This window comes from Desulfitibacter sp. BRH_c19, from assembly GCA_001515945.1.
In the GTDB taxonomy this organism is placed as follows: domain Bacteria; phylum Bacillota; class DSM-16504; order Desulfitibacterales; family Desulfitibacteraceae; genus Desulfitibacter.
Window position 1 is genome coordinate 1 of record LOER01000042.1, and the last position, 56,105, is coordinate 56,105.

Annotated in this window: 40 protein-coding genes and 1 pseudogene; 2 read left to right on the forward strand and 39 right to left on the reverse strand. The window is 37.2% G+C overall.

The genetic code is table 11. From position 1 onward, the window contains the following. From APF76_02790 to APF76_02850, 13 genes and pseudogenes are all read right to left on the reverse strand, one after another. A pseudogene (locus APF76_02790) lies at positions 1–502 on the reverse strand. A 100-nt stretch (positions 503–602) separates the two neighbouring features. Next, the gene (locus APF76_02795) at positions 603–1,541 is read right to left on the reverse strand and encodes a carbamate kinase (protein KUO49224.1); all 939 of its coding nucleotides are present in this window, start codon (positions 1,539–1,541) and stop codon (positions 603–605) included. 33 nt (positions 1,542–1,574) lie between these two features. Beyond that, positions 1,575–2,831: a threonine synthase gene (locus APF76_02800; protein ID KUO49225.1), complete on the reverse strand. Its 1,257-nt coding sequence runs from the start codon at positions 2,829–2,831 to the stop codon at positions 1,575–1,577. Between the two features lie 115 nt (positions 2,832–2,946). Beyond that, a complete protein-coding gene (locus APF76_02805; protein KUO49226.1) occupies positions 2,947–3,930 on the reverse strand; it encodes an ornithine carbamoyltransferase in 984 nt (327 codons plus the stop codon). 22 nt (positions 3,931–3,952) lie between these two features. After that, positions 3,953–5,197 carry a peptidase M20 gene (locus APF76_02810; GenBank protein KUO49261.1) on the reverse strand — a complete coding sequence of 415 codons (1,245 nt, stop codon included), beginning with the start codon at positions 5,195–5,197 and terminating at the stop codon, positions 3,953–3,955. A gap of 112 nt (positions 5,198–5,309) precedes the next feature. Further along, positions 5,310–6,650: a uracil permease gene (locus APF76_02815; protein ID KUO49227.1), complete on the reverse strand. Its 1,341-nt coding sequence runs from the start codon at positions 6,648–6,650 to the stop codon at positions 5,310–5,312. Between the two features lie 142 nt (positions 6,651–6,792). Beyond that, positions 6,793–7,518 carry a hypothetical protein gene (locus APF76_02820; GenBank protein ID KUO49228.1) on the reverse strand — a complete coding sequence of 242 codons (726 nt, stop codon included), beginning with the start codon at positions 7,516–7,518 and terminating at the stop codon, positions 6,793–6,795. A gap of 417 nt (positions 7,519–7,935) precedes the next feature. Beyond that, complete coding sequence (locus APF76_02825; GenBank protein KUO49262.1) at positions 7,936–9,258, reverse strand: uracil permease; 1,323 nt, start codon at positions 9,256–9,258, stop codon at positions 7,936–7,938. A 726-nt stretch (positions 9,259–9,984) separates the two neighbouring features. Then, positions 9,985–11,274 (reverse strand): N-ethylammeline chlorohydrolase, encoded by a 1,290-nt coding sequence (locus APF76_02830; protein ID KUO49263.1) that lies wholly within the window; start codon positions 11,272–11,274, stop codon positions 9,985–9,987. Between the two features lie 78 nt (positions 11,275–11,352). Beyond that, positions 11,353–12,288, reverse strand: coding sequence for an ABC transporter permease (locus APF76_02835; protein ID KUO49229.1), 936 nt, complete (start codon positions 12,286–12,288; stop codon positions 11,353–11,355). Then, complete coding sequence (locus APF76_02840) at positions 12,288–13,400, reverse strand: ABC transporter permease (protein KUO49230.1); 1,113 nt, start codon at positions 13,398–13,400, stop codon at positions 12,288–12,290. Before APF76_02840 ends, APF76_02835 begins: the two co-directional genes overlap by 1 nt. Further along, the gene (locus APF76_02845) at positions 13,393–14,928 is read right to left on the reverse strand and encodes a heme ABC transporter ATP-binding protein (protein ID KUO49231.1); all 1,536 of its coding nucleotides are present in this window, start codon (positions 14,926–14,928) and stop codon (positions 13,393–13,395) included. Before APF76_02845 ends, APF76_02840 begins: the two co-directional genes overlap by 8 nt. Positions 14,929–15,022: 94 nt before the next feature. Continuing rightward, entirely contained in the window at positions 15,023–16,141 is a 1,119-nt protein-coding gene (locus tag APF76_02850) for a hypothetical protein (protein ID KUO49232.1), read from the reverse strand. 618 nt (positions 16,142–16,759) lie between these two features. On the opposite strand from APF76_02850, the gene APF76_02855 reads away from it, so the two are divergent. After that, positions 16,760–18,193, forward strand: coding sequence for a sodium:solute symporter (locus APF76_02855; GenBank protein KUO49233.1), 1,434 nt, complete (start codon positions 16,760–16,762; stop codon positions 18,191–18,193). A 118-nt stretch (positions 18,194–18,311) separates the two neighbouring features. On the opposite strand, the gene APF76_02860 is transcribed toward APF76_02855, so the two are convergent. The 5 genes from APF76_02860 to APF76_02880 all read right to left on the reverse strand — a co-directional run bounded on the left by APF76_02860 (position 18,312) and on the right by APF76_02880 (position 23,258). After that, on the reverse strand, positions 18,312–19,520 hold the full coding sequence (locus tag APF76_02860) for an MFS transporter (GenBank protein ID KUO49234.1): 1,209 nt from the start codon (positions 19,518–19,520) through the stop codon (positions 18,312–18,314). A gap of 84 nt (positions 19,521–19,604) precedes the next feature. Then, entirely contained in the window at positions 19,605–20,954 is a 1,350-nt protein-coding gene (locus tag APF76_02865) for a hypothetical protein (GenBank protein KUO49235.1), read from the reverse strand. Position 20,955: 1 nt separating this feature from the next. Next, the gene (locus APF76_02870; protein ID KUO49236.1) at positions 20,956–21,597 is read right to left on the reverse strand and encodes a hypothetical protein; all 642 of its coding nucleotides are present in this window, start codon (positions 21,595–21,597) and stop codon (positions 20,956–20,958) included. 208 nt (positions 21,598–21,805) lie between these two features. After that, entirely contained in the window at positions 21,806–22,462 is a 657-nt protein-coding gene (locus APF76_02875; GenBank protein ID KUO49237.1) for a hypothetical protein, read from the reverse strand. Positions 22,463–22,484: 22 nt separating this feature from the next. Beyond that, positions 22,485–23,258 carry a hypothetical protein gene (locus APF76_02880; GenBank protein KUO49238.1) on the reverse strand — a complete coding sequence of 258 codons (774 nt, stop codon included), beginning with the start codon at positions 23,256–23,258 and terminating at the stop codon, positions 22,485–22,487. Positions 23,259–23,511: 253 nt separating this feature from the next. On the opposite strand from APF76_02880, the gene APF76_02885 reads away from it, so the two are divergent. Beyond that, positions 23,512–24,891, forward strand: coding sequence for a hypothetical protein (locus tag APF76_02885; protein ID KUO49239.1), 1,380 nt, complete (start codon positions 23,512–23,514; stop codon positions 24,889–24,891). Positions 24,892–24,968: 77 nt separating this feature from the next. Here APF76_02885 and APF76_02890 read toward each other — a convergent pair whose 3' ends face one another. The 21 genes from APF76_02890 to APF76_02990 all read right to left on the reverse strand — a co-directional run. Further along, complete coding sequence (locus APF76_02890; protein ID KUO49240.1) at positions 24,969–28,013, reverse strand: selenate reductase subunit YgfK; 3,045 nt, start codon at positions 28,011–28,013, stop codon at positions 24,969–24,971. A 263-nt stretch (positions 28,014–28,276) separates the two neighbouring features. Further along, positions 28,277–29,605, reverse strand: a complete 1,329-nt coding sequence (locus APF76_02895) for a chlorohydrolase (GenBank protein ID KUO49241.1) — start codon at positions 29,603–29,605, stop codon at positions 28,277–28,279. 26 nt (positions 29,606–29,631) lie between these two features. After that, entirely contained in the window at positions 29,632–32,418 is a 2,787-nt protein-coding gene (locus APF76_02900) for a xanthine dehydrogenase (GenBank protein KUO49242.1), read from the reverse strand. Between the two features lie 85 nt (positions 32,419–32,503). After that, entirely contained in the window at positions 32,504–33,220 is a 717-nt protein-coding gene (locus APF76_02905; GenBank protein KUO49243.1) for a hypothetical protein, read from the reverse strand. A 212-nt stretch (positions 33,221–33,432) separates the two neighbouring features. After that, entirely contained in the window at positions 33,433–34,935 is a 1,503-nt protein-coding gene (locus APF76_02910; GenBank protein ID KUO49244.1) for a hypothetical protein, read from the reverse strand. 40 nt (positions 34,936–34,975) lie between these two features. Then, positions 34,976–36,334 (reverse strand): hydroxydechloroatrazine ethylaminohydrolase, encoded by a 1,359-nt coding sequence (locus tag APF76_02915; protein ID KUO49245.1) that lies wholly within the window; start codon positions 36,332–36,334, stop codon positions 34,976–34,978. A 473-nt stretch (positions 36,335–36,807) separates the two neighbouring features. Continuing rightward, a complete protein-coding gene (locus tag APF76_02920) occupies positions 36,808–37,035 on the reverse strand; it encodes a hypothetical protein (protein ID KUO49246.1) in 228 nt (75 codons plus the stop codon). Positions 37,036–37,223: 188 nt separating this feature from the next. Next, positions 37,224–38,624: a hypothetical protein gene (locus APF76_02925; protein ID KUO49247.1), complete on the reverse strand. Its 1,401-nt coding sequence runs from the start codon at positions 38,622–38,624 to the stop codon at positions 37,224–37,226. A gap of 66 nt (positions 38,625–38,690) precedes the next feature. Next, positions 38,691–39,383 carry a hypothetical protein gene (locus tag APF76_02930; GenBank protein KUO49248.1) on the reverse strand — a complete coding sequence of 231 codons (693 nt, stop codon included), beginning with the start codon at positions 39,381–39,383 and terminating at the stop codon, positions 38,691–38,693. A 174-nt stretch (positions 39,384–39,557) separates the two neighbouring features. After that, a complete protein-coding gene (locus APF76_02935; protein ID KUO49249.1) occupies positions 39,558–40,019 on the reverse strand; it encodes a xanthine dehydrogenase in 462 nt (153 codons plus the stop codon). Beyond that, entirely contained in the window at positions 40,012–40,896 is an 885-nt protein-coding gene (locus APF76_02940; protein ID KUO49250.1) for a xanthine dehydrogenase, read from the reverse strand. The genes APF76_02935 and APF76_02940 overlap by 8 nt, the downstream gene beginning before the upstream one ends. A 21-nt stretch (positions 40,897–40,917) precedes the next feature. Next, the gene (locus APF76_02945) at positions 40,918–43,209 is read right to left on the reverse strand and encodes a xanthine dehydrogenase (protein ID KUO49251.1); all 2,292 of its coding nucleotides are present in this window, start codon (positions 43,207–43,209) and stop codon (positions 40,918–40,920) included. Positions 43,210–43,433: 224 nt separating this feature from the next. After that, positions 43,434–44,870, reverse strand: coding sequence for a hypothetical protein (locus APF76_02950; GenBank protein ID KUO49252.1), 1,437 nt, complete (start codon positions 44,868–44,870; stop codon positions 43,434–43,436). Between the two features lie 16 nt (positions 44,871–44,886). Continuing rightward, positions 44,887–47,157: a hypothetical protein gene (locus APF76_02955; GenBank protein KUO49253.1), complete on the reverse strand. Its 2,271-nt coding sequence runs from the start codon at positions 47,155–47,157 to the stop codon at positions 44,887–44,889. A 44-nt stretch (positions 47,158–47,201) separates the two neighbouring features. Continuing rightward, entirely contained in the window at positions 47,202–48,659 is a 1,458-nt protein-coding gene (locus tag APF76_02960) for a hypothetical protein (GenBank protein ID KUO49254.1), read from the reverse strand. Positions 48,660–48,874: 215 nt separating this feature from the next. Beyond that, entirely contained in the window at positions 48,875–50,329 is a 1,455-nt protein-coding gene (locus tag APF76_02965; GenBank protein ID KUO49255.1) for a hypothetical protein, read from the reverse strand. Between the two features lie 269 nt (positions 50,330–50,598). Continuing rightward, entirely contained in the window at positions 50,599–51,186 is a 588-nt protein-coding gene (locus APF76_02970) for a hypothetical protein (protein ID KUO49256.1), read from the reverse strand. Beyond that, positions 51,180–51,845, reverse strand: coding sequence for a hypothetical protein (locus tag APF76_02975; GenBank protein KUO49257.1), 666 nt, complete (start codon positions 51,843–51,845; stop codon positions 51,180–51,182). Before APF76_02975 ends, APF76_02970 begins: the two co-directional genes overlap by 7 nt. 487 nt (positions 51,846–52,332) lie before the next feature. Continuing rightward, on the reverse strand, positions 52,333–53,184 hold the full coding sequence (locus APF76_02980) for a methyltetrahydrofolate--corrinoid methyltransferase (GenBank protein ID KUO49258.1): 852 nt from the start codon (positions 53,182–53,184) through the stop codon (positions 52,333–52,335). 167 nt (positions 53,185–53,351) lie between these two features. Further along, the gene (locus APF76_02985; GenBank protein KUO49259.1) at positions 53,352–54,941 is read right to left on the reverse strand and encodes a hypothetical protein; all 1,590 of its coding nucleotides are present in this window, start codon (positions 54,939–54,941) and stop codon (positions 53,352–53,354) included. A gap of 211 nt (positions 54,942–55,152) precedes the next feature. After that, the coding region (locus APF76_02990; protein ID KUO49260.1) for a hypothetical protein at positions 55,153–56,105 on the reverse strand (953 nt) is incomplete at its 5' end.

A 56,105-nucleotide genomic window follows, 5' to 3' on the forward strand; every position in this document is an offset into this window, starting at 1 on the left:
TAAGAATAACATCGGACTCTGTCCCAGGTGTTAAATCAAGCTTAGCACCATATTTTTCGATTCTTTCGTATCTTTCCTTACTCATATTATCAGGCATGATTACAACTGCTTCATAACCCATCAGGTTACAAATATACGCAACACCAATCCCAAAGTTTCCTGTAGAAGGACCCAATATTGTGTGTTCACCAGGAATAATATCCCCATCTACACATCCTTCCATTAAAGTAGCATATGCTGGTCCTACTTTGTGAGAACCAGATGGAAAAGGAGTCCCAAGCATAACGACTATATTAGCGTCAACACCTGTTAATTCTTTTGGAAGTACAATTTTATTAACTTCATTTTTTTCGTTTTTCCAGCTAATATTAAAGAGATTAATTGGGTCCAGTTCATTTTCTGCTTTAGCTTTTAAAGCTTTTTCTCTGATTTCTGGGGATATTTTTTCTGGGTGAAGCATCTCTTCATAAGTTGGACCAAAAGGAATCTTTTGTTTAGACATCAAAATCTCTCCTATCAAATTTTATAATTTTTTTCTATATGCTTATTTACAATTAACTAATATCTAAAGGTAACTAGTAAATTAGTTAAAGTTGGTCATATTATTCTTTAACAAACCTTGTTCCAGCAGTACCTTGAACAGCTTCTCCAAGCTTTTCAAGTGAAGCTATTACTGAACTACCGCCTCTTTCAACAAAAGCTACAGCTGCTTCAACCTTAGGGCCCATACTGCCACTTCCAAATTGCCCTTCTTTTAGATATTGTCTTGCTTGATCTGTTGTGACAATATCAAGGTTCTTCTGATTTGGTTTCCCGAAGTTTATAGCTACCTGGGCTACATCAGTAAGTACCATGAACAGGTCAGCACCCATTTGTTGGGCTAAAAGACTTCCTGCACTATCCTTATCAATTACAGCTTCTACACCTTTTAATTCCCCATCTTCTTCAATAACAGGTATGCCGCCACCACCACCAGCAATAACAATATTTCCTTGGTCAACAAGCGCTTTGATGATTGCAAGCTCTACAATCTTCTTAGGTTTAGGAGAATAAACCACCTTTCTCCAACCCCTACCACTATCCTCTATCCATTTTTCTTCAGTCTGAGACATTATCTCTTCTGCCTCTTCTTTAGATACAAATGCTCCTACAGGTTTTGTTGGGTTTTCAAATGCAGGATCATTTTTATCAACCATTACCTGGGTAAGAATCGTACAAACCTGCTTGTTTATCCCCTCTTTACGGAGAATATTTGTCATGGTTTGCGTAATCATGTATCCTAAAAGACCCTGACTTTCTGCACCACACACAAAAAGAGGCATTGATGGTACTTTGTTCCTGGCCTCCATATGTTGTACTAGAATATTTCCCACCTGTGGTCCATTTCCATGGGTAATGATGACTTTATACCCTTCCTTAATCAATTTCACAATATGGAGACACGTTTTTTCTACATTTATCATTTGCTCTTCAAATGTTCCTTTTTGCGTTGGCTGTAATATGGCATTTCCACCTAATGCAACCACAATAGTTTTTCCCATACCAATTCCTCCTCAACGATGTTCGGTTATGCCTTACTTACCTGTACCTATATTAGTAACTGATGTTAACACTTTTTCAAGGTCCTCCAAGCTTGGTGAAATCTTAATTGGTTCACCTGCTGCTTTTATGCCATTTGCAACATCCTTCAATCCATTGCCTGTAATACAACACACTATAGTTTCCTTAGGGTCAACTAATCCTTTAGCTACAGCTTTCTTAACACCTGCAAAGGCTGTTACCCCAGCTGGTTCTCCAAATACTCCTGCAAAGTTGCCTATATTCCTCATAGCTTCAAGTATTTCATCATCTGAAACATTTACTGCTATACCTTTTGATCCTCTAATTGCACATACTGCCTTCTCAGGGTTTCTGGGCACGCCAACTGCAATACTATCCGCTATGGTATTTTCCTCCATTGGTTCAAACCCTTTATCTAGGGTAAAGGCCCTATTAATAGGATAGCAACCTTCAGCCTGCACCGAAATGATCTTGGGTATCTTGGAAATGAATCCTAGTTCCTGAAGATCCTTAAAACCTTTCCACACACCTGCTATTGTACATCCATCGCCAACTGATATTGCTATCCAGTCAGGCATTTCCCAGTTTAATTGTTCTGCAATTTCCAAAGAAACGGTCTTCTTCCCTTCCACTAGGAATGGGTTTATGGCTGCATTTCTATTATACCAACCATATTTTGCAATGGCATGGGCTGATAGCTCAAATGTTTCTTGATAGCTCCCTTGAACACTAATCACTATTGCTCCAAAGATCTTTAACTGGGCAACCTTACCTTGTGGAGCCCTGCCTGGTACAAATATTACACTTTTTAGTCCTGCTGCAGCTGCACTTCCAGCTAATGATGATGCTGCATTTCCCGTCGAAGAACAAGCAACTGTATCATAGCCTTCCTCTAAAGCCCTAGCTACAGCGATAGCTGACGCCCTGTCTTTCAAACTAGCCGTTGGATTCAGTCCATCATCCTTTAAATATAAGTTAGAAAATCCGAATTGCTCCCCAAGTCTTTGAACTCGATATAATGGACTCCACCCGACCCTCAAAGGTGGTCTCGGACCATCTGGTTCAACGGGAAGAAGCTCCACATATCTCCACATGCTATTTTCTTTATTCTCCGAAAGGATTCTTTTATTAAGGCGGCTTGCAATATAGTCATAATCATAAACAACATCTAGAATGCCTGTGGGACCACATTCTTTACAAGTATAAAGTCCTGGCTCCACAGTAAATGTTTTATTACACTTAACACAACGGAGATGCTTTACATTTTTCATATCCGCTAACCCACTTTCAATATTTAATAATGCTACATCTTCAAATGGTAAAAATAGGGGAGTTTTTATGCCCCCTATTTTTACTCTTTTATCTAAATTTTACCCTATAACTTTTTTAGCGACCATTCATTGTTAGTGCCATGACTGCTTTGGAAGTATGCAATCTATTCTCAGCTGCATCAAACACTACTGAGTGCGGACCATCGAGAACTGAATCAACAACTTCATTTCCTCTATCTGCAGGTAAAGCATGTAAATAAATAACATCATCATTAGCCATTGCCATTTTTTCCTCAGTACAAATCCAGCTCTTGTTAGCTTCTAATTGATCATCCACTACTGCATCACTTTGATTTGTAACCCAACTACCCCAGTTTTTAGGTATAACTATATCTGCATCCTTATAGGCTTCAGCTTCATTATTAGTTACTGTAAATGAACCACCATGTCTTCTTGCATTTTCTTTTGCTTGTTCAATGACCCAATCAGGAAGTGGATAGCCTTCAGGATGTGCTAAGCATACATCCATTCCGTACCTTGGGAAAAGAAGTGCCTGGGATAATGGAACAGAAATGGGCTTCTTATGACTCTTAGCATAAGCCCAAATAATTGAAACTTTAAGTTTCCTTAAATCCTTCTTTTTCTCCTGCATAGTCATTAAGTCTGCAATTCCTTGTAATGGGTGATATAAGTCACACTGCATATTAATAATTGGCACTCTAGAATGGGCAGCTAACTCTCTTAAGTATTTATTGCCCACCTCCCAGAAACAATTTCTGCAGGCAATAGCATCACCATAGCTTGATAGGATAGTAGCAGTATCCTTGCCAACTTCTCCATGAGAAATCTGCATTGTGCTAGTATCTAGATAATTAGCATGACCACCAAGCTGTGCAAAACCAGCTTCCATGGAATTTCTTGTTCTTGTTGACTGTTCAAAGAACATTAGAAACATGGTTTTGTACTGAAGGTAAGGAGTTGGTATCCCCATGGCATGATTTCTCTTCATTTCATAGGACACATCTAACAACGTATCAATCTCTTCTTTTGTCCACTCTTGTAAAGTTATCAAGTGTTTACCTCTAAATTGTGTTTTCATTTAAATCCTCCATTTTATTAAATTATTTATCGTTAATAAGATTTTGTGTATTATCGGGCATTTCGTCAGCATATTTGTCAGTATATATTGTTGGGATAACTGCATACATTGCTGCAGCTTTAACTAACTCACTCTTCCAGGTTTTTTCATTGGGAGCATGTGCTTCCTTTTCTGCACCAGGACCAAACCCTATAGATGGTATTCCAAATCTACCCATAATTGATACTGCGTTTGTTGAAAATGTCCATTTATCAACTAGTGGCTTGCTATTAAATAACCCTTCAAAACTCTCCACTAAAGTTTTAGTGGCAGGATGGTCTTCCTCTATTAACCAGGTTGGAAAATAAGATTTTGTTGGATATACCAAATCGGTATATGATTCTCTTTTATAATCATACATTTCCACTTGGGCATTTGCTGCTTTGGTAGCAGGTAGATTTCTAATTTGTTGAAGTGCATATTCATAAGTTTCACCGGCTGTTAATCTTCTATCTACAGAAATAGTACAACTATCGGCAACAGCACACCTAGATGGAGAACTGAAGAAAATTTCTGATATGGCTAGTGTTCCTTTTCCTAAAAAATCATGATCCAAAAGGTTTTCATTTAATGCTCTTAGCTCTGTTATAATTGGTGCCATCTTATAAATCGCATTGTCCCCTCTTTCTGGAGCTGAACCATGACAACTTATCCCTTTTGTGCTAACCTTTATCTCCATTCTACCTCTATGCCCTCTGTAGATATTAAGAGAGGTAGGCTCTGTGATCACCACAAATTCAGGTTTCAATTTATCCTCATTAATAATATATTGCCAGCATAAACCATCACAGTCTTCTTCCTGTACAGTTCCAGTAACGACTAATGTGTAGTCACCTTCCAAGTTTAGATCTTTAATAATTTTACCAGCATAAACCATGGAAGCCATACCACCTAATTGGTCAGAAGCACCCCGTCCGAGAATAATTTCATCATCCTCATAGCCTTCGTAAGGATCATATTCCCAATTAGCTATATCTCCAACACCCACAGTATCAATATGAGCATCCATTGCAATTACATGTTTCCCATGGCCTATATATCCCAAAACATTTCCCATGGGATCTACTTCAACCTTGTCGAAACCAACCTTTTCCATTTCTTCAACAATACGCTTAATTACTAGTTCCTCTTTACAGCTTTCACCTGGTATTGCGATTAAATCTCTTAGAAATCTCGACATTTCGGGCTTATATTCATCAGCCTTTTCCATAATTTTTTGAAAGTCTATGTTCATTTAATCAATCCCCCTGCTTTGTAATTTGTTAGTTGTATTATTATAATTGACTTAGGCAAAGCTATATAAGCTTTGCCTAAGAACAAATTCTTATGCTTATATAAGCTTATGCATTCCTGCCTTTATCTTCTGGAAGTATGATATTAAGGAATAACGCAACTAATGCAGCAACCACTATGCCAGACCCAGCAAATATCAACTTAATTGATTCTGGAAAAAACTGAAGTGCATCAGGTACAGATCCTAACCCTAATCCTAATCCCAAAGAAACTGCAACAATAAGAAGATTTCTACGGTTAAGTGCACTCTTAGTAATCAATACAATGCCTGAAGTAGCTATCATTGCAAACATAATTATAGCTGCTCCCCCAAGTACACTCTGAGGCATAACCGCTATTAAAGCACCTAGTTTTGGAAAAAGAGCGGCAGCTATCAAGAAAAACGCACCTATAGTAACAACATATCGACTCATAACACCTGTAAAGGATACAATCCCTACGTTTTGGCTATATGAAGTGTTTGGAAGTGCATTGAAGATTGCTGCAAAACTACTGGCTAAACCATCAGCTATAACACCACCTGATAATTCCTTGTCAGTTGCCTCTCTACCGGCACCACCTACAGTAATACCAGATATATCCCCTACTGTTTCAACTGTGGTTACTATAAACATAACTAGCATTGCTGCAATAGCAGGCCAATGGAAGGTCATTCCATACACAAAGGGCGTTGGAACTGAAAACCATGCTGCTTCACTTACTGCTGCAAAGTTAACCTTACCCATTGGAATAGCCACTAGATAACCAACAGTTATTCCTATCAATATGGCTGACATGCTAGCAAATCCCTTTAGATACTGATTACAAAATATAACTATTGCTAAAACAAGAAATCCTAAAAATAGATTGGAAAATGATCCAAAATCTGCGGCACCTACACCACCAGCAAAGTAATTAATACCTGTAGGCATTAAAGATAAACCAATTGTTAATAGAACAGTACCAGTAACAACAGGAACAAAATACTTTCTTAATGTCTTTAAAAAGAAACCTAATACTGCCTCAAATAAACCTCCTATAAATGCAGCACCAAGAATTCCAGATAATCCATAAGCACCACCAATAGCAATTGATGTGGGAACAAAACCGAAGCTTGTACCCATAACAATAGGTAAATTCGCTCCTACAGGTCCAATTCTATTTGCCTGTACAAGTGTTGTAAGACCTGCCACAAGCATTGCACATTGGATCAAAAATGCTCTTTCACCTATGGTAAGACCAAGTACACCAGCAATGATTATTGGTACTGTTACGTTTCCCGCAAACATTGCTAACACATGCTGTAAACCTAGTGGAATAGCTTCCTTTAGTGGTGGCTTGTCATCCACACCGTATACTTCTTTTACAGTAGTAGTTGGTTGACCAACCATTGTTTCATCATTTTCCATTTCTTTTGCCTCCTTAATATGTTTTAATATGGTTCATCATCATCTCTGACAATTCTTTTGCAATAAAATAACATCTTTAAAGGCTAGTTGTATCTTCCAATACCCATGATTATTTTACCCACTCTGATCCTTTTAATAGATTCTATTTACTTCTAACTAACTTAAATTGATATTTATCCCCTCTATAATACTGATAGCCATAATTTATGCGAATTCCTTGTTCATCATACATGAAACCTTCAAGGTAAATCATTGGTATATTTCCTCTTACTTCAAGTAGACGTGACACCTTTGATGGAGGTAAAACTGCATTAACAGTAGAAATATATTTATTGGTTTTATACTTGGTATATTTATCAAAGAATTCATCTAATGATTCACATTTATATCTCAGTTTCAAATAATCTTTGTCATTATCAATGACAAAGCCGGGAACTATATCAAAGCAATAGATAACTGGGATCCCATCTGAAAGACGCAGGCTCTCAATTTCATAACACACTGAACCTTCATCCAGATTCAACATTTTAGCTGTCTCTTCGTTCAGTACAGTTTCATGAACTGATAGAACCTTATCCTCAGCAATATGTCCTGACTGCCGTATTGATTTAGTTAAAGGAACTAATTTTTCTATTCCCGCTACTACTTTGGACGGATTCTGATTAACAAAAGCTCCTCTACCGTGTTTTCTAGAGATAATACCGCTGTTTTCAAGACTTGTAAGAGCCTCTCTTAAGGTACCCCTACTCACCCCAAGAATTTCCGCAAGTTCTGGTTCAGAGGTTAACTTTTCCCCTGGTTTAAATATCTCGTCATCTATTCTTTTTTTTATCTCATCAGCTACCTCAAGATATAACGGTCTACGCATTAACAAACCCCCAAAGGAAAGTAATTCTGTTTTAAAGCAAGAAACCCAGTTTTATTGCCATATCGACTTATTGTTTTATTGATTGATTGATGGATTGTCTAACAACTTTCTATAGTTACTATATTCTATATAGAATGAATGATTCCTTCTTAAAAATTAAAAAAAATCTATTTTTATTATTAACTTTGCCATTATTTATTATCAATTAAGGTGCGCCAAGTCCTTAGACGGAGGCTGAGGACTTAGTCTTTGAGAATACTATCTACCTTGTTTGAACTTATGCTTTCTGATAGTACAAAAAAGAAACTGCGATTGGCCAGAATGAAGAAGGCACAATCACAGTTTCTTTTTTCTAATATTCAAGTTACCTTTATCCATAATACTTTATTGGGATGACGAGTTCACTTTTTGTGGACTTTAAGCATTTCTACCAGTATCTTCTGGAAGTATGATATTAAGGAATAACGCAACTAATGCAGCAACTACTATTCCTGAACCGGCAAATATTAGTTTAACTGACTCTGGAAAGAACTGAAGTGCATCAGGTACAGATCCTAATCCTAATCCTAATCCCAAAGAAACTGCAACGATAAGAAGATTTCTACGGTTAAGTGCACTCTTAGTAATCAATACAATACCTGAAGTTGCTATCATTGCAAACATAATTACAGCTGCTCCTCCAAGTACGCTTTGAGGCATTACCGCTATTAAAGCTCCCAATTTCGGGAAAAGGGCTGCAGCTATCAAGAAAAACGCACCTATTGTAACAACCCAGCGACTCATAACACCTGTAAAGGATACAATCCCTACGTTTTGGCTATATGAAGTGTTTGGAAGTGCATTAAAGATTGCGGCAAAACTACTTGATAAACCATCTGCTATAATACCGCCTGATAATTCTTTGTCAGTAGCTTCTCTACCTGCACCACCTACAGTAATACCAGATATATCTCCTACTGTTTCAACTGTGGTTACTATAAACATAATTAACATTGCTGCAATTGCTGACCAATGGAAGGTCATTCCATACACAAAGGGCGTTGGAATTGAAAACCATGCTGCTTCACCTACTGCTGCGAAGCTAACCTTACCCATTGGTATAGCCACTAAGTAACCAACAACTATTCCTATCAATATGGCCGACATGCTAGCAAATCCCTTTAGAAACTGATTACAAAATATAACTATTGCTAAAACAAGAAATCCTAAAAATAGATTAGAAAAAGAGCCAAAATCTGCGGCACCTACACCGCCTGCAAAGTAATTAATACCTGTGGGCATTAGTGATAAACCAATTGTTAATAATACAGTACCAGTTACAACAGGAACAAAATACTTTCTTAATGTCTTCAAAAAGAAGCCTAATACCGCCTGGAATAAACCTCCTATAAATGCAGCTCCAAGGATTCCAGATAATCCATAAGCACCACCAATAGCAATTGATGTAGGAACAAAACCGAAACTAGTACCCATTACAATTGGTAGATTGGCACCTACAGGTCCAATTTTATTTGCCTGCACAAGAGTTGTAAGGCCAGCCACAAGCATTGCACATTGAATTAAAAATGCTCTTTCACCTATGGTAAGACCAAGCACACCAGCAATGATTATTGGTACTGTTACGTTTCCCGCAAACATTGCTAAGACATGCTGCAAACCGAGTGGAACGGCTTCCTTTAGCGGTGGCTTATCGTCAACATCATATACTGCTTTTACAGTAGTAGTCGGTTGACCAACCATGGTTTCTTCTTTTTCCATTGTCTTTCCCCCTTAAAGTGTTTTTCTTTCTTATCATATTTCTGATAATTCTATTAATTCAGGTAATTTTTGTTTATCAATAAGAACTCCATGGACTATATCATAGCAATAGATTACTGGTATCCCATACGAAAGACGCAAGCTCTCAAGACTCTCTAATTTTTCTATTCCTGCTGCTACTGCTACTTTGGACGGATTTCTCTTAACAAAAGCCCTCTTCCATGTTTTCTAGAGATAATCACCGCTGTTTTTAAAGACTTGTAAGAGCCTCTCTTAAAGTACCTCTACTAACTCCATGAATTTCTACAAGCTCGGGCTCAGAAGTTAACTTTTCCCCGGGGTTTAATATTCCATCATTTGTTCTTCTTTTTAACTACCTCAAGGTCTACGCATTAATAATCCCCAAAAAGAAAGTAATTCAATTTTTAACGCCACAAGATTGATAGATTGATAGATTGATAGATTGATAGATTGATAGATTGTCTAACATTTTTCTTTCTTATACTATTCTATGTAAAACAAAAAATTCCTTCTATTTTACAGAACTTTTTTTGAATATTGATAAAATTCTATATTCCATAGCCAATGTTGCCCATAGAAAAAAGAAAACTGCGCTTATCCATTGGAATTCGCAGTTAATCCTACATTGATTTATTTTTTCATATCATTATGTCATATCATATAGTGGATATCTTAATATCTTTGCTTTTATGATATCCCTGCTCTTTTCTTTATCTTCTTAAGAATTTCATTGCTCTGTTTAACTACCTTATCTTTATCTATAGTCTTTAGCTCTCTATTTTCCATTAATATTTTACCATCTACCATTGATAGATTTACATCAGATACCCTGGCTGAATATACAAGAAGTGAATATGGATTAACTCCGGCTACAGGGTTGAGGTGAGGCTCATCCAAAGAAATCATTACTAAATCAGCCTTCTTCCCTACCTCAATGGAACCAATCTCCTGTTCTAAGCCCATAGCTCTAGCACCACCTAATGTAGCCATTTTGAATACTTCCTTGGCAGGCATTATTGTTGGCCCATGGAGAGGTTTTTGGATTAATGCAGCCATTTTCATTTCTTGAAAGACATCTAGGTTGTTATTAGCAGGAGAGCCATCTGCACCCAATGAGACTGTAATGCCCCTTTTTAACATTTCTGGTATAGGAGCTATTCCTGAGGATAATTTTATGTTGCAAGTTGGGCAATGGGCAACCTTTACATCCCTTTTCTCAAGAACATCCATTTCTTCATCATTAAGCCAAATGCAGTGAGTTAATATCAGGTTAGGAGCAGCCATACCTATATGGTCTAGATATAAGACATTCCTCATACCCCTTTCCCTCTCAACAATTTCTATTTCCCCTTTATTTTCAGAAGCATGGGTATGCACCCTAACTCTATATTTTTCACTTAAGGCGACTACTTCTTTCAGAAGTTCTTCAGTACAAGATACTACAAATCTTGGAGTAAAGGCATATTGTATTCTGCCGTTTTCCCTGCCGTGCCATTTTTCAAGTAAGTCTACACTTTCCTGAATAGCATCATTAGTTGACTGTATTAATGTACCAGGAACATCATCACCATGGTCCATCATAACCTTTCCTGTGGTTGCCCTGATACCACTTTCAGCAATTGCATGAACAGCAGCATCAGTATGATGAACAGTCTGCATATCAACAAGAGAAGTAGTACCTCCTAGTAGTAACTCTGATATTCCTAGAAGAGCAGATTGATATAAGCTTTCTGCATCATGAGCACCCTCAAGTGGCCAGATTCGCTTTTTTAACCAGTCTAATAGTTCAAGATCATCTGCCTGACTCCGAAATAGGGTTTGAGAAAGATGAACATGAGTCTGTATAAGTCCTGGTATCAACAACTTTCCTTCTCCATAAATTACTCTATCAGCATGTGGCTCTTCATTTCCTATATATGCAATACGATTGTTGTCAACTAATACATTGCCTTGAAAAACGGCCTCTTGTGGATTCATCGTTACTATAGTAGGTCCTTTGAAAAGTATCTTCACTATATATAATGTCTCCTTTCTACAGAAAACAGTACCTTCTATCTATCTATCTTCCCTATCATAAGCCTGCATTAATGCTCCTGGAGCACCAATCCTATTCTTTTGGGTTTGTCTAGTAGCAAAAATAAGAACTGCAATTGTAAATAAATATGGGAGCATACTAAGGAAGTAAGCCGGAAAAGCTACACCAATGGCTTGTAGCCTAAAGGCTAATGCTGATACTCCACCGAAGAGATATGCCCCTATTACTGCTCTAGAAGGGTTCCATGTGGCAAATATCACCAATGCAACTGCTATCCAACCTCTACCTGCTGTCATATTTTCTAACCATGTAGGTGCAAATGCCAAGGCAAGGTACGCACCTGCAATACCTGAAAATACTCCACCTATGATTACATACGTATATCTGATAGCAAACACATTAATTCCCAAAGAATCAGCTGCTCCTGGATTTTCGCCTACTGATCTCATCTTTAGACCTGCATTAGTTCTATATATAAAGAACCATAATAGTGGCACTAGTAAATAGCTTATATACACTAAAGCATCTTGTCTAAATAATATTGTTCCTAAAAATGGGATATCACTTAAATATGGAATTGCAATCTTTGTAAATGTTTGAGGCGCAGGAATTCCAATAAGGGACTTACCAATAAAGCCACTAAATCCTGTGCCAAATATTGTTAGGGCAAGACCGCTTACTACCTGATTGGCCTTGAGTGATACACAAAGGAATGCGTGTATGGCTGCTACAGCACCACCTGCTACCATACCGGCTAATAAACCTATCCAAGGGTTTCCGGTATTTATAGCTACCATAAAGCTCATAACTGCACCTACTAACATCATTCCTTCAATTCCCAAGTTTAATACGCCTGTTCTTTCTGCCAAAATTTCTCCTAATGCAGCATATAGAATGGGAGTTCCAGTAGCAATAGCAGCAGTCAAAACTGTAATGAGTAATACTGAGTAATCCATTATGACTGCCCCCCTTTTTCATTGGTTTTAGTGCTTCTTTTAACCCTTATTTTATAACGGTAGAATACTTCCCCGCCTAGTACAAAGAATAATATTAAGCCCTGAATCATATTCGAAGTTGTTATTGGTAAACCAATGGACTGAACGGACTGTCCTCCCACAACCAAGCCTCCAAATAAGAAGGAAACAACCACAATAGCAAATGGATTAAGTTTAGATAGCCAAGCGATAATAATGGCTGTATATCCATAGCCTGGTGACATTATCGGCTGCAGCCTATGAGTCAGACCTGCAGCTTCTACCATCCCAGCAATTCCTGCCAATCCACCACTAAGTGCAAGAACCAGCAGAATATTTCGTTTGATATCCATACCTGCATAACGTGCAGCATTCTGGCTCTCTCCAATTACCCTTATCTCATATCCCCATTTGGTTCTTTTTAATAAGAAATAAATAACCACCGCAAGTATTAGTGCAATAAATATACCCGTATGAACCCTTGTACCTGCAATCTTTGAAAGAGTAGCAGCATCTGAAAAGGGTGCAGTTAACGGAAAGTTAAATCCTGCTGGATCTTTCCATGAGCCATATACAAAGAAGGAAACCCATAATATAGCTACATAGTTTAGTAAAAGACTCGTGATTGTTTCATTCACATCAAGAAGTGCTCTAGGAATAGCAGGTAATAGTCCCCAAAAAGCACCCCCTACAAAACCAAAAAGCAACATTGTTGGAAGTACCAAGAACCCAGGAAGTCCAGGCATAAAAAGTGCTACATAACTAGCAGCCCAGGCACCTATATAGAGCTGTCCTTCTGCGCCAATATTCCACAGCTGCATTCTAAAGGCAATTGATACAGCTAGACCAGTTAATGTCAATGGAATTGCCTTAATCATTGTCTCTGAAATGCCATACTTCGAGCCAAAGGCACCCTTTAACATAACTTGATAGACTTCTATAGGCTTGTAACCAGTAAGATATATAAAAATTGCGCCAGCAAGAAAGGCTAAGATTATAGATATAATCGGAACAACAATAGTTACAATTTTAGATGGGATTAGTCTTTTTTCAAATTTCAAAGAAACTGTACCAATCTTGTTAGATTTACTCATTGCTATTTACCTCCTGGTCCAGTTTGCTTCCTGCCATTAACATTCCTACTTCTTCTACATTGGTTTCTTCGACAGCCTTTATATCCATAATAGCTCCCGCATGCATTACTGCAATCTTATCGGACATTTTAAAAATCTCATCCAAATCTTCAGATATGAACAAAATAGCAGTTCCTGACTCTCTTTGGGCTAAAAGTATCTCATGAACAGCCTCTATTGCACTTACATCCAACCCTCTCACAGGATACACCGCAACTATAAGCTTCGGTTCACTTGACATCTCTCTTGCAAATAAAAGCTTTTGTAAGTTTCCACCAGACATTAGTTTGACAGGCTTGTCTATACCAGCAGATTTTACATTAAAGTCTTTTACGAGTTTACCAGCTTGCTCCTTGGCATGTTTGTTATCAATAAAGAGAGTATTACATACAGGCTTATGCCTATAGTTTTTTAAAATTACATTCTCTGTGCAGCATAGGTTTGGTACTAAACCCATACCTACTCTATCCTCTGGAATATATGCCACCTTTGCTTCAATAATTTCCCTTGGAGTAGCATTTGTATAATCCTTATTTTCAATTTTAATTGAACCACCTGTAACTTCACGAAGTCCTGTTATGACCTCTGCTAATTCTTTTTGTCCGTTCCCCGCCACACCTGCTATACCGATAATTTCCCCGCCTCTAATTTGAAGCTGTATGTCCTTCAATGCAGGGTAACCTTTATCGCTTAGACAAGTAACATTATTTAATTCTAGCACTACCTCACCTGTTGTTGCTGGTTTCTTATCTGTCTGAGGCATTAGTTCTCTTCCTACCATCATTTTAGTGAGTTCTTTTTTATCAGTATCTACCTTATTAACAGTTGAGATGGATTTTCCACCTCGTAAGACGGTAATCCGATCTGCCACTTCCATAACCTCATTTAGTTTATGAGTTATTATAATAACAGCTTTGCCTTCCTGCGCCATTTGTCTAAGGGTTCTAAAAAGTTCTTTGACCTCTTGTGGCGTTAAAACTGCTGTCGGTTCATCCAAAATCAGTATTTCAGCACCACGATAAAGCATCTTTACTATTTCTACTCTTTGCTGTTCACCAACAGATAACTGCCAAACCTTAGCCTTTGGTTCTACCTTAAGAGCAAACTTTTTGGATATATCCTCTATTTCTTGCTCCACTTTTTCTTTATCAATAAATAATCCAACACTTTTCTTGCCAAGAATAATATTCTCAGCTACTGTAAATGGATGAACAAGGCGGAAATGCTGGTGTACCATTCCTATTCCTAGCTCAATCGCTTCCTTTGGTGAAGCTATTTTTACAGAATGGCCCTTGATAGAAATTTCTCCATCATCTTGAGAGTATAGCCCCGTTAAAATACTCATCAATGTACTTTTGCCGGCACCATTTTCTCCTAAAAGGGCATGTATCTCCCCAGCCCTTGCCTGAAAGTTTACATTATCATTTGCAATTACTCCTGGAAACTTTTTTGTTATAGAATTCATTTCTACAAGTAGATTCTGAGGCATATCTTACCTCCTTTTTTTGAAATAAAAGAATTTTGCATTTTCTTTTTGGATAAAAATGGTTGCTGGCGTTACACCAGCAACCATAATTTAGTTTTTAAATGTCACCCTCAACACCTTGCACAAACCAATCAAATCCAAGTCTTTCGCCATCTGTCATAGCGGTTCCATCTGAAACCTTTACTGCACCTGATTGATCATTGATGGGACCAGCAAAAACATCTAAGTCTCCACTAATAATTTCTGCCTTAGCAGCTTCAACTGCTTCAATTATTTCAGGAGTCATAACATCTTCATTATAAGGTGCAAGACCTACTGCACCTTCAGCCATTGTTCCCCAATATTCATGAGTAGACCATGTTCCATCCATTACAGACTCAACTGTGCTTACATAATATGGTCCCCAATTCCATACTGGACCTGTCAGAATAGCATTAGGAGCGAAATGTGTCATGTCAGAGTTATAGCTAATTCCCCAAGCGCCTCGTTCTTCTGCAGCCTGCATCGGCCCAGGAGTATCTTGGTGCTGAGCAATAACATCTGCACCCATATCTAATAAACTTAGTGCTGCATCTTTCTCAGTTCCTGGATCATACCAAGTGTTTGTCCATACAACATTTACTGTTGCATCTGGATTTACTGACTGAACTCCTAATGTAAAGGCATTTATTCCCCTAACAACCTCAGGAATTGGGAAAGCTCCCACATAGCCTATTTTATTAGATTCGGTTTTCATACCTGCAGCTATACCTGATAAATATCTTGCTTCATAAATTCTACCAAAGTAAGTGGCCATATTATCTGCTGTTTTATAACCTGAGCAGTGCTCAAATACTACATCTGGATATTGTTCTGCAACATTAGCCATGTAATCCATGTAACCAAAGCTTGTAGCAAAAATAACCTTGGCTCCATTTTCTGCAAGCTCAGTCATTACTCTTTCAGCATCTGGACCCTCTTCAACAGCTTCATAAATTACAGTTTTTATTCCTGGTACATTTTCCTCCAAATACTTTCTTCCAAGATCATGGGCGTAAGTATAACCACCATCACCTGCAGGGCTAACATAAACAAATCCTACTATAAACTCTTCTTCCTCAGCCTGAGGTTCTTCCACTCCTGGTTCCTCAGCATTTTGACCACCACAACCTGAAATAACCAATCCTAATGCCAAAATTAATACTAGAAGCATACTCATTTTTTTAAACTTAATCATTACTTGTAACCCCCTCTTTTTTAGATCGATGTTTTTATTTACCTCTTGCTCCATGTAAAGACCTAGTACACTTAATGAGATTCTGGTTTTACAACCACCTCCGTATACACTCCGTATAAAACTATTCTTTACATTTCTCTTATATATTTTAATTCCTACTTAGGGATAAGTCTATCATAAATTTACCTTAAAAAGGCTTAGAAAAATTAAGTTAGGCTTAATTTTAAAAACAAAAACCCCACCACGAAGGAAATAATCCTCCGTAGTCGGGTTATTTATGGTTCCCGGTAGAAACTCCCAAACCATATTATTGGGATTATACGAAAATCAAAAACATATTTATATCTTATTATTTTATCTACTGCCTTTTGTAATTAATTCTTCATAAGTTCTAAGAATCCTTCTTTTGAGAAAATAGAAATTATAAATAAATAGAATATTGTAAATCTATTTTAAAATTTACATAAGTTATGTTATTATGTTGTTTATCATTTCATTGTTGCAGTGTTTGGTTAGGCATCTAGACATTGTAAATTGCTATGAACAATACTAATGTTTGGAGGTGAATTATTAAATACTCTAAGGAAATACACATCATAAAAATCGCGAGGTGACATTATGAATACCATTGTTATGTCAATTGTTATTGTTTATTTAGCTGCAATGTTATTTATCGGATGGTATGCATCAAGGAAAATTAGTACAAATGAAGACTTTATGGTTGCCGGAAGAAGACTAGGGCCGCTTATGGTGGCTGGTGCACTAGCTGCTACAGAGATAGGCGGTGGCAGTTCTCTAGGTGTTGTGGAGATGGCTTATGGAGACTGGGGAATGGGTGCTGCCTGGTATGTTTTAACAATGGCCATTACTTTTACCATTCTAGCTTTTATAGGTCCAAAACTTAGAGATGCGCTTGTTAAAACAGTACCTGAATATTTCAGAAGGCGTTATGGAGAAGCACCTGGTACTGTTACTGCAATTATTATGATTTTGCCTTTAATTGGTTTAACCGCAATTCAAATTATGGCTTCATCAGTTGTGTTATCAGTTATGACTGGGCTAACCTATACCCAAGCAGTTCTTATAGTTTCAGTTATTGTAACCATATATTCTGTTATGGGTGGGTTATGGGGTGTTACCATTACCGACTTTATTCAAATGTTCCTGATAATTGGTGGGATGGCTTTAGCAATTCCTTTCACACTAAATGCAGTTGGCGGCTGGGGAAATGTAGTTGCAGCACTTCCCGCTGAACAGTTAAGCTTTACTGGGAAAATAGGTTGGGGGACTATAATAGGTCTTGTGGTTATGTATACTGCATCCTTTGCAGTTGGTCAGGAAGCAGTAGCTAGGTACTATGCTGCAAGAGATGGCAAGGCAGCCTTTTGGGGATCTTTGCTTGCGGCATTTGCTAATCTAATATATGCTTTTATTCCTACAGTCCTTGGTCTAATGGCTTTAGCCATGGTTCAAAATGGAATGATTGATGCTACTGCTATATTGGAACATGGTGCAAGATATGCGCTTCCAACTCTTGCTATTCAAATAATGCCTCCAGTCCTTGTAGGTTTGCTGTTTGCAGGTATAATTTCTGCGACAATGTCAAGTGCTGACTCAAACCTATTAGGTGCCGGTTCAATCTTTGCTAATGACATTTATAAAATATATATGAAAAAATCAGCTACTGATAAACAAGTATTAAATGTAACACGGTTAACTATGGTTGTTATAGCAACTCTATCAACAATAGTTGCACTCACAAGTACCCAAGCTATAATTACAGTGCTGATGTTTTCCTTTACTTTAAGAGCAGGTGGTTCCTTTATTCCATATGTTGTAGGACACTACTGGAAAAAAGCGAGCTGGGCTGGTGCAATGGCATCAATTGTAGTTGGAAGTATAGGTGTAATTCTAGTAGAGAAAAACTATGTTTCTTTCTTCGGGTTAAACCCAATATTTCTTGGTTTGCTTTCAAGTGCTCTAGTCTTTGTTTTATTTAGCTATTTATATCCAAATAAAAATAATTCTACTGCTTTGGCTGATGAAAGCTAATTCTCTAAAACACAATTAATTAATAACAATATAAAATAAATAGCGGAGGATAGTGTGAACAGCACCCTCCGCTATTTATTTTCTTCTACTAACGAACAAGGAAGTAAAAGAACTGTCCCTACGCTTCCTTGCTAGCTTTGGTGCCAAGTTCAGGAAGAAATAATGCGACAATGCCTAATAACAGTAGGAACAAACTACTCAGCCCAAATAGTATAGTATAATTGTCACCTCCGAGAGGTGCAATAATAATAGATGGAATAAAGAAAGCACCAATTAATTGTAACGTAGCTAAAAGCCCTCCAGCACTTCCTGCATATATAGGTCCTATTTCAGGTAGTAGCATTGGAAATGCCATTAACAACGGAGTACTAATTCCCAAGCAAATCCCCAGAAGGAGAAGAATTGCCCACATGCTTATTCCTTGAGTCATCCAAGAAGCAAACATAAGAATTGCACCCAAAAAAGCCACAGGCGAAAGAAAAGGTTTCATTCTACCAATCCTATCAGCCATATACGGACCTATAATATTTCCAAGAATTGTGCCTAAAGTTACCATGGCTGCCATAATACCAGCTTGCCCCGGTTCTATGCCACGTGCTTGAGTTAATGCATTTGGCAAGAAACCTAAAAACGCCATATTTGCACCCATAAAACACATCAGCGCTAAACCTGCTAGCCAAATACTCTTACTTTTTGCAGCAATCCTTATATATTTAAGAACTGGCTGAGAAGGCAATTCTGGTGCTCCATCTGGCTTGTTTTTTATAAAAATCATCCACAAAATAAACACAACAATCATGATTAACCCCGCAGTAGTATAAGCACTTTTAACTGTTGAAAAAAATGATGCTGTAATTAGCGTTGCACCCATACCAAATCCTAACGCTGAAAAATAAATACCCATGGCAGTACCAATTTGTTTTCTAGGAAACCATGCCCCAACAAGTTTGGAAACATTTGCGTTCAAAAGTGCAACACTAAACCCAGATAAGAACATTAAAAGGAAAAAACTCCAAAAATCAGTAGCCAGATATCGGTAATATGTTCCAATTATTGAAAAAACAAAGCTTACTGCTACTACTCTTTTAACACCAAATCTGTCTGCTAATGCACCTGCAACAATACTAAAAAATACTGCGGGCAGCATAGGTGATAAAAGAACCATAGCAAAATTTCCAGATGTTAGGTTTAAATCAGGAATAATCTTATATGCCAAAGCAGACACTTGAAATTGTGCATAAACTGAAATAAACGTTGTAGACCACATTATAGCTAGGATTATCCAACGATAATATGGTGACTCTTGTTTAGAATCATCATTAGTCATAATCTATGTTCACTCCTAAAAGCTCATACAATAAACGGCATCTGTAGATGCCGTTTATTGTATATAATTTTTATATTCCCTAGCTTACTTATACTCTCCATATTTTTTTCCGGCGTTAATCATTGCATGGAGATTATCTGCTTCAGCATCATCAAGTACCGATCCATTGCTTAAAATAAAGCCTCCATCTTGGGCAACATTTTCCATTAGAAACTTTACATACTCTTCTACTTGCTGAGGTGTACCAACTTTTAGCATAGAGCCTGGTACGTTACCACCAAAGCAGGCCTTGCCTCCCAGAGCTTTCTTTACACTAACCATGTCAGTTGTATCAAAGAGCCACATTGTTTTTCCTTCTGGAATATCTGAATCCATTATATCATTGAGCCTCTGGTTGTATCCGCCTTCAGCAAATAGATATGGGACCAGCCCCTCGTTTATTAACCCTAATATGACAGCCTTAAGAGTTGGCCAATAAAACTTGTTAAAATCATTACTTGAAAGAAAACCATCTGCACCTTTATGCAGCGGAATAAAGATTATTGGTACACCACTAGAATTAGCAGCCCGCACACCCATGTCTACGTTTAGTGCCACAAGTCTATCAAGAGCTTCTAACAGCTTCTTGGGCCGACGGAACATGTCCAGCATGATTGGGCGAGTTCCTCTCATGGTATCCCCTAGGGTATCAAAGGGTGCCTTTGCAAAACCACCCATAAATCCTGGAAGTCCTTGGGTAGCTTGAATCTCACCTTCCATAGCTCCTATGGCACCTATCCACTCAAGAGCAGCATCCCCAGCCTGCATCAGCTTTTTAAGTGATTCTTGAATCGCAGGTATACCAAAGGGAATCATGGATGGCCCTGCAAATGGAAGCTCTATGATATCTGTAAATGAAGTCATCGCTGCCCACGGAGCCATAACGCCAAATGTACGAGGTAGATAGTAACGCATCCAGTAAGCTGATGGGTCATTTATAAGCAAGTCATATTCTTCATCCAACATATATTCTTTTTCAACATATTGATAGGGAGTTTCTGGAGATAATCCTCCTCCACCAGGCCATTGATACAACTTATAATCTAAAATTTCAAAGACCTTGCCTGGACCCGCGGTTAAACCGCTAGTAAGTGTATCAATTTCAAATTCTTTATTAAACTTTTTATAAGCTATTCCAAGCTTTTCATAATCGTACATCATATCTTCTGGGGTAAAGCCTGCATGAAATGCTGGAAAAGCACCAACTGCTAAAGCAATGGGAACCCTTGAAGGTTTTTTAAGTTCTATTACATCTTTAAGCATCTGAACTCTATCCTTGTATGCTTTTTCCACTTCTGGGCTTGCAAATTTAATAGCAGGATTTGCAAATCTTTTAAACCTTTCTTCATACTTCTCTTGTGCTGATAGCTTTTCCCAGTTATCAGTCAATTTCATATTAGTTCCCCCCTATCCACTTTTTAGCTATGGAAACTGCTTCTACAGCATCTTGTCCCCAGCCATCGGCACCAGTATATTCCTTAATCTGGTCATTAATAGGAGCCCCACCTATAAGAATTTTTACATTATCCCTTAGACCTGCATCATCAATGGCTTTAACTGTGTCTTTCATTTTATCAAAGGCTAAGGTAAGTAGTGCACTCATACCTACTATTTGAGGATTATGCTCCTTTATAGCTTCCACAAACTTGGAAGCTGGCACGTCCACTCCAAGATCATGAACCTTAAAACCGTTAATATCGAACATAAAGGCTACTATGTTTTTGCCAATGTCATGAATATCACCCTGTACTGTACCAACTACCACTTTTCCAATATACTTGCTATCGTCTTCTTCAACTTCGTCTACCATCTTAGATTTTGTCAATTCCGATATCTTGGTCAGCATTTCCCCTGTTAAAATCAATTCTGGCATAAAAAATTCGCCTTTTTCATACTTTTCACCGATAATCTCAACTGCTTTACGAGCATTATCCAGAATTGCTATGGGATCCACATTTTGGTCTAATAACTCTTGAACTATATTTATGGCTTCTTCCTCACGCATCTCAACAATAGCACTAACTAATTTATCTAACATAGCATCCTCCCTAAATATGATAATTTTACCTTTTTGTATAATATTCAGTTAATTTACACTACCCTCCCTTCTAGCTTATTCTAAAAGACTAAAGTTATTCCGTTTACAGAAAAGTAGAAACATTCTTGATATAAATTATATAGTTATATATATAAGTTGTCAATTACCAATACATTGTAATTTTTAGAATATTTGTTTTTATTTATATTTATTTGTCGACATCAATCAAACGTTGACAAATTCGCACTCCTTCAATTGCATCATTGCACCAAAATCTGGTCCCAACCAAACTTGCAACTTGTTGATTTATCTGTCCACCGCCAATAACAATAGGTATTTTGGCCCCGTGGGCTTGCGTTTCCTTATTTAGAAGGTTTATTGTTTCTTTCATTTTTTTATAAGAAACTGTCAATAATCCAGAAAGACCAACAATATTGGGCTGAAGCTCTCCAATCTTTTCTATAAATGTTATGGGGGCTACATCCACACCTAAATCATGTACCTTGAATCCATGGCAAGTAAGAAGTATGCTTAAGATATTTTTTCCTAAGTCATGGATATCCCCTTGCACAGTTCCAAGTAGTATACATCCATTGGACCCATTGGAAGAATTGCTTCTAAGAAAAGGTTGTATAGTCTCTGTTACTTGACGAAATATCTCACCAGCCATAATCAGCCCTGCTATATAATATTGCCCCTGCTCATAACGTTCTCCAACTAAACGCATCCCTCGTTGACAATCATCAATGATATGTAATGGGTCATCTCCAGATTCTATTCTCTTTAATACTAATTCACGCACAGCTTCTTCCTTTAAGTCTCCGATATTATTTATCAATTGTTCCCTTGCTGTCACGTTTTTCATCGGCTAATTCCCTCCATAAATCTCAAAATATATCCTGAATTCCTACTGTTGTAGTAAAGCGTAATTTATCTCCCCTACAAATGAACCATCCCCAGCTAGTTGGTTTTTCATCAAAATCATAAAAAATGTGTTCAATACGAAAAGCCGGAAAACCTTCTTCTGTTTCTAACACCTGGGTCTCTTCATTAGTGATTACTGTTGCCTCTATACTTAATTCGCCTTTCTTAAATTCTGGAGAGCCCGAACCACTAAAAAGTCCTCGTAACGATGTTACTTCTAATTCAGATTCAACTATAGGTCGAGTTGGATCATATATTAAATATTCCTTATGATAGAAAAATGGTTCATTGCCTTTAAGTAGTAATCTTCTAATATAAATTACTGCTTCTTTTGGTTGAACATCTAGCTTTTGCATTATACGTTTGTTTGCCAACACAATACGGGCTTCAAGAATTTTAACTGTAGTTTTTTTATCCATAAAAAAGTCTTGCAAGCCCTTTAGATAAAAAGCAGCTGAGCCAAGCTTGATAGACCGTACAAAAGTTCCTCTTCCTTGAGTAGTAGTTGCAATTTTTTCATCAATGAGTATATTAATAGCTCTTCTTACTGTCATGGGGCTAACCTGATATCGACTACAAAGTTGAGATTCTGATGGCAATTGATCCCCAGGCCGAAATATACCTGAAGCAATTTGTTGTTTGATTATATTAACCAATTGCATATACGCAGGTTCATAGGAATTACGATCTATATCAATAAAAGACATGAAATTAGAATTTTTTTTTCCCCGCTCCATTTTCATCCAAACTCCTCACTATTGCACTAAATTAGATTTTATGTACTAACACGAGCTTCAATAATATCTATTATATCACTAAAGGTTCTAAACAACCAAACCGTTGCCCAAGCATATTTACCACGTAGCAACCGATCTATGTTATGGAAGAAGGATTCCTAAGGTATTTCCTTGAATATTGTATCAATAGTTCTAAGAAACTATTGGTATACATATGGAATTTAGGCTCTATTCACATTGGAGGTAGATAAACATGCAGCTAGTGATTAAAAACGGTATCCTTGTAACACCCTTTAATACCTTTAAAGCAGACCTAGGAGTTAAGAATAATAAAATAGCGGCAATTGGAGATTTAAGTGGTCTTATGGCAGAAAGGATTATAGATGCCCAGGGCATGTATGTTTTTCCCGGTATTATAGATGTACACACCCACTTTGAAATTGTTGGAGGGGGTGGTGTAAAAACAGCGGATGACTTCTATACTGGCACCAAAGCAGCTGCTTTAGGAGGAGTCACCACCATCATTGACTTTACAAAACAGGAAAAGGATGAATTTATAAGTGATGCAAATAATAAAAGGTTATTAGAGGCAAAGGACAAGGTTTGCATTGATTTTGGACTCCACAGCCATTTTACTGACTTAAACAAGGATTCCTTTGATGCCATACCTGATGTGATAAATGCTGGGTACTCTACCTTTAAGCTTTTTATGACCTATAAAAAGGCTGGTTTTTTAATTGAGGATGGAGAACTACTTGAAACAATTAGGAAAACACACGAAAGCAACGGGATGGTCATGGTTCATGCAGAAAATGATTCAATATGTGAGTATTATACAGAAAAATATATTAATGAAGGTAAATTATTGCCAAAGTATCATGCCTGCAGCAGGCCTAACATTGCTGAAGCAGAGGCTGTCTCTAAAGCAGCACTCTTTGCAAGTGAAACTAATAGTCTGTTATACATAGTTCACCTCTCTACAGCACAGGGTTCACAGATAGTTGAAGAGGCACGAAAAAATGGTGTAAAGATAATGGCAGAAACTTGCCCACAATATCTCATCCTAACAGATGATAAATATTTAGAAACTAACGGTCATTATCATATTGCAGCACCACCCCTCAGAAAGAAGGCCGATCAGGATAAGCTCTGGGAAGGTATCACTAAAGGATATATACCTGTAGTCAGCACTGACCATTGTTCATTTACTACTAAACAAAAAGATGCAGGTAGAGAGTCCTTTAAGGATGTGCCACCTGGTATTCCAGGTACTGAAACTCTACTACCACTAATGCATCATTTCGGAGTAAACCAAGGTAGAATATCATTTAACAAACTAATAGAGGTATTATGCCATAATCCCGCTAAAATCTTTGGACTGTATCCCAACAAAGGAACTTTAACTGTAGGTACTGATGCAGACATCATCATTTTCGATCCCAATAAAAAAGTACGTTTGGGCGCAGATACTCTTCATATGGGTAGTGACTATTCTCCCTATGAAGGCATAGAAGTACAGGGCTATCCAGCAACTACTATTTTAAGAGGTAATATAATAGTAGAAAATGGTCAATTTCTAGGCAAAGAGGGTGCTGGGCAGTTTATTAAAAGACAAAAGCCCAAGTATTTATAGGGGTATAAAAAACTAACTCTTGCCTCGTATTGGCAAGAGTTAGTTTTTAATTATTCAAAATTGAAAATGTCAATTTGTCAAGCCTGACCCCATTTAAAATATACTTCCCAAACTAAGGCCAGAATGGATGGATCTAAGTCTGATGAGGTTCTTCCTTTTTCATCATATTTTACTGTGGATACATTACCTTCTACTCTAACCTTAAAGGTAGTTTCTTTTCCTTCCTCCACCACAAAGAAACCGTCATTCTCACTATCATTGAAGTCCTCTTCGCTCCAGAAAAGGGTAAACTTTTCCTTATATGGAGCTCCGTCATATGGACAGAAGATGGCACAGTTGCCGCATTCATTACACATACCGTCTATATGAACAACCTGATTCAGTGATTTCAGTCTGCCATCATCAAGCTTAACCGTAACATTTGCTCTGTTTGGACAGACCTCTGTACATACATTGCAGATATAGTTACATTCCAGACATCTATCTGCTTCTCTTTGTACGTCTTCAGGTCGGCCTTTAAGGTTACCTCTTCTTTCTACTATTTCTGGATGCCTCTTTTTGTGGTCAAAGACTATATCTGCAACCATATCCTTACCTTCTTCAAGCTGTTCCTGGGTAATAATTTCCTTAGCTACTTTTTTACCTTGGGCCATTGCCTCTACAACTGTTGATGGTCCTGTTAAAGCATCTCCACCTATAAATACTTTATCAATATTTGTTTCATTGGTGGCTGGGTTAACCTTGATATTGCCCTTATCATCAACTTCTAATCCTTGTTTCCTCAGTATATCAAGATCTACACTCTCACCTACAGCCGAAAGAACGGTATCAATTTCTACTTCTGCAGTCTTTTTGGTTGAAACAGGTCTTCTCCTACCAGATGCATCCAGTTCACTAAGCTCCATTATCTCACACTTTAACTTACCGTTAGATAATGAGATAGGTGCTAACAGCTCTTTAAATATTACACCATCATCAATAGCAGCTAGTAGCTCTTCCTTATCAGCGGGCATATATTCTTTTGTTCTTCTATAAACAATATACACCTTATCTACTCCACTAACCCTGGTAGCTGCCCTTGCAGCGTCCATGGCAGTATTACCTCCACCAATTACTGCAACGTTTTTACCTAGTTTTAAATCTTCCTTATAATTGTATTGCTCTAGGAAGCTGATTGCACTAATTACCTTGTCACCAGCACCTTGAATTTGAACTGGATTTGACTTAGCAGCTCCAATAGCAAGGTAAATATATTCAAAACCCTGGGACTTCAAGTCTTCTATTGAGAAATTCTCACTTATTCCAAGCTTGAATTTTACTCCCATTTTCTTTACCAATTCAATGTCACTATTGATATCTTCTCTGGCAATCCTAAACTCAGGGATTATATGTTGTACAGTACCCCCTGGCATTTCCCTTTTATCAAAGGCAGTAACATCCATTCCGGATTTTGCTAGGAAGTAAGCCGCGGCTAAACCTGAAGGGCCAGCACCAATAATTGCCACTTTCCCATAGACCTTTTCTTGACTTTCTTTTACTTTACCCATAAATGCTTTATATCCCTTTTGGGCCGCCTCTTTTTTCAAGTCGCGAATATGAACTGACCTATCATAATCCAAACGAGTACACTTGGTCATGCAATTATGATTACAAATTGTTCCTGTAATAAAGGGTAAAGGATTCTTGTCAACTATTAATTCAAAAGCCTCATCATGTCTACCCTCACCAACTAGCCTAGTGTATTCTGGGATATCCTGTTCAATAGGGCAGCCTACTGTACAAGGAGCCACAAAACAATCCGTGAGAGGAAGCTTTTTGGAGATTTTCCGGCTCTCTCCTATTTTCCTTTCCTTAGCATAATTTGCATCCTCCATAGCTTCTGCTGCCAAGCCCTTAAGTTTCTCTAAATCAATTTTATTGAAGCTCTTAGTTAAATGTCCTTCTAGTTCATCAGCCATTTGCTTTAATCTGTAATAGCCTCCGGGCTTTAAGATGGTAGTTGCCACAGTAATTGGCTGAATGCCCGTATCAAAGATGCGAACAATATTAAAGTAGTCTGCACCACCCGAATAGGAAATGTTAATATTGCCTTGAAACTCAGTCGCAAGCTTATAGGCAAGATTAATAGTTAGGGCAAAAAGCGACTTTCCTGACATATACATTTCTTCTCCAGGAAGCTCACCTTTAGCTATTTTCACAGGCAGGGTATTTGACAATTTTACTCCAAATTCTCTCTTATTTTCTGCTGCATACTTTTTGAGTCTCTTGACCATGGCTATTCCATCATCATACTGCAGGTCATGGGTAAAGGATTCTTCCTTTAATTCAATATAATGATAGCCCATCTTATGAAGAGTATTTTTCACATATTCATATCCTAGTAAAGTGGGATTCATTTTCACAAATGTATGCACTTTTTTCTCCGAAATTAGATACCTACAGATTTTCTCAATCTCTGTTGGAGGGCATCCGTGCATCGTAGATAGAGTAATAGAGTCACATATATTTGAAGAGATATTATCTATATATTCTTCGTTAACATTTTTAAAGTATTTTATCTCTTCTTTAAGGACTTTCTTGAATTCCTTAAATACATCTCGATCTGAAGCATCCTTCATTCCTTCAATAAAGCTATTAACCTTCTCTGACTTGATCCCCTCTAGGTCATAACCAACACTCATATTAAACATGAAGGAACGCTTCTCAATCCCAAATATTTCTTTTTGAATAATGTTAAGCAAAAACCATCCTTTGACATATTCTTCAAATGCACTTTCTATGGTGAGCTCTGTAGACCATTCAGTATTATAGCACTCGTCTTCAGCATGGATACAAGGCTTTGGGAATTCTAATGCATCTAATATCTGAACTGTTTTTAGCTCTATAAACCTGCCCCCACATAGATAAGAGGTTACGATATTTTGGGCAAGCTGAGTATTGGGACCTGCTGCTGGACCAATGGGTGTATCTAACTCATCTTCAAACAGATTTATTTTATTGTTAGTTTCCTTCTCAAAAAACTTTTCCTTGGGAATTCCAAAAATTGAGTTTTCATTTTTATATTCTTCAAATACCCACTTAACTAACTTCCTAAAGGGTATTTCTCTCATTTTATCACCCATGTTATTACCTCCTCTTTAAATTCTGATTTCTGTAGTCTGTCGTCTAATTCCAAAATGTTATATGAAGCGTACCATAATTAAGTTTTTTGCAATTATTAGTTTATGAAGGTAAATAAGACGTAATGATTTGCATGTCTGAGCGAAGCGAGTTTTGCAAAGCATAGGCTTTTTGTGCTGTAATAAACCTTAGAATTGCCAAAATTTAATTCCAGGTAAGCGGCACTATAGCATTTTCTATATTCTGGTTCCTGAATTCTGTCTTTCTAGAATCTTTCCCACATTTTCTTTGCCAATTCTCTTGATTTTGCATTAATTTTTGCCTCATCAATGCCCACTAATTCCTTATTCTTCATTAGCACTTTACCAGCAATAATAGTAGTATCAACCATTCTTCCTGTCATTGCAAATACCATATGTCCATAGAAGTTATCTAATGTTAAAGGGGTTGGAGGGTCATAATCAATGACTATCACATCAGCTGCGCACCCTTCCTTTAATTCACCCATTGGTTGTGAAAAATAGTTTGCCATTATTTTGGCATTGTTAGAGAACTGCATGGCAGGCACTTCCATCCAGCCCACTCTTGGATCATTTTTATTAAACTTATGAAGAATATGGGCCACCTTCATTCCTTCTATCATATCAGATGTCATTCCATCTGTTCCCATTCCCACAACAACACCCTTATCCACCATTTTAATAACATCCGCGCAACCTACTGCGTTATTCATATTTGATTGAGGATTATGGGCAACATTTGTTTTTGTCTCAGCAAGCAATTCCATTTCTTTTTCATTAACATGAACACAGTGTGCAGCCATAGTTTTTGGACCAAGTAGTCCATGTTTATTTAATCTGTCAATTACCCTTAATCCATATTCTTTTACATTATAATCAACGTCTGATTTGCCTTCAGCAGCATGTATGTGTACACCAATACCTAAGTCCTTTGCTACTTGAGCAGATTTCTCCATAGTTTTCTCACCAACTGTGAAGCAAGCATGCATTCCAAAGGTTGCTCCTAACATTTCTGAATTATCTTGCTGACATTTTTTTATAAATTCTTCATTTTCTTTGATTCCTGCTAGAGCCCTATCCTCTCCATCCCTATCACTCACCTCATAACAGGTATTCACGCGAACACCCACCTCAGAAGCAGCATTAGCAATCTGCTCAAGACTACCTTCTATCGTAAAAGGACTGGCATGGTGATCTAATATTGCAGTAGTTCCGTTTTTCACAGAATCAATAAATGGTACCAAGGCACTATAGTATACATCTTCTAGGGCCAGGGACTTATCAAGCCTCCACCACAACCGCTCCAGAATTTGCACAAAGTTTTCAGGTGGCTCATCCTTTAAAGACATTCCCCTGGCAAAGGTACTATAGGTATGCATATGGACATTTAAAAAGCCCGGCATAATTAGTTTGCCCTTACAATCCAGAAATTCCACTTCGGGATGCTGCTGTTTTAATTCCTCTGTTGTTCCAATCTTTGATATAGTGTTTCCATCAAGTAATACTGCACCTTTTTCAACAACCTTACAATCACTACCTAATGTTATCAGGGTACCGTTACCTAAAAGTAGCATCTAATCACCTCATATTTTTATATTCCTTATATGTTTTTGTTTTTTACCTCTTTTAACTGTGCTAGTATCTTTTCCTTAGTTGCAGGCAATTCATTTATCCGAATTCCTACAGCATCGTAAATTGCATTCATAATAGCAGGAGCAGTTGGATTTATGGGAACCTCTCCCATTCCTTTGGCACCATATGGCCCCTCTGGTTGATCTACTTCAACTATAATTGTCTTAATTTCAGGCGTTTTTGAAATATCAGGGACACCTAATTTTTTCAAATTATCTGTTATAACTTTAGTTTCCCCTAGTTTATACTCCTCAGATAAGGCATAACCTATACCCATCATAACAGATCCTTCTATTTGTCCTTCAACATTTTGAGGATGAATAGCTTTTCCACTATCTTGGGCAGCTATCATCTTTAAAACTTTAACATCACCAGTTTCAGTATCAACCTCTACTACTGCCGCTTGGGTACCGAAGCAGTAGGCATAGTGAATATCATATTCTTCTAAACTGACTCCGGGTTGATGATCTGCACAATCCCTCAACGGATAAGTCTTTGGAGGAAGATAATGATATTCAGATTTTAATACTGTATTCCTCATTTTAGCCCTTTGGTAAATCTGAGTTAAAGTAAATTCTGAACCATCATCTTCTAATACAATTTTTCCATCAGCCTTAAAAGTAAAGTTTGCTGTGTCAGTCTTAATTTCTAGTGCCATATATTCCAGTATCAGTTGCCTTAACATTTGTGCAGCAGCTTTAACGGCATTTCCTGTGACATATGTTTGTCTAGATGCCGTTGTCATCTCGCCATCTGGGCAAAGTGCAGTATCACTAGATATTACATCTATAAGATCATATTTTACTCCAATTGTAGCAGCTGTTATTTGTGCCATGATAGAATCTGAACCTTGCCCCATATCAATAGCACCGACTTTAACAGTTATTCTACCCTTTTCATTAAGTTCAATGTGTGCCCCTGCACCATCTGGTTTTCCTGTTCCAAGACCAACGTTTTTATAGGAGCTGGCAAGACCAATTCCGATCTTTTTGTTAGGGCTAGAACTAGTCCTAGTAATATCCTTTAGTTCCTTTTCTACAGTTTCAAGAGACTGTAAATAACCAATGCCAGACTTCAACACCTGTCCAGTAATGGTCGCCTTACCTTCTGACAAGCCGTTTATCCTACGTAACTCTACTGGGTCCAAATCTAATTTTTTTGCCAGTTTATCCATCTGTAATTCAGAAGCAAAGGCAACTTGTGTACTGCCAAAACCCCTAAAAGCACCTGCTGGATTATTATTTGTATAGACTCCATATGAGTCAGCTTTTACATTGGGAATTTCATAGGGTCCAGAGGAAACTACTGCTGAACGAAACACTACAGGCTTTCCAAGAGAAATATAAGCTCCAGTATCGCAAATGGCTCTTGATTCAAATGCAATCAACTTACCGTCTTTTGATGCTCCATGTTTCATATAAATATGTTCAGCATGTCTTTTTGTGGAAAACCGAATGGATTCCTCTCTAGTTAGAACCATTTTTACAGGTCGCCCTGTTCTTAGTGCAGCTATTGCACTTTGAATTTGAACAGTTGGTTCCTCTTTACCCCCAAAAGCTCCACCACACGGAGTATAGATTACCCTAACCTTTTCTTCTTCCAAGCCCAAGCTCCTTGCAATCATACGCCTAAATGGATGAGATCCTTGGCTACCGGTCCAGATTGTTACACAACCATCCCCTTCAGGTTTTACCAAACAGGCTTCAGGTTCTAAATAGGCGTGTTCAATTGCAGGAGTATAGTATTCGCTCTCTACGATAACATCTGCCTCTGCAAAACCCTTTTCTAAATCTCCCTTTCTTACCTTTACATGATGCATTATGTTTCCTTCATCATGAATTAAGAGGGCACCCTCTTTAATGCTTTCCTTAGCAGAAAAGATTACTGGTAGTGGCTTATATTCTACTTTAATCTTCTTGATTGCTTCTTGAGCTATTTCTATAGTTTCAGCAAATACTGCCGCTATTACATCACCTAGATAGCGCACCTTTTTATCGGCAAGTACAGGCTGTTGAGGAACAATTAGTCCAAAACTATTTTCCCCGGGTATATCCTTTGCAGTTAAAACAAGCACAACTCCATCCAAGGCTTCGGCCTCACTAATGTCAACAGATAGTATTTCGGCATGAGAATACTCACTAAATAAAAACTTTCCATGTAGCATACCTTCTGAGGTATAATCATCAGCGTATATGGGTTTTCCAGTTGCCTTATCCAATGCATCTACTTTTATAGGAGAAGATCCAATTACTTTACCTTCTACCTGTTCTCTATTATTTTCCCCAGGTTCACTAAGCATCTTAGCTGCCAATTTTACAGAGTCAAGAATCTTTTTATAACCCGTACATCTACAGATATTGTGCTTTAAAGCCCCTTTAATATCGTCTTCTGTAGGATTAAGGTTCTTATCAAGGAGTGCCTTGGTTGACATTATCATTCCCGGAGTACAGAAGCCGCACTGAACAGCACCGGCATCAATAAAAGCCTTTTGAATAGGATGTAACGCATCCCCCTGAGATATACCCTCAATGGTTTCTACTGTAGCTCCATCTAATTTATTAATTTTTACTAAACAGGCACGTTTTGCCTCCCCATTAACTATTACTGTACATGCTCCGCAATGCCCTTTAGCACAACCATTTTTTGTACCCATTAGTCCCATTGAATTCCTTAAAAATTCCAAAAGAGTTATCTTAGGACTTGTCTCAACTGTTGCCTTCTCTCCGTTAACTGTTAAAGATATATTTTCGCTCATTTTACAATCCCCCTAATGTGCTTTATCTACTATTTAACTCAATGTTTCTACCAAGGAAACATTGTTTCCTTATAAATATTAAGCATTAAACTCTGTAGCCAAGATCCTTGGATATTTTCCGAGTGGCTTCCTGAACCTGATATGCTATTTCTGGAATTTTTTGTTCATCTAATCTCACCTTTGGAATAGGAACATTTACTGCACCAACTATTTTAGATTCATAATTATATATAGGGCATCCGATTACAGTTACACCTGAGTCAACCTCTTCGTCACTAATTGTATAACCTATTTCTATAAATTTAGATATTTCAGTTTTTACTTTAGCAATTTTTTCTTTGCCAATTAAATCTAATTGTTCTTTTTCACTTAGGAAAACTAATATTGGCTTAGTAAAACCCTCAAAAGCTAGTTGTATTTTTGACCCAATCTGTGAATGTATTCTAACGACATGGGTAGAGTCAATTTTATTAACATAAACTGCATAATTTCCATGTCTAGCTATTAGCGTTATAGTCTCATTGATTTTCCTAGTTAGCTCAATAGCATATTTTCTGGCTACCTGTACCAAGTCATAATTATTCAAACAACTCTGTCCAATTCTGACAGTCTCAAATCCCAACTTATACTTTTTTGTTTTAGGATCTTGAATAACATATCCATGATTTTGCAAAGTTATAAGAGTTCTGTATGCAGTAGCTTCATTCACTTCAAAAGCTCTGCTTAATTCCCTTACCCCAACTTCATTATGGTCTGCCAAAAAACTAAGCATTTTTAAAGCACGAGAGACTGAATCAATCAATCTAGACACTTCCTTATTGTTTTAGTATTATATACTTAACGCCACAACTGTTTCTGTGACGGAAACATCGTTTCGTTGGGAATTAACTATATATTCTCGATTTATGTTTTAGTTCCTGCATATTTTGAATAATAATTGCAAAATTTAATAAATAGTTCAATTTGTTATTGCAATTTAGGAATAGTTTTATTGTAAATTGCAATGGCAATATATTAGTGATTTTCTTCCATTAAATCTTGGAAATTTTCAAAGGATAACCCTACTTGATATATTCTCCCCTTATCATCAAGTATTGATGAAAATTTATAAAATTCTCCTCGTTGATTCTTTGTGAATGGTGAATGTGCTATATTAATCTTATTTTTTATGAGTGCCTCAACACATAGAGGGTTGCCACCACTTTCTCTGTTTATTTCAAAGTCCATAATATTTACCCCTAAATCTTCTTCTTTAGTACTATATATAACTGTAGCCTTTGAATCGCTAATGGATAAATAATCCACATTTTGGACCGTTGCCAAATCTAATAGCGCTTTGTTATTTATCTCGTTCTTGCTAAGCATGTCTTCATTAATACTGTTTTTAAATTCAGCAACTTGATTTTCTAGATTCCTATTCATTACATAACCAGCAATGTTTTGTTTTGTTTGTTCTGCCATTTCAGCTAAACGCGAGCATGTTGCATATATTTCCTCCATAAAAGCATGATGTTCTTGGGTAGCTGCAGATGCATCTTGGATTAATTCGACAGTATCATTACATGAGAGTTTTACTTGATCCATATCGTGGTTAACCTCAGTACTAATGTCAAAACTACTAGAAATCACCTTTTTAATGTCTCCCATATTTTCTACTGAATTCTCAAAGGTTTCCTTAATACTTATTAATCTACCATCAAGATTTTTGACCATTATTACTGCATTTTCAACATCCTTAGAAATATTTTGAAAAACAGTAATTGATGCATTAATCTCCAACTGTATGTCCTTTATAGTTTCAGAAATCTCTGCAGCAGCTTCACTTGACTGATTAGCTAATTCTCTAACCTCCTGGGCCACAACTTCAAAACCTTTCCCATGAACGCCTGCCCTTGCTGCTTCAATTGCAGCATTTAAGGCCAAAAGGTTTGTTTGACTGGTAATATTAGAAATAGTATCTGCGATATCCCCAACTTTTTTGGAAAAGTTGTGTAAAGAATGTATTTTTTCTTGGGAAATTGCCACCAAATTCTTGGTGCTCTCCATTTTCTCCAGTACCTTCTGTCCTTCTTCCTTGCCTTCTAAGGCAGTTGCTAAGCTATTTTCACTAGCTATGAGAGCGGCTTCAGAATTTGTATTAGCTTCGGACATGTAGTCATTTAATTTATTTAATAATACAATACTTCTCTCAACCTTTTTAAATTGTTCTGTATTTTTTTCTGCTACCACTTGAACTTTTTTAGCAATTTCTTCAGTAGCTATATTCGCTTCATCTATGGCTAGATTAATACTGCTACTATTTTCTGCAATTTCAATAGAATCTCTTAAATTGCTACTAAGAATTCCCTTTAAATTTATTCTAAGATCCATTAACGCTTCAGTAAATTCAATGAAAAGCCCATGGCCTTTTTTAACTGATACAGTTAAATTACCCCAAGCCAACTCTCTTAGTGAAATTGTTAGCTCTTTTATTGTTTTAGGTTGAAACATTGATAAAAAATTATACTTCTTATCCATCTGAATCACTTCCACTTTTTATAATTAACTCATCGTCACCTTATTTGTATATTTCCTCTACAATCTCTGACGCTTTTACTTTATGTTCATCCTCATCTATTCCTAGAAGTACTCCTTCTTTCGCCACAACTTTTCCATTAACTATTGTTAAGTCAACGGGGCGATTAAATCCAATTACAGCGAGAAAAGAAGCGGGATCTAGAGTGGCACCAACAAATTCTAATCTATTCACATTGATTAAAAAGAGATCGGCAGCCTTACCTACCTCAATTGACCCAATATCATTTCTGCCTAAAAGTTTAGCACCACCTTTAGTAGCTATCTTTAACATTTCATAGCCTGTTGGAGCTTCTGCACTAGAATTAAGTCTATGCAGTAAATATGCAGCTCTTAATTCAGCCAATAGGTTTGAACCATCATTACTACCACATCCATCAACCCCTAATCCAACGGGTATATTTTTGTTCAGCATTTCGGGAATTCTGGCAATTCCAGATGAAAGTTTTTGATTAGAAACGGGACAATGGGCCACACCTGTTTGAGTTTGACTTAATAAGTCTAGTTCTTCTGTATTAAAATGAATTCCATGAGCATACCAAACATCTGAGCCGGTCCACCCCAAACCATGAGCCCAAGCAAGAGGTCTCTTACCATACTTTTCTAGGGTATAGGCTTCTTCATCTAAGGTTTCTGTAAGGTGAGTATGCAATCTAACACCTTTATCTCTAGCCAATTTTGCACTTTCTATCATAATGTGGTCATCAACCGAAAATGGAGAGCACGGAGCTACAACTACTTGTCGCATAGAGAACTCATTGGGATCATGATACTTATTTATAAGCCTTTCACAATCTGTCAGAATCTCGTCAGCTGTCTCTGTCAAGTCATTAGGTGGAAGTCCACCGTCTTTTCTTCCCCTAGTAAAACTACTTCTACCAGCATGGAATCTAATTCCCAACATTTCAGCAGCCTCCATCTGTCTATCTATCAAGTCTCTACCTTTTCCCCTTGGAAAAGCAAAATGTTGGTCAAAACAAGTTGTACATCCATATTTAAGCAATTCGCCCATGCCAATTAGTGAGCTATAAAATACAAATTCCGAATCCACTTTTCTCCAAACTTCATATAGGTACATGAGCCAATCAAATAATTCCATGGACTGAATCTCTGGAATATTTCTTGTAAATACCTGCAACAAATGATGATGTGTATTAATTAAACCTGGATAAACAAACATATTAGACGCATCAATTATCTCGGCATCTCCGACAGCAATATCTTCTCCAATTTCTACTACACGAGGCCCATCAATCAGAATACTAACGTTTGACAAAATTCGGTCGTTCTCATCACAGGTGATAATCTTTTTTGCATTTTTAATTAAAATTTTGCTCATCATATAACCCCCTTGACTTATACTTGGGTTTTTCCTAGAATACAAAAGAAGCTTATTTTAGTAATATCCACCTCCATTTAGCTCTAACTCAGGTGGAATACAAGCTCCATCTGATTCCCCGATGTTCAGCTTTGGCTGAACTATTTCACTTAATTTATACCCTTTTGAAGAATAATCAATTAAATCAAGCTAATCTTAATTGATAATTTTGTTATATATATAATTTTCCGAAAACTTAAAAAAATGCCTTTGATTATACATACAAAAAGCGCCCTAAATCACATTCTTATTTATAAGTTTATTTGTTAAAATAAGCAATTTACATCAAATGTACTTCTCATAGTATTGAGTGTATTTTATTGCAATCCCTTTCCTAATCTTCAAAAAGTCCTTTTCTATGAATTTTCAAAAACTGTTTACAGTATTTATCCAATCCTAGTAAAGCCTGAGAAGAATAAATAAGACGCATACTCTCTTTATCTAATGGATTTAAAATATAGGAATCTACTTTGCATATCTTCATCATCTAAAATACTATAGGCTGTAGTTATGACTAATTCTCCACCCCTTAAATATTGATGTGCGTCAGGGGAATCTAAAACAGTAACAGAGGTGACTTTCTTAGAAAGCCCCTTTTCTCCCGCAAGGACAGTTGCATTTTTTAAAAAATTAGATAAAAGTAAATCTGCTAATGTGACCTCCACCTAATATACCTACATCAATAGTGTTTAGTACATATATTTCTATTACTTATCAGCTTTTCCCTTTAGTTTAAGAAAAAAACTTAGTGCATTTAATAACAACCTAGGTGTTGAATATGTAAAAAAATGGGCTCCATATCTTTAGGAGCCCACACTTTGAAGAGCTATATCAAGCAAATATATTCTACAAATTATTTAGTATAATAAACATTATCAAGGGGCATTCCTAATTCAATTAACTCATTTCTAACTCGGTTATAGAGTGCTTCGTATTCAGGCGTAGGTCTCATGTTATCTAAATCAAAACATTCTTTTACACTATAACCTTTATCAGGAGTTGGTAATTTTTCTTCATACTTTGGCAATATTTTCTTAGCTATTTCATTTGCCTGCTTCCTTGTCATACCAGCACAGGACTTAAATACTTCACCACACCACCAAGCTTCCATTGGAGTTAAATAATCTGTATACCTACCTCCAGCTGATCTTGGTTGTGTTGTTTTAGAAGAACCAGACACACAATGATTCATCAATCCTACAGCAGCTTCATACATGAACATTTCAGTACATGGACCAGCTGTCTCATTAACAATTTTATTACGCATAATATTAGTATTTCTACTAACTGCTTGAGTTGAAACACTATTAGCCCATACTGCTTTACGTCCACAATTACCGAATAACTGTAAGTCATATACATAGGAGCTGACATAGGTAGCTTGTAATATAACTGGTAGCAATAAATCTGTAGCAATATTTGCAAGAACAGCTCCTTCAGCTGGACCAGCATAACCACCTATATAGGAGAAACCGCCTGCTCTTATATTATGCCCACAATTTATTCCCATAACAATCCTATGGAAGTTACTCATAGATGCTTTTAATTCCACCGGGCACAATGACATTGTATTATTTCCTTCACCAGGGAAAAATGCTGCTCCACCAAGATGACCATAATGTGTCACTGCACCAGCAATTCCTGTATGGCCAATTCCAGGCCTTTCGGCTCTATATGTGGCTTGTCTTCTAAGTTCTGCTTCATATCTGCCCATTAATGTTTCATAAGGTGTTCCAGATCTAATTTTTTTGCCGTATACTGTTGCTAATGTAGGTCCATGTAAAACGTCTACTAACTTAGGATATTTAATCAGGCCTTCTGTAATTGGTACATATAATTCTTCAGAAACCACAATTCCTAGGGATGCACATACAATTGGCTCCACAGTAGATTCGGGTCTCCTAGGTCTCATAACAACTTGGTCTTTCCCACGTCCAAACTTTATCTCTTTAGGGTATGCTTTTAATGTCTGACGGATTTCTTCTTCTGTCACTTTGATGATACGTTCTGTATCAGTACAAAGCAAACCCATTTCAAGTGCTAATTCGTAACCTGCTTTAAAAAATCGGTCTGCAAGATTGTCATCAGAACTTATTGGATTATCCATATCAAGGGTATTTTCTAATCCATGTTCCTTTAATTTAGCTTTAATTGTCCTAGGTATAACTTTAGTATCCCATTCCTTAACTGAACATACAGGACCAGTATACGCTTTATCCAAACTATTCATTATTGCTTGTATTCTAGCTGACATTTGCTCTTTCCCCCTCTTATTCAATTTTATTATGTTTCAACGAATATATGGCTAATAAGTTACTGTTTATGCTTTACCCATGTCAACTACTTCTATTTGTTGTCCAGGTGCTTTACTAGATTTCATGATAGTCTTACAAAGTTCTACTGCATCTGTGGCATTTCTACCATATCCGTCTGCTCCAATTTTTTCTGCCCAATCTGACGTTATGGGTCCACCACCGACAATACAATAATATTTATCACGTAGACCTGCATCCTTTAAATATGCAATAATATCCTCCTGATATGGCATTGATGTTGTTAATAATGTAGAAGACGCAATAATTGAAGCTCCTACTTCCTGAGCCTTATCAACAAATGCTTTAGGATCAACATCTACTCCTAAGTCATATACTTCAAATCCATTTACTGAAAGCAAGGCAGATACCACATTTTTGCCAATATCATGTAAATCACCTTTAACCTGTCCGATGACTATCTTGCCCATCCTTTCTGCACCGGCTTCGTCCCCAAGTGCAGCTAATACTAGTTTTAGAATTTCTGTCATAGAATCTCCTGCTAGTATTAGTTCTGGCAGGTAGGCAGTTCCTTCGCTAAATCGGTCACTAACAAGCTTTAACCCTTTTGTTCCACCTTTTTCCATAATCTCTAGTGGGGGTATCCCACCTTCTATTCCCTCTTTTACTATAGCTACAGCCTCCTCCACTTCTCCCTCAGCTATAGCATTACTCAGCCTTTCAAATAACTGATCTTTCATTATACTTATGCCTCCTTGTTTGTTATTTATTTTTATTTACCTTAGCTTATATTAATAATTCAGATTATACATAAAATTTTACCTTTGGTTACTCCTACAAAAAAATTAACTTTTCAGAGAACATTTTAGGGGAGTTTTGTAACAATATACAATTAATTAAAATGTATCCAAATACTATCCTTCTACTGCCTTTTCCACAGCTTTAATTATGTTCTGATATCCCGTACATCTACACAAATGTCCTGATAATTCCCTTTTAATATCCTCCCTGCAGCACTTTTTGCCACTTTCAACTAAAGATGTTGCTGTAAGCACCAGCCCTGGCGTGCAAAAACCACACTGAATAGCTCCCTCATCTACAAAGGCCTGTTGAACCTTAGATAGCTGGCCATCTTGGGCTACACCTTCAATAGTTACAATTTCCTTACCGTCTGCCCAAACAGCCAAGTATATACACGAATTTATTGGTACACCATCTATTAATACCGTACAGGCCCCACATTCACCGACACCGCATCCTTTTTTTGCACCAGTATAGTATAGCCGTTCTCTTAACATGGTCAAAAGTGTTTCCCCAACTTGAACTTCCAAACTTTCTCTTTTACCATTCACAACACAATTAATCCTTTTATTCAAGTCTCACACCTCCTGCATCAGCAACAGATTTCTTTAATGCCCTTTGTACCAATTCTTCAATCAACTGTTCCCTGTACTCCTTGGAGGCCCTCCAGGATGTTCTCGGATGAGTAGACTTCAACGCTAGCTTACCTATTTCAGCGATGGTTTTAGTGGAAATAGACCTGCCTTTTGCATAGGATTCTGCCTCAAGACATCTCAAGGGTGTTGGCCCTGCAACTCCCAAACCAATCCTTATCTCATCAAATACATTCTCTTCCTTTAAACTCATAGTTACAGCAACACCTACTGTAGCAATATCCATTGCCTTACGCATGGAAAACTTAATGTAGTGTCCATAAAACCCCTTGTAATTATCAGAAGATACAACTATCTCCTCTAAGATCTCCCCTTGCTTTAAGTCCACCCTGCCAGGCCCAAGATAAAAGTCTGTAATTGGAATGATCCTGCTACCAGTCTTTGATCTTAACTTTAGCGTTGCATTTAAAGCAAATAGTATGGGAGCACTATCTGCTGACACAGCACCATTGCAAAGGTTTCCTCCTATGGTAGCAGCATTGCGTATTTGGGGGCCACCTACTGAGGATGCTGCTTGCATCAGAATCGGTAGGTGTTCATCTATAAGGAGGTTGTTAGCTATGTCCGTAAATGTAGTCAGGGGACCTATCCCAATGCTTCCATCCTCATAAGAGTGTATCCTTCTTAATTCCTTAATTTCTCTTATACTTAAAAGCTCTACATCCTTAACTTTTCCACCATGCACTTTGATTAACAGGTCAGTACCTCCTGCAATTACTAAAAGGTTGGGGTTATCAGCCAACATATTAGCAGCATGGTTTAGGTTGTCTGCTTCAATATAACCTTCAATTCTAAACACTTCTTAGCCCCTCCTTTCTTTCTATATTAGTCCAAGTTCTTTAAACCTTTCAAAAGCTTTCTGTGGAGTTATGGGAATAGAATTAAAAGCTACACCAGTAGCATCTAAAACAGCATTTCTAATTGCTGGTGCCTGAGTTATAGTCGGCGGTTCACCCAAGGATTTATTTCCAAAGGGACCTGTGGGATCATGGACTTCAATGAAACTAACATTAATATCAGGAGTATCCATTATAGTTAAAAGCTTGTAGTCTAAGAAATTATTATTTAGTGGTTCTCCCGTCTTTTCATCAAATAACATCTGTTCAAAAAGTCCATAACCTATTCCCATGCTCACTCCACCGTGAACTTGCCCCTCAGCCAGTTTAGGATTTATAATTATTCCAGAATCATGGACATTATATATTTCAAGGATCTCAATTTTTCCTGTCTTCATATCCACCTCAACCTCAACAAAGGTTGCTCCGAATGCTACAGCATTTGTTTTGGCATTAGTAGAAGTGTCACTAGTAATTGGTTTAGCATGTACCCTATCATAAAAAGAGTGCAATGCTACCTCAGATAGAGATAAAATGGCTTCCTGAGAATTTTTTATTACTATGTTTGCCTCAACTATCTCTAATTCCCTAGCCGGAGTATCTGTCATAGAATATACAAAGGCCAGGATTTGCTCTTTGACCTTTGATGCTGCCTTTTTTACAGCCATGCCGGTAATATAGGTCTGTCTAGATGCATAAGCTCCTGTATCAAAGGGGGAGACATCAGTATCCTGTGTTGAGATGACATGAACCATATGTAAGGGAATTCCCAACTCCTGTGCTGCCATTTGTGCAAAAACGGTATCACTACCCTGACCAATTTCTGTAGCACCAATTTGCAGTTGAATGGAACCATCTTGATTTAAAACTATTCTTGCCCCTGCTAGTTCCAGGCTAGCTGGATAAGTACCTGAAAAATAGCTAAAGCAGGCCATTCCCAATCCTCTTCTAAGATATTCAGGTTGATTAGTATATGCTAATTTTTTCTCATCCCATTTGATTAGTTCCTTGCCTTTGTTTACGCATTGTTCTATTTCACAGGTTATTACTTTTAGCCCATTAATGGGATCTACATAGCCCGATCCAAGAAAATTTCTTCTCCGTAGTTCCACACTATCCATAGACAATTCTTTGGCTATATTATCCAAATGGGATTCTAATGCAAAGTTAATTTGGGGAACACCATAGGCCCTCATTGCACCAGCAACAGGTAGGTTAGTATAAACAGTAAGCGGTGAAAACTTCATTGTATCAAAGGAATAAAGTGGCCTTATTTTAGTACCTGCACTCAGGGATATGGTATGACCGTGGGACGCATAAGCTCCTGTATTGGATACGGCTTGAATTTGTATTCCGGTTAGTCTCCCATCTTTTGATACAGCGGTTTTCAGCCTATATTTAAATGCATGTCTTGTGCATGTTGCAATCATACACTCTTCTCTAGAAAGCTCGATTTTAACAGGTTTGCCATTTACAGCCATTGTAAGTAATGCATTTAAAGGCTCTAAAAATACATCTTGTTTGCTGCCAAAACCTCCGCCTACATACGGTTTGATAATACGAATTTTACTCCAGGGTATCCCTAATGCCTGCCCAACAATTCTCCTGCACACATGTGGAATTTGCGTTGAAGAAACAATTACAACCCTTTCATTTTCATCTATATAAGCGTAAGATACATGGTTTTCCATCTGACAATGCTGGACTATACTAGTTTCAAACATATCCTCGAAAACATAGTCAGCATTTCTTAAAGTTTCCTCCATATCACCAATTTCATACCCATGGGAAGCGACAATATTATTTTCTTTATTTTCATGAATCAGGGGAGCATTTTGTTGAAGTGCAGCGTCTGTAGTCAATAAGGGCTCTAATATCTCATACTCTACATTAATAAGTTCAATTGCCCTTTGTGCGGTTAAAACATCTTGTGCTACTACTGCTGCTATCTCATCACCCACAAACCTGGCTTTTTTGGTTAAAACCATTCGATCCTCAACATCCCTATATTTTGGATCTATGGAATAGGGGTGTCCCGCAGTAGCATACCTAACCTGGGGTACATCTCGATAAGTTAGTACTGCCTCAACACCAGGTAGGGCCTTAGCACAACTTGTATCAATACTTCTCACTCTTGCATGAGCATATGGACTTCTAAGAATTTTTGCCGTTAGCATTTTTCCCTCAAAAAAATCACCGGCGTACTTGGCTTTGCCGGTAACCTTGGCAAAAGCATCAAGTCTATTTGGGCTTTTTCCTATTGTACTGCTAGACATTCCCTTTGCACTCCATTTCATAAACAGGATTCTTTATTCAGGTGGAGTTTTGACTCCATCTGAATATTAGAAACCGTTATCCAGGGGCTTAGTACCACTTATCTCCCACCTAAAGAGGTGGGAGTCTTAGTGGTAGTTAGCCATCGGATAAAAATTATATCTGGCTAACTTATTATCAAGGGTCCCCTGTAATTACTTAATAACAGGAGACCCCTAATTCTGGTTTATTGCTTTATACTGCTATCACCATTTTCTAGGGCAATCTCTGGCGAGACTACATCCTTATAGTCCATTCTTTTAATTGCAATCTTAGCTAAAACATAATAAACCACACAAGAGGCAAAGAAATTAGGTATAACCGCACCTGTACTATTTGCTCCAAAGTGGTAATGTTCCATGGTTTGCATTAATATCACACCTATTACAAATGCCGCAACAGCGTACCAGTTTACTCCATTGGTATACCAATAGGGACCGCTTTTATTGCCTAATTGATTTATGTCGTAATTGCGTTTACGAATAATATAATAGTCCACTATCATAATGGCACATATGGGAGGATATACGGTGCCAAGGTAATGCATGAAGGAGTAGAAGGCTCCCACAAATTGACCAGAAAATATTGGAACCCAGGACATTAAAATACATATGATACTATAGCCTAAAATTGTCCATTTGAGTTTTAATTTGGGGAAAATATTTACAGTAGATAAACTTCCTACATAAACATTTATTAAATTTGTACTTACAGTTGCCAACACCATGACTAGCAATGCAACCCAGCCAATTCCCAGAGCCTGTGCAACACTTGATGGATCACTAAAATCTGGATTAAAGACTCCTGTTTTAAGCACTACAGCGATTACACTAATTGCCCCGACCAATGCAAACCAGAACATGCCAAGGTTTGTGCCAACCATAGGAGCAATTGTTGCTGCACTTTTTGTCCTTGTATAACGCGAAAATTCTGAAACACACAGCATCCAACCAAAGCTGTATGCAGCCATCACATCAAAACCCACTCCAAATGGCATCCGCATACTTTCATCGGGCTGCCAACTGATAATATCAGCTAATGGAAAACTGCTTAATACCGTATAAGTCATCCAAACACTTAGGATTACTAAGGCCGAAACTATTACTCTCTGTGCTATTTTAATAGATCGAGACCCGGATACTACAACAAGAATAAAGGCGAGTATTCCATTTATAGCAGCACCAGCCATCATGATAGGTACACTTCCAGGTTCCCCAAAGGCAGGCCATCCAAAAAATCCTTGAAAAAGGTAACTATAGGTAATTGCTGCTAAGAAGTTACCAATAAATGCCCAGCCCATTAATGCTAATGCATTGGCAGCAGCCGGAACCTTACTACCACTAATACCAAATGTAACTCGTGTGAGACCTATAGAGGTGGTAGCAACCTTAAATCCCATAAATGCAATTAGTGCCATAATAGCATAGGCTATTGGATTAGCTATAAACGTAATCCCCAAAACACCTATGAAACCAGTAGCTGCAATTGCTCCACCTGACCACCAGGAGGCAGGATGCGCATTACCACCCATCCAAATAGCAGCCATATCAATAAAGCCTATATGCCTATCTTCCATTGGAACATATTCCTCTATCCCATACTCCCTATTTTCTAATTGAGCCATTTATTACACCTCCGTTTTAGTAGTTTTTTATTACTTCCATTTTTAATCCATTCAACACCCTTTCAGGAGTTAATGGAATTTCATTAAATTTCACACCTGTAGCATTTAAAACTGCATTTCTAATTGCAGGAGCTACTGAAATACACGGGGGTTCACCTAGTGCCTTATTACCATAAGCAGTTGACGCTTCTATAGTTTCCACAAATCTGACATCAATATCTGGAACATCTAGAATAGTTGGAATTTTGTAGTCCAACAAATTATTGTTTATTATTTTCTTAGTTTTCTTATCTAAAAGGAGCTGCTCTGAAATACCATAACCTACGCCCATTATAACCCCACCATGTACCTGCCCCTGAGCTGTTTGATAATTAATAATTTTGCCTGAATCATGTATAGCAAGTATTTTGTTCACTATTATTTTTCCAGTACCCATATCCACATCAACTTCAGCAAATACTGCACCGAAACACAAAGGATTGTTGCTAGGTGTAAAATATTCCTCGCAGTCAATTGATATGGATTTACCCTTGGAATAGTAGGCTTCCATCATAATATCCTTAATGGTAACCAGCTTTAGACCATTTTTCTTATCAATAACCCAACCTGCTTTTAGTTGAAGATTATAAGGAATAACATTTAACATTTTAGAGGCAAAATCCAATATCATACTCTTGCATTTTTGTGCAGTTTTTTTAACTGCCATTCCCCCAACATTAGCTTGACGAGATGCATACGCACCCATGTCAAAGGGACAAAGGTCTGTATCTACAGCAATAACTTTTACTGCATTTAAAGTCAATCCCAATTCTTCAGCTGCAATTTGGGCCATTATCGTGTCATTTCCCTGTCCTATATCTGCTGAACCTATAAATAACACAATACTTCCATCTTCATTGATTTTTATTCTTGCACCAGACATTTCCGCATTGTATGGATAGGTGCTGCTAGCATAGCTGAAGCTTGCCATGCCCTTGCCTTTTCGTATATTTCTATTTTCATGTATCTTTAAACCTTTTTGCCAATTACTTAATTTCTCCCCCGTTTGCAAGCACTCTTCCACCCCACAGGAGTCAACTGTAAAATGACCTTGAGGATCTTTAAATCCTGCTTTGACTATATTTTTTTTCCGAAGTTCTATAGGGCCCATTTTTAACTTATTTGCTATGTTGTCCATGTGTGATTCCATAGCAAAATTATACTGGGAAATCCCATAGGACCTCATAGCTGATGCTATGGGCATATTAGTATAGACCGTTGTACCATGGAAGGCAATATTTGGAGTAGGGTAGAGACAAGGAAATTGTGCATCTATGTTGTAGACAACGCAATGGCCGTGGGCTGCATATGCTCCTGTATTAGACCAGACATGCAGCTGCCTGGCTAACAAATTTCCTTCCATACTGACGCCTGTTTTAAATTTAAAGCTCATGGAATGACGCGTTCTAGTTGATATCATATCTTCTTCTCGGTTAAGTTCTAACAAGACAGGTTTGCCAGTTTTTAGTGATAGTACTACATTAATGGGTTCCTGGCAAACATCTTCTTTACCACCAAAACCTCCGCCAACATAACCCTTCACTACCCTTATACTTCCAATAGGTAAACCAAGGGCATGAGCAAGTATTCGTCTTAAATGAAATGGAATTTGGGTAGCAGAATAAACCGTTACTGTTCCGTCAGTTTCCACTTGAGCTAATGAAACGTGATTTTCCATTGGACAATGTTGTACAATGGGTGTATGAAATTCATCTTCCACTATTAAATCTGCATCTGCAAATCCCTTTGAAATATCTCCAAATTCATAGGAATGCTGCCCACAAATGTTTTTTGTACCGTGATGAATTTCTACAGCATTCTCTTTTAATGCATCCTCTATTGTAAAAAGTGAAGGTAGCTCTTCGTAATCCACCTCAATGAGTTCAACAGCCCTGACGGCAGTCTCCAAAGAGTCAGCAGCTACTGCCGCCACAGGATCCCCTACAAATCGGACTACATTGTCCAGGATATATGTATCCTGGGGACTATCATCAGGATAGGGGTGTCCTGCTGGGCAATAAGCATTTCTAGGAACATCCTCCCAGGTCACTACTGCTTCCACTCCTGGAAGAGCCTTTGCTTTTTCAGTATTTATTCGCTTTATTTTTGCATGTGCTACTGTGCTCCACAAAATCTTACTATATAGCATATTACTAATTTTTATGTCTCCAACATATTTAGCCGTTCCCATTACCTTTGGCACAGCATGTATGTCACTATAGCTTTTGCCAATATACTCATAACCCATATAATTGTTTCACCTCCTTTCTTAATTTCATTGTACTTTTTTATTTATGAACGGTTCTTATTAAAGTCCTGATATGCGCGGTACATAATACTTTGTAATTCCTTTTCAATCTCATAAGAAAGCTCTACTGGCTTGTGCTCTTTTATTAAGGATAAGTACCTATCACGTGCACGCTCAATTATTCCTTTACTTCCCTTGTCAACCCAGGTGGGTCTAGAGATAGTGTTAAATAGGGTTGACTTATAGTTTTCTCTAAAGTGCTTAAATGTGTGTTCCATGTCTATAAAAGCTTCCCGACCTTGTAGGTCTAATAACTCTTGTAGTGCAATAGTGTCCTTATTAATTTCATGCCCCTTTTTGACTTCTTTGGCATACCTAAATAACTCATCATCTATTATTAGCTGTAGAGAACTAGCAGTTTTCCCCGTTTCCACATGCCCTACATCTCCAAGTATGGTTGCTCCTGATAGACTAACTAACTGTGTAATGAATGCATCTGTAGAAACACTTTCTGCACCCACATCAAAAGCATCTGAACCTCCTGCAAAGCTATGACAGGGTAATCCATAGCCTTCTTCTATTAACTGGGTTACTATCATTCTAGCCATAATAGTGGAGATATTTGCTTGTAGCGCATGTGTACTCACCATGTCCATTTCATACATGATGGGAGTTAAGATGCAGGGAGTTCCCTGTCCAATGCATTGAACCATTATAGTCATGGCAATAGTTTCAGCAGCAGCCATTACCGCCACCCCTGCAGGAGTAATGGGAGCATTTGCACCCGCTGTAGGCAGCGAACATACATGAATGGGAATTTTATGAATACCGCTTTGATAGATAGCTTCAGAATCCATGTACTTGAGATCAAAGGGAGAAGCCGAGCAGGATATGTTGCTGATAATAGGTCTCTTTTGAAGCTCCGATACACCACCAACAAGTACTGCCGCCATTTCAATTAAGTACCTTACATTCTTGGTTTCATATGGCTGTAACCATCCATGCTTTGTAGAATGGTGCAGTACATTATAAAAAGCGTGTATATCTATCATTTCTGATGGAAAATCGTTTGCCTTCACGGTGAGCAACGACCAAAAATCAATATTCTCAAGGGCCTGGGTAATGCTGATATAATCGATCAGATCTCTTTTAGCAACCTCACGGTATTCACCTGTAAGTGCATCAATATAGTACATGGCACCTGTGATTGCTCGTGTATAGAAAAGTCCTTGTGGATGCGGAATGTGCAGATCATACTTTGAATCTATTCCAGCCAAGACAAAGCTTCTAGGTGCTTGACCCAACATTTCCTCCTGCAGCTCCCTTGGAAATAATACTTTTCCAGTTTGGTTGGATATTTTTGCCCCAGCTTTTTTTAGATATGCCAGAACATCCGGATGATCAACCATCATACCTTGTTTCTCCAACAGCTCAATAACACTATTTTTCATCAAATCAAGCTCTTCTTCAGTTGCTATCTTTAACCGTAAATCCTTCGCCATTCAAATCCTCCTTTGTCTGTTGAAATATTCAATAGTTATTTTAAATTTTTTAATTTTTTAAATTTTTTAAATTTTTTATGATTTTATGATAACTTCTTTTATACCAAAAAAAACTGTAATGGACTAAAAGTCTGAATAGTCCATTACAGTTGATATGTTAGATAAGCTAACAAGTCATATAAATATATTAGTTTCATTTATTTTTACTAATATTTTCAAGCATTCATGAGTAGGCTCTTCTCAGCAGCCTTTTTTAAATCAAGCAGTTCCTGAACCAATTCATCTGAAAGATTAACTTCCTTGTACTGAACCTTAAGTTCATTATAAAGATCTTTTGCCCGATCAACCATGTCCTTGCAGCCCCTTTCCAACCATGCAGTTCTGGAAGAGTATGTAAATGTTTTTGCCCTATAAATTTCCTTAAAGTGACGGTATGAATGTTCAAGGGTAATAAAAGAATCGGTCTCACCATTCAAATGCATAATTTCATCAACTGCTAGAGTATCATCATCTATAACATATCCTCTTTTTAACACCTTTAGCATTCCCAACACATCGTTATCAATAATTAACTGCACAGGGGCAATTGTTTTACCAGTTTCTAATTGCCCTAGATCACCAAGGATAGTACACCCACTTAATACATCCCCGTAAGCAGTTACTGCCTGATTGAAGATACTTTCTTCACCAACCTTATAAGCATCTGAGCCTCCACCAAATAAATGTACTGGAATTCCATATCCATCCTGCATCAATTGTACTGCCAGCATTCTACCCCAATTAATTTCAACTGTAGACTGAAGTGTATACATGCTGCTCATATCCATAGCAAAGTGTTCTGGAGTTGCAATACAGGAAATGCCTGGTGCAACACACTGAGCCATAATAACCATAGCTAGACATTCTGCAGCCATCATCAAAACTGTCCCAGGCTGAGTAATAGGAGCGTTTGCTCCTGAAGTGGGCAATGTACAGCAATGAATAGGAACACCATACAAAGCACCTTGATAAATAGCTTCAGCATCCATATATTTAATGTAAAGGGGATTCATAGCACAAGATATCATACTGACTATTGGTCTCCTGCGTAGCTCTTCCCTGCCCCCGATTCTCGTGGCTGCCATTTCCAAAAGCCATTTAACATTCTCTGCCTCATATGGCTGCAGCCACCCATGTTTGGTGGTGTTTTTAAAGACCGTGTACATTGAATTAATATCAATTGCCTCAGGTGGAAAATCTTTTGCCTTCAATGTCAGAAGGGAATAAAAATCCATATGCTCTAGATTGTGGGTTAGCCTTGTCCACTCCCCTAAATCATCCAACCCAAGCTGACGATACTGGTCATTTTCAGAATAGATATACATGGCACCAGTTACCGGCCTGCTATAAAACAGGCCTTCTGGATGAGGAATCTTTAGATTGTATTTTGCATCAATACCTGCTAATAAAAATTCTTTTGGAGCTAGTGCAAGATATTCTTCTTGCATCTTTTTAGGGAATATAACATTCCCAGTTGAGCTTGAAATCTTAGCTCCAGCATCTACGCAGCATTTTATTAACTGTGGATGATCAACTTTCATGCCCCTTTTTTCCAAAAGTTCGATTACTTTTTTCTTCATCAGGTCAATTTCATCTTGTGATGCTACCTTGACCGATACGTTTAAAGCCATTTTTCCCCGCCTCCTAGATTTTATTGTATAAAAAAACCACACTAAAGGTAACCAAGTTACTTTAGTGTGGGTCTATCTTGAAACCACTTTTTGATTTAAGGCTTAATTCAAAAATCAAACTTTATTTATCATTATTAAATTCCTTGTCTACAATCCTTAGGCAGAGACCCTGTGTTTTAAGCTCTATAATCCTATAATAACAATTGTAGTCAGAAAAGTACCTGTAATAGACTAATTTTTTACTAGAATAATGCATTTTTAGGTTATTTCTATACTTTTTTATTTTTCACAGCTTTTGATATTGTAACTGGATGCAATGAAAGTGCCTCAGCAATAGTTTTCTGGGTTATGCTACCGCAGGAAATAAAATCCTCAAAACTTGCAGTATCATATTCATGAACAGCTTTATAAAACTGGTCTAGTTTCGCATGAGAATCATAAAAGCACATTAGGCTCAATTGGTTTATATAGCAGTAAGAGGAATATGCATTATACATGATAACTTCTTTTAAAAATTTATTATTGCATCTCATTCTTTCCTTAAAATCATTAGCATTCATGACTTTAAATGTAACATCTGTCATAGTCTGCAACTGAAAACCATAGTCATTCAAAAAAATAAGGAAAGAATTAATTAGGCTTTTGCATTTCCAATATATTTTTTTTGTCTTCTTATGAGAACTTAGATTAAAACTGACTACTCCTTCATCCAAATAATATATGCATTCTAGTTGATCTGTAGAAAAGAACATTGTTGCATTAGGCCCTAGATTTAGTGTCCTACATGTTGAAAACTCTTCATTAGTAATGGGTAAATCGCAACCCCAGAACAAACCAGATTTTTCTAGATTCAACATAGAATTCCCCCCTTCCATAATGCTTCAGGGTTTTGTATCAAAAATTTATCATTTACTCGTACTATTATTAGATTTTTTTTAGACGTTTTTAAGAATAAATCCACCATTTCAATTGAACAGGCACTAAGCTCAGCTATATCCTTTCTTGAAACATAAAAATTCATTAAGATTCCCTCATTACATTTAATCCCGAATTTTTCTATGAAGTTTCTAAATACCCAGATAATGCGTTTCTCAACACTTGAAAAGCAAATGCTTTTAATCTTGTTCTCAGCTAATATGCACTTTTTAATGGCACTTTGACCCAGAGAAAAAGCAACTTCGTATTGATCAAGTACTTTTTCCATGCTAAATCTGTCAAAAATATAGCTCACAACATCTGTTGCTGCCTCAACACCATAATTACTCTCAGTACCCCCTGACAAGTAAAAAAACTCTGAAATCCAAGACATTGACCCGCAATAGCCTATTATATGAGACCTTCCATCCTCTGATAATAAGCTAAGTTTACCAAACCCTTTATCTATTAGGTAGAGCCTATCTATATTTTGACCCTGTTCAATTATTATTTGGTTTTTTTTAAATTCACCAATCATTCCGTAAGATTTGATTTTACTAAAGGCCGCGGCATCTAAATCATTTTCAATAAATAATTCCAAGAGGAATCATCCTTTCCCTTTCCCTTTCCCTTATACTTTACTAATTTCTACTTCTTTCATAATTTTCCTCTATAGTTGAATAATGTTTTTTGTATATTCTAAATAATCGAACTAGTAATAGCAATTATTTACGCTTCATCACCTTTAAACATTTAATCCTTTAAATCCCCACTGGAACAAACTAATAGGCATTATCAATATACTACAGTTTATCGGAAAATATTCTATATTGGTTGAGACAGCTTTACCTGAACGATTTCACTTAGAATGCTTTAGGTTAATAAAATTGGGCTCCATAGCTTTAGGAGCCCTCACTTTGAAGAACAATTTTTTAAGTTCTGCCCAAACACTTATATAGGTTAATCGGTTTGTCATTAATATCATAAACTGCCTTGACCTGACTTACTGAATTTTTCTCCATAAATAAAGGGATAACCGAAGTTAAACTCCATTTATCCATTAAGTATCCTTTACTATAGACCCTTTCCTAATCTTCAAAAAGTCCTTTTCTATGAATTTTCAAAAACTGTTTACAGTGTTTATCCAATCCTAGTAAAGCCTGTGAGGAATAAATAAGGCACATACTCTCTTTATCTAATGGATTTAAAATATAGGAATCCATGCCAAAACTCATCGTATTTATTGTAAATGCTCTATTTAGATACTTTCTATTGGGTAATCCATAGGAAGCGTTACTCAATCCACATATCATGTGCACATCTGGGTATTTCGCCTTAATGTAGCTTATGGTTTGTAAAACTTCCTGGCCGGCTAAGTATCCTGTACTTATGGGTTTGATAAGCGGATCTAGGTAAATGTCCTCAGCAGGTATGCCATTATCTAATAACCTTGGTAATAGGTTCTCGACAACCTTTATCCTATCCTCGGCACTATCTGGCATACCTTCGTCACTCATTAGCAATGCAACAACCTTAGTTTTGTACTCTTTAATTAGCGGCAATACTTCATTAAATCTTTCTTTTTCGGCCGTGATGGAATTTACCATTGGCTGTCCGTTCTTGTGTAATTCTAGACCAACCTTTATCGCTTTATGGTTTGGACTATCTATGCATAGCGGGATATCAGTAACTACTTCTTGAACAGTATTTACCAACCAGGCCATAGTCTCTTCTTCATCATAAACTCTGGTTCCACAATTTACATCAATATAATTTGCACCAGCTTTCTCTTGCTCTAAAGCTACTTTTTGAATATAGGAAGCATCTCTAATTTCTACAGCTTCCTTAATCGCTTTACGACTAGTATTGATTAATTCTCCCACAATTAAAACACTCATGCTTGAAACCTCCTCTGATATTTTGTGTACATAAGAACTCATTGTTACTAGTATTCTTAGTCAAAGTTCTATTAGCCTTTGATTAGGTAAACAAAACAAGCTTTAAAAACTTATAATTATAGGAGCTCTTTTTGTCAACTTATACAACTGATCACCCGATACATAATAAAGAACAACTATCAAAGTTGCTCTTTAGCAAAACCATTTTTTTAAGTATTTGTAATAAAAGGCATTATTTTTAATGCAATTTGCATATTTAGACGATCATCTGCTGATTTTAAATCTAGTTGAGTTAATCTTTCAATTGTGGAAACCCTATATCTAACAGTATTTGGATGGACATAGAGGCATTTTGCTGTCTCTCTGTAATTATAACCACAGCTAATATAAATGCTTAATGTCTCAATTAAGTCTGCATTGTTGTTCCTATCATACTCCACTAGTGGAATTAAGTATTCATTGTAAAACAGTCTTATTTCATCATTAACCTCTGGTAAGTTCAATAATCTATAAAAACCTAGGCTACTAAAATGAAAGAGCTTCGGTGCGATGTTAATAAGGCTACCTATTTTTATTGCTTTTTTTGCTTCTTCGTAACTCTTTTGAACGCTACTGAAATTAATTAACCTACCTATGCCAAGATAGTATGGTGTCTTGCCAAAAATATTCTCTAGCTCATCATAGAATTTATTAATTGGAAAGTCAGTTCTATTTATATAATTACTAAATAAAATCACAAGATCATTATTATACATTCCATAGATAGCGTTCTTACCAAAGACACGTGTAATTAAATTATCAATTCTTTCAATGGAAAAGTTATGTTCCATTATATTATTACTGTCTAGTACAGCAACTATCAGATTATCCTGTGATATACTAAAATCCAATTGACTAGCTTGGTAAAATGCATCTTTAAAAGAATATTCACCATTCATAAGCCGTAATAAAAACTCATTTTTATATTTTCGTTTAACATCCTTTAAAGATTTAATCCTTTGAATCTCCATGGAACATGCCGATGCAGCATAGTCAAGTATTATACAGTCAGTCTTATTAAAATCTTCCTTATCTTTAAACATTAAAATGTAACCTTCTGAACTGTTATCCAACATTATTTCTGTGGCAAGCCATTCCAAGCTAGTTTCTCCATTTATCTCCCAACCATAACAATTCACGGACCCAGCAGTATTATACTTGCTATACTTAGGACTCCATTTTTCATGTCTTTTAGAAAACTTTGTAGGCAAGGTAAAGGCTGGGTAAGAATAGGCTTCTTCTTCAAATAAAATTACAATAGATAGTCCAGTCCACTTATATAGTATCTTTGCTACACCATCCAACCCTTCACTACTTATTGATTTATTAATTTCTTTATATACTTCATCGATCCTTTTGACTTCCTTTGTAAGGTTGCAAACCATATTTAGCATAACAAATTCTAAAATATCTATATATGCATGTTCATCCGGCATGCTAATAATTGAAAAACCAATTTCGTCAGCTTTCTTTTTGAGCCGTTCAGGCAGTTTGTTCTTAAAGAAACGTAGTTTTATGCCAAGCCCCGCTGCCCCATTTTTGGCTAAATTTTCCACAACCCTACTTTGCATATCCTCATCATCTAAAATACTATAGGCTGTAGTTACAACAAACTCTCCACCCCTTAAATATTGATGTGCGTCAGGGGAATCTAAAACAGTAACAGAGGTGACTTTCTTAGAAAGCCCCTTTTCTCCCGCAAGGACAGTTGCATTCTTTAAAAAATTAGATAAAAGTAGATCTGCTAATGTGACCTCCACCTAATACACCTCCACCACCTGTAGTTACTATATATATATACACATATATATATTTCTATTAGTTATCCGCTTTTCCTCTAGCTCAAAAAAATAAATAGTGTGTCTAGTAAGAACCTTAGATATAACTGTTCTAAAAAAAATGGGCTCCATAGCTTTAGGAGCCCGAACTTTGAAGAGCTATCTTATATATTAAGTCAAAATGTACCACAAATTATTTAGTACAATAAACGTTATCAAGAGGCATTCCTAATTCAATTAATTCATTTCTCACACGGTGATAAAGTGCTTCGTATTCAGGCGTAGGTCTCATGTTATCTAAATCAAAACATTCTTTTACACTATAACCTTTATCAGGAGTTGGTAATTTTTCTTCATACTTTGGCAATATTTTCTTTGCTATTTCATTTGCCTGCTTCCTTGTCATACCTGCACATGACTTAAATACTTCACCACACCACCAAGCCTCCATTGGAGTTAAATAATCTGTATACCTACCTCCAGCTGATCTTGGTTGTGTTGTTTTAGTAGAACCTGATACACAATGGTTCATTAAGCCTACAGCAGCTTCATATAGAAACATTTCAGTCATTGGACCCGCTGTCTCATTTACAATTTTATTACGCATAATATTAGTATTTCTACTAACTGCTTGAGTTGAAACACTATTAGCCCATACTGCTTTACGTCCACAATTACCGAATAACTGTAAGTCATATACATAGGAGCTGACATAGGTAGCTTGTAATATAACTGGTAGCAATAAATCTGTAGCAATATTTGCAAGAACAGCTCCTTCAGCTGGACCAGCATAACCACCTATATAGGAGAAACCGCCTGCTCTTATGTTGTGGCCACAGTTTATTCCCATAACAATCCTATGGAAGTTACTCATAGATGCTTTTAATTCCACCGGGCACAATGACATTGTATTATTTCCTTCACCAGGGAAAAATGCTGCTCCACCAAGATGACCATAATGTGTCACTGCACCAGCAATTCCTGTATGGCCAATTCCAGGCCTTTCGGCTCTATATGTGGCTTGTCTTCTAAGTTCTGCTTCATATCTGCCCATTAATGTTTCATAAGGTGTTCCAGATCTAATTTTTTTGCCGTATACTGTTGCTAATGTAGGTCCATGTAAAACGTCTACTAACTTAGGATATT

Bases quoted from the DNA above. Each gene is read 5' to 3' on its own strand.
- APF76_02795 (KUO49224.1), bottom strand. From the start codon at position 1,541: ATGGGAAAAACTATTGTGGTTGCATTAGGTGGAAATGCCATATTACAG.
- APF76_02800 (KUO49225.1), bottom strand. From the start codon at position 2,831: ATGAAAAATGTAAAGCATCTCCGTTGTGTTAAGTGTAATAAAACATTT.
- APF76_02805 (KUO49226.1), bottom strand. From the start codon at position 3,930: ATGAAAACACAATTTAGAGGTAAACACTTGATAACTTTACAAGAGTGG.
- APF76_02815 (KUO49227.1), bottom strand. From the start codon at position 6,650: ATGGAAAATGATGAAACAATGGTTGGTCAACCAACTACTACTGTAAAA.
- APF76_02820 (KUO49228.1), bottom strand. From the start codon at position 7,518: ATGCGTAGACCGTTATATCTTGAGGTAGCTGATGAGATAAAAAAAAGA.
- APF76_02825 (KUO49262.1), bottom strand. From the start codon at position 9,258: ATGGTTGGTCAACCGACTACTACTGTAAAAGCAGTATATGATGTTGAC.
- APF76_02830 (KUO49263.1), bottom strand. From the start codon at position 11,274: ATGAATCCACAAGAGGCCGTTTTTCAAGGCAATGTATTAGTTGACAAC.
- APF76_02835 (KUO49229.1), bottom strand. From the start codon at position 12,288: ATGGATTACTCAGTATTACTCATTACAGTTTTGACTGCTGCTATTGCT.
- APF76_02840 (KUO49230.1), bottom strand. From the start codon at position 13,400: ATGAGTAAATCTAACAAGATTGGTACAGTTTCTTTGAAATTTGAAAAA.
- APF76_02845 (KUO49231.1), bottom strand. From the start codon at position 14,928: ATGCCTCAGAATCTACTTGTAGAAATGAATTCTATAACAAAAAAGTTT.
- APF76_02850 (KUO49232.1), bottom strand. From the start codon at position 16,141: ATGATTAAGTTTAAAAAAATGAGTATGCTTCTAGTATTAATTTTGGCA.
- APF76_02855 (KUO49233.1), top strand. From the start codon at position 16,760: ATGAATACCATTGTTATGTCAATTGTTATTGTTTATTTAGCTGCAATG.
- APF76_02860 (KUO49234.1), bottom strand. From the start codon at position 19,520: ATGACTAATGATGATTCTAAACAAGAGTCACCATATTATCGTTGGATA.
- APF76_02865 (KUO49235.1), bottom strand. From the start codon at position 20,954: ATGAAATTGACTGATAACTGGGAAAAGCTATCAGCACAAGAGAAGTAT.
- APF76_02870 (KUO49236.1), bottom strand. From the start codon at position 21,597: ATGTTAGATAAATTAGTTAGTGCTATTGTTGAGATGCGTGAGGAAGAA.
- APF76_02875 (KUO49237.1), bottom strand. From the start codon at position 22,462: ATGAAAAACGTGACAGCAAGGGAACAATTGATAAATAATATCGGAGAC.
- APF76_02880 (KUO49238.1), bottom strand. From the start codon at position 23,258: ATGGAGCGGGGAAAAAAAAATTCTAATTTCATGTCTTTTATTGATATA.
- APF76_02885 (KUO49239.1), top strand. From the start codon at position 23,512: ATGCAGCTAGTGATTAAAAACGGTATCCTTGTAACACCCTTTAATACC.
- APF76_02890 (KUO49240.1), bottom strand. From the start codon at position 28,013: ATGGGTGATAAAATGAGAGAAATACCCTTTAGGAAGTTAGTTAAGTGG.
- APF76_02895 (KUO49241.1), bottom strand. From the start codon at position 29,605: ATGCTACTTTTAGGTAACGGTACCCTGATAACATTAGGTAGTGATTGT.
- APF76_02900 (KUO49242.1), bottom strand. From the start codon at position 32,418: ATGAGCGAAAATATATCTTTAACAGTTAACGGAGAGAAGGCAACAGTT.
- APF76_02910 (KUO49244.1), bottom strand. From the start codon at position 34,935: ATGGATAAGAAGTATAATTTTTTATCAATGTTTCAACCTAAAACAATA.
- APF76_02915 (KUO49245.1), bottom strand. From the start codon at position 36,334: ATGATGAGCAAAATTTTAATTAAAAATGCAAAAAAGATTATCACCTGT.
- APF76_02925 (KUO49247.1), bottom strand. From the start codon at position 38,624: ATGTCAGCTAGAATACAAGCAATAATGAATAGTTTGGATAAAGCGTAT.
- APF76_02930 (KUO49248.1), bottom strand. From the start codon at position 39,383: ATGAAAGATCAGTTATTTGAAAGGCTGAGTAATGCTATAGCTGAGGGA.
- APF76_02945 (KUO49251.1), bottom strand. From the start codon at position 43,209: ATGTCTAGCAGTACAATAGGAAAAAGCCCAAATAGACTTGATGCTTTT.
- APF76_02950 (KUO49252.1), bottom strand. From the start codon at position 44,870: ATGGCTCAATTAGAAAATAGGGAGTATGGGATAGAGGAATATGTTCCA.
- APF76_02955 (KUO49253.1), bottom strand. From the start codon at position 47,157: ATGGGTTATGAGTATATTGGCAAAAGCTATAGTGACATACATGCTGTG.
- APF76_02960 (KUO49254.1), bottom strand. From the start codon at position 48,659: ATGGCGAAGGATTTACGGTTAAAGATAGCAACTGAAGAAGAGCTTGAT.
- APF76_02965 (KUO49255.1), bottom strand. From the start codon at position 50,329: ATGGCTTTAAACGTATCGGTCAAGGTAGCATCACAAGATGAAATTGAC.
- APF76_02970 (KUO49256.1), bottom strand. From the start codon at position 51,186: ATGTTGAATCTAGAAAAATCTGGTTTGTTCTGGGGTTGCGATTTACCC.
- APF76_02980 (KUO49258.1), bottom strand. From the start codon at position 53,184: ATGAGTTCTTATGTACACAAAATATCAGAGGAGGTTTCAAGCATGAGT.